Below are 42404 nucleotides of genomic sequence, written 5' to 3' on the forward strand. Positions count from 1 at the left end.
GCGTCACAGGCTTGCCCGTAATTCCTCAAGGGGAGCAGCTGGAGCGGGACCCGCCCGCCGTCACCCGGCCAGTTCACGGTAGTGGCGGCGGTACTTTTCGAGCAGTGGAGCAACGTCGGCGGTAGCGATCTTCTCGAGTTCGTCGAAAACCCGGCGGTAGGCTGTGATGTCGTCATGGCCGCGGCTTATCATCGCAGTGTTGAAAACATCAATCACGATGCACGAGTCGTCAAGCAACTCAAAACCATGAATAAGCGGGAAAGGGATCGGTGCGTCCGACGGGATGATTCTGAGAGTGGCATTTTCCTGGTCCGCCACTTGGCGGAGGCGCTCGACTTGGGCCAGCATGTGGATGGGTTCCGCCACCCGGCTGCTCAAGGCGGACTCCCCGATCATGAAGTAGAAGCGGCGGTCTCGCTCCTCGAGGACCTCTTGGCGGCGCACACGCGCGGAGACCGCCTCCGCCACGCTCGTGACTCGCCCGTCACGTGGCCTGCGGCCATAAATGACATCGATCGAGGACAGGACGGAACGCGCGTATTCACTGGTCTGCGCCAGCCCCACCACGACGTTCGGCTGGAAAATGCGAAATTCGCGGGTCTTCGCTTCGATCCGGGCAACTTCAGACTGAATGCCGCCGACCGCACCGGTCGCCTGCCGCCAGTCGGTCATCCGGTTGTATGCGGTTTCAGCTTGGCTGATCAGCCGATCAGTGACCTCCCGAGAGGCACCGAGCGCGCGGGCAATACGGGCAATATCCTCAGGTGAAGCAGACGCCTGTCCCGTTTCTATTCGGGAAATCTTGGCCTGGCTCATTTTTACCAAGAGGCCGAGCTGCTGTCCGGTGAGGCCAGCAGTACGACGCAGGCGCGCGATCACCGCACCGGGCGATTCGGACGAGCCGCCACCATCATTGGCCGACTCCGTACTCATGTTCGCCTCCTCACTCGGTGCGGCGATCTCACGGTGAGGCTGAAGGTCACCCGGCAGCTAGGTGAGCAGCCGTCAGCAGCTCAGCCGGAATCTCCACCAACAACTCGCCCGGGGCAAGCGTCACCCCGCTCTGTTGCGCATCCACGGCATATCCCTGGATCAGGATGGTTCCGCGGTCAGACCTGAAAACCGTCGGGCACGTTCCACTCGAACAGGTGGTTGCCAGGAGCTCAAGTGCCGGACCCGTGCCATCGTTGGCCTCGTTGCCAATGCTGATCATAGTTGCTCACGCCACCGTTCTCTCTAGGGCCTGCGCTGCGAAAACACCGGCCAGAAATATGTGATCAGACTGAGGGGCACGCCGCTCATGGCTGCGACCCCGGTAACGATCAGTCATGTTTCTACCTGCTACCTAGCCGTTTGTCACCTCTATGTCCGTTATTCGCGTCTGCTGCATATCCGCTTGTGGCGAGTTCAGTCACGCCTCAGCCTGAGCGTAGGCGCTCCATCGGGCGCCGCCCCGGCGAAGTCCAAGATCGATTCGTGGAGCGCGCCAACCAGCCGTCCCGTCTTTCTCGGATGGAGCACAGCCCTAGGAGGTCCACATGTTCGAGCTCGCCGTAGCCACCACCGCTGGCGTATCGCCTCTGTCGGCCGGGCAACTCGCGATCCCGCTCGCGGCGATCTGCCTCGTCGCCGCCCTCTTCAACGTCAAGCAGGCGCTCGCCGCCATCGGTCCTCTCGTACGCGCCCTCGCCGCGGCGACAGCAGCGGCGATCGCCGTCGGTATCGCGCTCATTCTGATCATTGCCGTCATGGCGCAAGGCCACTGACGTGACCGGTACGCGCGTCGCCACAGTCCTCGCCGCCGCCGACAGTTCCCGCCGCCTACGGCTCTGGCGAGCGCTGCGACTTGCCGTCAAGGCTCGGCGCCTGACCCGAGGGAACGCCGGCCCCCTGGATCCATCGCCTTGTTGCTGCGCACCTGCCGGGTATTGACACCCACCCATGGCCATATTTAGCTTTCCGTGCTCGTGTCGTGCGGTCGCAGGCGTCACCGAGGTCCCGCGATTGCGCGTACGCCGCGAAACGGGGGGACACCTATGCGCGCTCTTGTCCGGGCTCGGACGCTTGGAATCCGGGCACTGCCGGCCGTGCTCGCCGTCCTTGTGATGGCCGGCGGTGCCCAGGCCGCGCCCCGCTCGGCCGCAGCCGGGGCGTTCTCCGAGGCAGACGGCCCTCCCGTGGTGCTGCCGAAGATCGACTGCGCGGCCCTCGCCGGGCAGGACCTGTCCGGGATCCCGGACGCTCCGGCGGTCGTCGGGTCCGCGACCGCGGCGACCTCCCCGGACGGCTCGGCAGCCTGCGAGGTCAAGGGAACCGCCGCACCGCAGATCCAGTTCGACGTGTACCTCCCCACCGAGACGTGGCGGCAGCGGTATCTGCAACTCGGGTGCGCGTCGCTCTGCGGGAACATCGACTTCTACGCCGACGCGACCGACGGGTGTGTGCCGCTGACCCGCGGCGACTTCGTCCTGGCCACGACCAACCAGGGCCACGTCGGCGTCGCCGGCTTCGACGCCACCTTCGGCGCCGACCCGCAGCTGCGGGTCGACTTCGGCTACCGGGCCGATCACGTCGTCGCGCTCGTCGCCAAACGGCTCATCACGCTCTACTACGGGCAGGCTCCGCGCTACTCCTACTTCGACGGCTGCTCGCAGGGCGGCCACCAGGGACTGACCGAGGCGCAGCGCTACCCACACGACTTCGACGGCATCGTCGCCGGCGCCCCGGCATCGCTGCTCACCTCGCTCATCGTGTGGTCCACCGGCTGGCACGCCACGGCGAACACCGACGCGCAAGGCCGGCCCATCCTGACCGCCGCCAAGCTTCCCGCACTGCACGCCGCGGTCCTGCGCGAGTGCGACGCCCGCGACGGCCTGGCCGACGGCCAGATCGACGACCCCCGGGCCTGCACGTTCGACCCGCGCAGCCTGCGCTGCCCGACGGGAACCGACGATGCGAGTTGCCTCACCGACGCGCAGATCGACACCGTACGAAAGTTGTATGACGGACCCCGAGACGAGCGGACCCGGCGGATGTACCCGGGCGGTGAGCCCGTCGGCTCGGAAGCGAACTGGGCCCGCTGGGTCACCCCGACCGCAAACGGCACCCCGGCCGTGGCCGGGAACAACGCGACGAACGCCCTGAAGTACCTCGCCTACCCGTCCGCCCGCCCGTCGGCGACACTGCACGACCTGCACTACGACGCGGCGACGTTCCACGAGATCTACCAGCGGGCCGGCATCTACGACGCGACAAACCCCGACCTGACCGCCTTCCGCGCCGCGGGCGGCAAACTCCTGCTCTGGCACGGCTGGGCCGACCCGGCGATCTCCCCCTACGGAACGATCGCCTATTACCACGCCCTGATCGAACGCATGGGCGGGTCGGACGCCACGCAGCGATTCGCCCGCCTGTTCATGCTGCCGGGCGTCGCCCACTGCGGCGGCGGCCAGGGCCCGGACGCGATCGACGCGCTCACCCCCACCCTCAACTGGGTCGAGAACGGCATCGCCCCCGACCAGCTCATCGCCACACAACGCCAGGACGAGACCGTCACACGAACCCGCCCGGTCTACCCCTATCCCACCGTCGCCCGCTACGACGGCACCGGCAGCACCGACGACGCGGCAAACTTCGCCCCGACACCCCCACCCACCCGCTACCAGGACGACATCCCGTGGCTCGGCTCGTTCCGCTCCGGCTACGAGCAGACCTGCACCTGGCACAACGGCCGCTGGACCTGCACCCCGGCGCCCCGGCCGAGCTGACTGGGGCGGCTCGGCGTCCTGCTCCCCGACCGTGGCCAGGGCCTGCTCGATCCCGGGCTTCATCGTGGACCGTCGTGGACGGCGGGCGGCGGGACGCACCTGATCCGCTCTTTCAGATGTGGGGCGAGTTCCGGGCCTCGATGGCCGTGACCGTGTTGCCCAACGCCTTGTCGAGCTGGCCCTTGGCGACCGATCCGAGCAGGAATCCGACGATCTTCCCCTTGAGGTTCTTCCCCTCGCGGATCACCACGGCGTTCAGTTCGGTCAGCCCGTCGGGCCGCCGGGTCAGGGTGTAGGTGTGCCCCGACGCTCCGCCCCACAGGTTGGAGTCGACGGTCGTCATGACGATCCGGTTCGGGTCCGACCAGTCGTACTCCAGTCGCTCCCAGACGCCACCGGAACCTTCCGTGACGTCAGCTCGGGTGGCGCTCCTGGAGTGCACCGTCAGCTGGTCGTCGGCGCTGGCGGTGAAGAGCGTCGAACGGCCTGGGCCGAAATCGGTGATCCCGGCGACCAACTGCTCAGGCGTCGCGGTGCTCGTCTTGGTCATGCGAATGATGGACATCGGTGTGCTCCGGTTCGGTGGTTTCGAGTACCGCACCAGCATCGCGTTCTCCGCGGGCCACCGAGCCGGTGGAAGACCCTGGTCCCGGACCCTGGTGTGCCCGGGACCGCGGGCGATCTGTGGAACGGTCGTCGCCGCACAACCGTGGCGCAGGAACAGCTCCCGGGCGACTGCCGGGATCTCCGCGCGGGTCGCGGCCCGGGGGCCGACCAGTGATCTTCCCTGGCTCGGGCGGGCACCCCCGGCGGTGAGAGTCCTTGGCATGAGACGACGACTACTACTGATCGCCGCCGCGATCGTCCCGCTCTCGGCCGCCGCCCTGGCGCCGATGGCCGCGAACGCCCTCAACCGCGCCGAGAGTGCCTCGACGTCCTGCCGCACCCTGCCGGTCAGCGCGCCGGCGGGTACGCGAGTGGCATCCGTGACGGCGGTCGCCCGTCCCGGGGGAAGCGTCACGATCCCCGATCAGACACCGCTGCCGACCCCGGCCGAACCGATCACCGGCGTGCCGGCCTGGTGCGACGTCACTGTCACCCTGACCCACCCTGGCGCGAACGACCACGTCACGGTCAAGGTCTTACTGCCCACCGACCCGAAGAACTGGACCGGGCGGCTGCAGGCCACCGGCGGCAGCGCCTACCAGGCCGGCAATCTGGACGGCCCGGAGCTGGTCACCGCGGTCAAGAACGGCTATGTCGGCACCGCGACCGACGCCGGGGTCAGCGACAACCCGCTCGACACCAGCTGGGCGCTGAAAGCCGACGGCACGGCGAACACCGCGCTGGTGACCAACTTCGCCTCCCGCTCGCTGCACGACATGACCGTCGTCGCCAAGAGCGTGACCACGTCCTTCTACGGCAAGCCGGCCGATTACTCGTACTGGAACGGTTGCTCCACCGGCGGCCGGCAAGGCTACCTGGAGGCGCAGCGGTACCCGGACGACTACGACGGTGTCCTGGCAAACGCTCCCGCGGTGAACTGGGACCGGTTCGCGATCGCCACGCTGTGGCCGCAGGTCGTCTACAACGAGGAGAAGGTGGCGCTGACCGGCTGCGAGCTGACCGCTTTCAACAATGCCGCGGTTCAGGCCTGTGACACCGACGACGGGGTCAAGGACACCATCATCGGGGACCCGCAGACCTGCCGCTGGGACCCGAGGAGGTTGGTCGGGGCCACTGTCGAATGCGAGGGTCAGACGCTGACCATCACCAAGGCCAAGGCCGACGTCATGCGCAAGATCTGGGCCGGACCGGTCGCCCCGAACGGCAAGAAGCTCTGGTACGGCCCGAACAAGGGCGCCGACCTGTCGTTCTACCTGGCCAAGGCGGGTCAGCCGTTCTTCGTCGCGGACTTCTGGGCGAAGTACTTCGTGACCCGGAACCTGTCGCTGGACACCACCAAGCTGACCTACACGAGTTTCGCGAAGCTGTTCGCTTCCTCCCAGCGGCAGTTCAACCACGTCATCGGCACCGATGACGCGGATCTCCGGGCGTTCCGCAACTCCGGCGGCAAACTGCTGACCTGGCAGGGCCAGTACGACGAACTGGTTCCCACGCAGGGCACCGTCGACTACCGGGAGCGAGTGGAGCGGCTGCTGGGCGGCAAGGCGAAGGTGGACCGGTTCTACCGCCTGTTCCTGCTGCCGGGCGTGGCGCACTGCGGCGGCGGCACGGGGCAGCAGCCCGGTGACGCCCTCGGCGCCCTGGTGAAGTGGGTCGAGATGGGCAAGGCCCCGACCAGCGTGTACTGATGTCGCAGTGGAATGCGAAGCCGGCCCCGGGGAGTTCTCCGGGGCCGGCTTCTGTCACGGCCTCATCCGGGCCAGGCTTGGTCCGGCTTGGTCCGGCGGGACAGGATCTAGCGGCGTGCGGTCGGCGAAGTGGAGGCGGCGGGGAACAACTGCCAGGAGCTGACCGCGAGGCGGCCGGTGCTGCCGAAGTCGAGGGCGGCGTCCGGTTCGATGGTCTGGGCGGGACGGCCGGCGAGGGGCTCGATCCGCAGGTACTTACCGTTGGCCGGCGGTTTCCGCGTGTCGTCGTAGGTGTTGCGCCAGGCCACTGCCGTGCTGGCTCGCTGGCCGGGACGCAGGGTGACCGGCTTCGGCGGGCCGTCCCAGGGCATGCTGCCGAGGATCTCGGTGACACCGTTGAGGACCCGCAGGTCGAGCACGGCCCCGTCGTCGTCGAGTACTTGCACGGCCGGGTAGCCACTCAGGCGGTAGCTCTTCGTACCGCAGTTGACCAGCGTGATGCTGAGCACGCGCAGGCCCGCCGCCGCGTCACCGCCGTCCGGCTGCACCCGGACGCCCTCGGGCGGGCAGGCCGCTGACAACAGCCCCGGAGGCGACGGCGACGGTGTTGCCGAGGGAACGACCGATGGTGTGGGGACCAAGGGTGACACTCCGTCGGCCGTGCCGATGGGACGTGCGCAGCCGGCGAGCAGCACGACCCCGACAAACGGGACGGCACAACGGAAGATCCGAGATCCGATCACCGGGCCATCCTGCCCGGCCGAGGCAAGAACGTCCGCACCGCTGTCAGACAGGGGCCTCGAAATGCTGGTAGTCCTTGAGCGACGTCCAGTCCCCGCCCCAGGTGAAACCGTGCGTGGTGAATGCCCGCCACACCGGGTCACCGTGCTTGATCATGCCCGGCCGGACCTTCTCACGGTTCATGAACGCCTTTCCGGCCGGCGGCTGCACGACCGTACCTTTGACGTAAGGGTTCTCCAGCGTATTGAGGTCAATGGCCTTACCGTACGAATGCACCGAGAAACCGCTCGTCGAACCGGTGATCGGCCGGCAGTTGAACCCCGAGGTGTTGTCGGCGGCCATCGACGCGTTGTCATCGGCACCGAACCGATCCACCGGAAGCATCGTCCTGATCGGAAAACGCATCGAGTACAGCGTGTGGAAAACCTCCACCACGCTGCGCGCCACCGCTTGGTTGACGATCAATTCGCCGCGGTGCCGGACACCGTCGAAGCCCCAGTGCGTCAGCTCCACACGGCGCAGGTCCGAGATCCGCACCGGGCAGCCGCGGCGCCACGAGACTCCGGTCATCGCTTTCGCGGCGGCGACGTCAATGGCCTGGATCGAGGCCCGGTAGCCGTCGTCGGCCGCGGCGGGTGCGGCAACGCCGATCGCGCCGAGAACTGCGCTGGTCACGGCAGACATGATCGAGGCAAGCGAGGAAGGACGCACGCCCCGATACTGTCAGCCCCCACCGCAGTCGGCGTCGTTTATGACCACAGTGGCCTCGTCGTGAAGGGCCGGCGTCACCCAGCCGAGGTAACCATCGTGCGCGGGCGTCGTCGTACAGTGAATGGCCCTGATCGATCGGTCCGAGCGCCCGCAGTTCCGCCCATTACTGCTCACGGTCGCCACCGGGATATCAGTCGAAAACCGACAACGGCAGTCGTACGAGCGGCGGAACCCGCTCGGCGGCTCGGCTCTCGAACCACACCAGGACATCGTCGCCCTCCACCCGAGCGGCGACCTGGGCGTCCGGTGCCGGCCAGCGCTCGTCCACCTCCCGGACAGCCTCATGGATGGCTTCCAGAGCGGCCACGGCCGCACCCCGCACACGTGTCCGGCGTGGCATCGGCACCCAACTGCCGAGCCCCCAGGGCAACCAGACACCTCGCTGCCCGATGCTCAAGATGACGTCGCCGTCCCCGCCGCTGACGTCCCAGAATCCATATTCCTCGCCGGGCGCTGCGGTGCTGGGCACCGCCCAGATCTGCAAACCGCCGCCGGTACCTACTCTCGTGTCAACGCTGCGGACACCGGCGGGTAGGTGCCCCGCCAGCGCCTCGATCAGCCGATCGAGCAGTCGTCGCCCAGCGATTCCCTTCACGGCATGATCCAACCAGCCGGAAACAGCTCGGGCAAACCCTCGATCCGGACAGTCGAACGACCCACACGGCCGACCGGGCACAGCGAACCAGAATCACGCCTATGCGGGATGCCGTTCGTGCATCACGCGTACGACCACCCCGTGAGCCGTCTCGTACCGCTACCCGTTCAGCCTATGGCCTCGGTCGGCCCGGAACACCTGTTGCCGGGACCGAGCGACTGTCGCAAGCCGCAAGGTAAGCCGATAGGCGCCGCCGTTTCGTGCGCGAGCTGGCCGACGTGCTCGGCGGCACCTACCGGGCCGACACCGAGGACGAGGGTATCGTCGCGTCACTCGACGAGCTGGCCGGGCCGCAGTTCGACCCGAGCGACGTTGACCCTCTGGTGCGCGAATTCTATGAACACACCAGCCGCTTCAAGCTCACCATCGTGCCCGAGTGGCGGCTCTGGGTCCGCCCCGGCTACCTGCTCTACCGCAATCTGGTGGCGCGCCCGCTCGGCCAGGCCAACGTACCGATGAACCAGCGCGAAACCATGCGCGGTGTCCGCAGCCGCATCGACACCATCACCCTGAAAGATCAAGAGCAAGTCGGCGTACGCGGGTGGATCCGCTCGTTCGCCGACACCGACGAACCGATCTATGTCGGGCATCTACACCACATACCGGCATGCGGGCCGCGGTTACGTCAGTGTCGGCTTCCCGGTGCCGCACGGCAGTTTCACCGCCACCCTGCTGCCACTGCCCCGCCTCGGTGGAGGGCTCGTGCTCACCAGCCGCAGCGACCTCGCCCATCCAGGCCATTATCTGAGCTCCATCGACCCGCGAACCCGCGATCTGACCACACCATCACTTCTTCACGAACCGAGCCGAATGCGGGCCCCTGACAATCTGCCGTAGGCGACTTCCCTCGAACAGGAATCAGCCGAGCTCCGCGATCAGGCGGCGGAGGCTGTGGAACGCAGGCTTCGGCGAATAGTCGCTGCGCAGTACGCCGAACCGGTGAAAAAGGTCATCCTTCGAACTGTCCGCATCGCGCAGTGTGAACAGTTGCCAGTGCGTCACGTTCAGCTCCGCCCGCAGTCGATACACCGTCCGGATGATGGTTTCCAGCACCACTGCCTGCTGTTCCTCGGGCCGGCCTGGGCCCGTTGGCCAACCGTTCTCACAGATCCGGATCGGCACAGTGGCCGGAATCCCCGCTGTCACCAGGGCTTGCTCACGGAAATCGCGCAACAGCCGCTCCACTGTGCCCGGCAGCGCGTCGAGGCTCACCCGAGGGCCGAACACGTCTGGGTAGACGTCGATCCCTGCATAGTCCAGCGCCGCCGCGAATGATGGACCACCGGACTTGTGCACCCCGGTCCAGAAGTCGCTCACGGCGGGATCGATGTCGGGCACGACCGCGAACCCGATCGCCGCCGAACCGCCGGTCTCACGCTTGGCCGCGGCGCCAGCCAGCACGCCTTCGACCATCGCGTCCAGGGCACCGGGAAACGCGCCGTCGGCTGCAGCGCCGGCCCAGGTCAGATTCGGTTCACCGGTGACCTGCACCGCCGACAGTCGCCTTCCGTGCCGCTGGACGACCTGGGCCACGAACGCAGCCCATGCCGCCACATCGCCGCCAGGATCCCGATAGCAGAGCACCAGGTCCCACGGGATCCCGCCCGCAGTGAGGGTTGCGATCTGCGAGTGCACCGCCGCGGTGGAGTCGGCGCCGGACCAGAGTACGTATATTCGCGGAAGCAAGGCGCGGCCTTCTCCCTGCAACTCGCGGACCATCCGCCCGATTGCCTCAAAGTCATCCGGCGGTCCCACGGCGATTCCGTCCGGTCCACCAGCGATCCCCAGCGGGAAGACTCCGAAAATGAGCGGCGCCGTCATAGCACCGAGCCTAAATCAGAATCACATCCACGACCGGCCGGCCTTCCGCGCCGACCTCGGCCAGCAGTCCGGCCTGCTCAATCCCGGTCGTTGATCGGTCTCCGCGGGTTGTTGAATCGCGAGGCGAACTTCGCGGTGAACAGGTCGGCGCCCTTGCGTTCGTAGACCATCTGCGCCGTGGCCGGGGCGGCGCCGTCCGGGGTGGGGAGCTGGCCGGCTCCCCCGTACGTGCCCAGCGGGAGCAGGATCCTCCGCTCGGCCGTCGGCGACCAGACGGTGCCCGGCTGGTCGCCGGCGAGCTGGGCGGTGATGTTCTGCACCACGACCTCGGCATGGGTCATCGCGTAGGACGCCATTTTGGGATCGGGCAGAGCGGCGATGTCGCCGATCGCGTAGACGTGGTCGTAGCCCTGGACGTTCAGGCGCTCGGTGACCGGAACGGTCGCCTGCTCGGTCAGTGGCGTGAGCGTCCCGTCCGCCAGGTAGTCGGTGGTGGTCCGGACGCCGAAAGCGCGGAACCAGATGTCCGCCACGATCTCGTCGCCGTGGTCGGTGGTGACCGCGACGTGGCCGGCCCGGCCGGCGTCGATCGTCGGTGGTGCGGTCAACCCGGTGCCCAGGTGCAGCTCGACACCGAGCTTGTCCAGCTGGCGGCGCAGGTCGTCCTGCACCTCGGGCAGGAAGCCGGGTAGCAGCTGATCGGTCCGGTCGACGACGACCACCTGCTTGTCCGGCCAGACCTCCTTGATCTCCCCGGCGAGTTCCAGGCCGACCGGGCCGGCGCCGAGGATGAGGACGCGGTGGGTGCCGGCCAGCTCCTGGTGAGTCTCGCGGAGATCGTCCAGCTGCTCGGCGATGCTCGTTGAGCCAGGGTGCGGCTTGGCCGGATAGAGGTGTAGCCGGAACCGGTGGCCAGCACGAGGTAGTCGGCCTCGACCCGCTCACCCGAGGCGAGTGTCACGCCGCGCGGATCCACCGAGACAGCCCGGTCGCGGATCACCCGCCCTCGTTCGAGCAGGGTCGCGAACGAGAAGAAGGCGTTGGGCGCCCAATCCGGCTGGGTCAGCGCCCGCAGCGACGCTGCCGCGTTGACGAATGCCTCCCGGGGGTCGATGAGGGTGACGTCCGCGTCAGCGTCCAGCGCCTTGGCGACCAATGATCCTGCGTAGCCTCCGCCGACGACCACTACCGTGCGATTCATAGCTGCTCCTTGCTGCAGCGCAGTGAAGTTGACGCGACAACTCTAGCTCGCAAAGTTGTCGCGTCAACTCCCCACCGATAAGATTTTCGCCATGACGAAGCCCTTGGAGCCGGCGGAGTGGGAGCTCTGGCACATCTGGATGCAGGCGCAACGCCTGCTGGCCCGCGAGCTGGACCGGCACCTGCAGCAGGACTACGGCATCTCCAAGGCCGAGTTCAGCGTGCTCGTGTCGCTGCACCAGGCGGCCGGCGGCCAGTTACGCGTCGGCGAGCTCGCCGAGTCGCTCGCCTGGGACAAAGGTCGTGTCGCCCACCAGCTCACGCGGATGGAGGGCCGCGCACTCGTGAAGCGGATCGACAACGGGACCACCGGCCGCCGGATCGGGGTCGGACTGACACCCCAGGGCCGCAGCGCCGTGCAGAAAGCCATCCAGGGCCACGAGGGCAACGTCCGCCGATACTTCTTCGACCAGCTCACGCCCGAGCAGGCCGCAGTCATCCAGGTGTGGAGCCGGCAGGTGGTCGACCGGATCGAAGCGTCCGGCGACGAAGCCGCCGCCGAGGATGCCGGCTGACGTCAGCCGGGTCAGCACGACCCGGCCGGTCCGACCGAAGGTGATCACGGATGGCGGCTGAGCCATGCGGCGTGCGCGCGGGCCGACTCCGCCATCTGGCGGCGCCAGTGGAGCCGAGCGGTGATGGCCGCGCTGTCCTGCAGGTCGGCGATCGCGGCGAAGACATCCGGGCGAGCCGTCTCCAGCCAGGCCGTGATCGGCTCGCCGGTGCTCCCCACCGTCGCGTCCTGCCGGGCGCCGGCCGCGATCAGGGCGCGGATCACCGCGAGGTCGCCCATCCCGTACGCCGCGGCGACCAGCGGGGTCACCCCGGCCACGTCGGCGCCGTCGGCGTCGAGGCCCTCGGCGAGCAGCCGGGCCAGCAGGGTGAGGTCACGCAGGTGCGCCATGAAGTGCAGCAGGGTACGGCCCCGATGGTCGCGGGTGTGCGCGGAGACACCGGCGTCGAGCAGCGACACCACGCCCTCGGTGTCGCCGTGCAACGCCAGCCGCATCAGGTCGCGGCGCTGCTCGGTCAGCCGGCGCGGCAGCCGGGCCTGTCGGGCCGGGCGGACGGGCGGGGCCTGGGGGACGGCGGGCGTCACGGATACGGTCGCCGCCCACGGATCCGGGAAGTCGGTGTCGTTGCGCGGGGAACGGGGCAGTCCGGCGGGGCCGTTCTCCATGGCGGTCTTGGCGGCGAAGCAGCCGCTGCGACTGCCGCCGAACGTGACCAGCATGGTTTCGCGCTGTTGCTCCTGTTCACTGTGCGGAATGTGTACGCGCCCGCCCACCCAGCGCACCTCGTGCCAGGCGCCGCCGCAGCGCACCCGCACCGGGTCCGCCGACGGGCGGCCGGGTCGCGGTGGCCCGGCCGGCGACGCGGTGGCGGACGGGAACAGCGCCGCGTGGATCAATGGGTGCAGGTGGTCCGGGTCGATGAGTCCGAGGTGGATCAGCAGGGCGTCGAGCGGCAGGCCGAGGCGTTCCAGCGGGACGTAGGCGTCGCGCGGTGTGTAGGTGTAGAAGTCCATGGCGAGCCGTCCACCCCCGGCCGGGGTGAACGACAGGTAGGACTGGTCGCGCCACCCAGCGACGACCTGGCCCGGGGTGGTGGTGGCGGCGTCGCGGACCGCGCGGACGATCTCCGGCAGCCGATACCAGAAGCCGAGGGCCATGTGCCGGTTGATCTGTACCTGCCGCTGCGGGACGTCGACTCCCAGCTCCGCCCACGCCCGCACGAACCGTTCGGTGTCGTGCAGGTCCCCGACCAGATGGTCGTGCGGACCGGGCCCCAGGCCGTACCAGCTCAGCAGCTCGCCGGCGTGGCGGGCGTCCCACACGTGACGGGGCAGGTCCCGGTCGACGGCCATGTGCCACGTGCAGGGCTCGTGGCCGGAGTCGTCGCGATGGGTCTGCGACGGACGGGAGGTCAGCGGCTCGGCCGCGAGGAACAGGCGCAACTGCTGACGGCCGTAGCCGGTACGAGGGCTGCCGACGACGAGGATCAGGTCGTCACGGTAGCGAGCCAGGACCGACAGGCGACGTGGCGACAGCGCGGTGTGGCCGGTACTCGGTCGCCGGGGCAGGTGCCAGCGCAGCAGATCGGGGGCGAAGTGCTGCAGATCCTGCTCGACGCGGGCGGCTGCTGTCGTACCAAAACGGCTTTTGATTCTGGAAAGGTCCAGATCAACCGCGACGTCGGCGGCGGAGCAGGCACCCCGCCAGTCACCGGCGAGGCGGCGTTCGGTCGCCCGGTGGATCATCGGGGCGGGCACCGCGTAGCGACGGACGGTGCGCCAGCCCCGCGTGTCGGCGTCAGTGAGGATCACCGTGACAAACTAACGCTGCGCAGGACGGGACGACGCCAGTCATCCGCTGGGCATGAGGCGGGCCGGTCGGCGGAGGCCGACGCTGGGCCGCATGACCGGCTACCCGCTCATCGCCGACCACGGCCTCATCGGAGATCTTCAGACGGCGGCGCTGGTCGCCACGGACGGAACCGTCGACTGGTTCTGCGCTCCCCGGTTCGACTCGCCGAGCGTCTTCGGCGCCCTGCTCGATCACGAGCGCGGCGGGCACTGCCGGGTGCGCCCCACCGTGGACGTGTTCACCACGAAACAGCTCTACTTCCCGGACACCGCGATCCTGGTCACCCGCTTCATGACCGAGGCCGGTGTCGGCGAGGTCATCGACTTCATGCCGGCTGCCGGCGGCGAGGTCGCCTCGGACACCCACCGGCTGGTCCGGATCATGCGCTGTGTCCGGGGCCGGATGACGTTCGCGATCGAGATCGCCCCGCGGTTCGACTACGGACGGGAGCCGCACGAGACCCACGTGGCCGACGACGGCGTCGTCTTCCGGGGCAGCCGCACCTCGATGACGGTGAACCTGGTCCGGGAACCCGACGACGACCGCCGGGCCCGCACCCTGCTGGACGCCGACGGCGACCTGCACGCCGAGCTGTCGCTGGAGTCGGGGCAGATGCGCGGCATGGTGCTGGAGACCGGTGTCGCCGGGCCACTGCACCCGGTCCGGGTGGCGGAGGCCCAGCGGCTGTTCGACGACACGGTCGCCTTCTGGCGGGCCTGGCTGCGCAAGTCCACCTACTCCGGGCGCTGGCGCGAGATGGTCAACCGGTCGGCGATCACCCTCAAACTCATGACGTACGCGCCGAGCGGCGCCCTGATCGCGGCACCGACCGCCGGGCTGCCCGAGCAGATCGGCGGCGAACGCAACTGGGACTACCGCTACACCTGGGTGCGCGACGCATCGTTCTCGGTGTATTCGCTGCTCGGCCTGGGGTTCACCGAGGAAGCGGCGGCGCTGGAGCGCTGGCTCGGGGACCGGGTCGACGAGGGCCGGGACGCCAAGAACGGCAGCGGTCCACTCCAGATCATGTACCGCGTCGACGGCTCCGGCGATCTGACCGAGGAGGTGCTCGACCACTGGACGGGCTACCGCGGATCGTCGCCGGTCCGCATCGGCAACGCCGCCTCCGACCAGCTGCAACTCGACATCTACGGTGAGGCGCTGGACAGCGTCTACGCCGCCGACCAGAACGGGGTCGAGGTCGGCCACCAGGGCTGGAAGCGCATCGGTGAACTGCTCGACTGGGTGAGCGAGAACTGGGACCAGCCCGAGGAGGGCATCTGGGAGACCCGCGGCGGACGGCAGAACTTCACCTACGGCCGGCTGATGTGCTGGGTCGCCCTGGACCGCGGCATCCGCCTGGCGACCAGGCACGGGCGCCCGGCCTCGCTGCAACGCTGGCAGCAGGAACGCGACGCGATCTACCAGCAGATCATGGACCGTGGGTGGAGTCCGACCCGGCGGGCGTTCCGGCAGCACTACGACACCGACGTGCTCGACTCGTCGCTGCTGCGGATGTCCACGACCGGTTTCATCACCCCGACCGATCCGATGTGGCTCTCCACGCTGCAGGCGATGGACGCCGAACTGGTCACCGACAGCCTGATGTACCGCTACGACCCGTCGGCGTCACCGGACGGTCTGCGCGGCTGCGAGGGGACGTTCTCGCTGTGCACGTTCGCCTACGTCACCTCGCTGGCCCGGGCCGGCCAGCTCGACAAGGCGCGGGTGACGTTCGAGAAGATGCTGACGTACGCCAACCACGTCGGTCTCTACTCCGAGGAGATCGCGCTGACCGGCGAGCAGATCGGCAACTTCCCGCAGGCGTTCACCCATCTCTCCCTGATCGACGCCGCGATCACCCTCGACCGTCTGCTCGACCGTTCCCCGGCCGCTGATGAGATCGGCTGAGCTGCGCCCACCCTGGCCGTGCTCGGCTCCCGCGATCCGCCGCTGCGGCGGGTGCGGGAGGTGGGCCGGCTCGCGCCGCCGCAGGTGACGATCGCGGCCATCGACGGCGCGGCCCACGCGATGAACTTCAGCCGTCCCGGCGAGCTCGCCCACCTCATCGGCTGCTGGCTCGACGGGCGCGACATCACCGACGACCCGGATCAGCCCGGCCTCACCCAGGTCCTGCGCCTGGACATCGGCGACTGACCCGGCTCGTATCTCACCCCTGGCGGGCGGTGCCCGGACGGCCGCGCCGGTCCAGAGTGGCAGCGAGTACACCTCGATCGCAGGGAGTACCGATGGACAACACCTACCCGTACCAACCGGCCCGCGTCGCTACCGAAGGCAACACCCTGTTCGCCCGCACGATGGGCTACGTCTCGGCCACCACCGGCCTGTTCGCCCTCGGCGCCTACCTCGGTCGCAACCTGCCCGGGGGCGTGGCCTTCCTGGCCTACCTCGCGGCGTTCGCCGCCCTGATCGCCATGCAGTTCACCGTGCGCCGGTCACCGCAGGCCACGGTCGCCCTGCTCGCCGCGTTCGGGCTGCTGATGGGCGTCGCGGTCGCGCCGACGCTGGTCTACTACGCCAGCACCGACCCGCAGGCGCTCTGGCAGGCCGGCGCCGCCACCGCGCTGTTCGTCGCCGGATTCGGCGCGGCCGGATTCGCCACCCGCCGCGACCTGACCGCGCTCGCCCGGATCTGCTTCTGGGCCCTGGTGGCACTGATCGTCTTCGGCATCGTGCTGATCTTCGTGAACATCCCGAACGGCGCTCTGATCTACTCCGTGCTCGGCCTGGTGATCTTCGCGGGTTTCATCATGTTCGACTTCCAGCGACTTCGACGTTCGTCGGACATCGCCTCCGCACCGCTGCTGGCGGCATCGATCTTCCTCGACATCCTCAACGTCTTCCTGTTCTTCCTGCGGATCTTCCGCGGCGGCAACCGCTGACCCCGGCCCGACCGCCGGCGCGCGGCCGGGGCTGCCCTCTGGCGCTGCCGCGCGCGGGTCAGTGGATCGTCCATAGCGGAGGGCCACCGGCTCGGCAATCCGCTGATCGAGCCATCACGGAAGAGTGATGCTTCCGCTACCTTCTGTGCTTTCGGTGGCCGTGGGCGGCCGCTCCCGATGAGACACAGGAGGGTCTCATGCCTATTACCGTGACGCTGAAGCAGCTCGACGCTCTGTCCGCCACGAAACCGGCGAACAACCCCGCGCCGGAAGACGTCTTCGACGACTATGTCGTGCTGCGCGAGGTACTGGCCCGGTACCTGACCGCGCAAGACCTGCGGGATCGCCACGAGTTTCTCATCGACCTGACCGAGCTCGGCACCGATTGGATCAATCGGCATGCGGCCTTCCACGACACATCGGCGGAGGGAAAGGTCTGGTCCGGCCTGGTGAAGCGGCTGGTGGACGAGGCCAACACGGAAACCTCGGCACTCGGCCGGCAGCTCGCCGAAGAGATCTACGAACCGGGCGGCGGTTCGTTGCCGGACACCGCACCCGCCATTGCGAAGTACAAGCTCAGTCAGGCCGAGCACAAGGCGATCAGAACGTACATCGGGTCGGCGTACGTCTACATCAATCCGGCCACCGCCTATGACCGGGCCTGGTTGCGCAGCCAGCACTCGCCCCTGGATTTCCTGCAGAGATCAGAGACCCAGATGCTCGAACTGGGCGGCCTGCACGGCGCACTCGCGATCTCGGGTCTGCGCAAACTGCCCTTGTACGACAAGGACGTCTACCGCGGCATGGCCTTCACTCCCGCCGAGTGGGCGGAGAAGTCGAAAGAGTACGTGGTCGGGCAGCCGTTCACGCTGAAGACGATCACCAGTACCAGCACCGCTCCGGGCGTGGCGGTGGACTTCATCACCAGAATCGCGCCGGGCAAGAACGCCGCCCGCACGGTCGGCGTCCTTCTCAACCTGCACGACGCCGGTGGACACGACACGCTCGCTCTCAACGCGAACGAGATGGAGGTCATGCTGCTGCCCGGCACGCAGCTGTGGACCGAGTCGGTGTCGGCCCCGGCCGCCAACCAGCCGTGGTACGAGATCGTGGCCAGCGGGAACGCTCCGGCCTGAGGACGGGAACCCACGGCCCGGGTCCGGGCCCGAGAAGCACGGCGACACGCCGAGAAAATCTGTGGCCCAAATGCTAGATATTCTGGCGAGTACTGGTTAGTGTTCTTCTTGTCGAACACAGAGATCGCTGAAGACGCAGACGATCGGACTGAGCGTCAAGCAGGGCCCGGCACCACGTCGTGGCTCGCTCGGTCCAGTGATTGAGAACGACGCAAGGCAGGTAAGACCCTGACGTAAGTCCAGGTCAGGGCGGATCTGGTGGGGCCGATGCAGGTTCAGGGCCGCACCGGGAAAGACCGCCTGTCGCACGTGCCCGGGGCCATGAAGTCGCGTGGGGTTCCGGCACCGGCGGGCAGCAGTATCGGAAGAAGAGGAAAGGGAGGGCTGGACACCGTTGGATCGCCCGCTTCCCGAGCGCAGTTCACCTCTGGGGCGGACACCGAAATTCCATCGTACGAAAGGTGGTCTCCGGTCACGCTTACGCGATCCTCGCACCGCACGCTGCTCATGGCGGCCGGTGTGGAAACGACAAGCCGACGACCCCGTCGGTAAATGGTGGTTCGACCTGTAAACCCGGGCCCCGGCGCATCAGCGCCGGGGCCCTCGTCCATGCCCTGCCCGACGACAGATGCGGGCATCACCGCTTCGTGTCGCGCCCCCACTCCAGGGTCACGGTGAAGTTCGCCTCGGCCGCCGACTTGGCCAGCATCACGCCCAGTTCCCCGGAGACCTTCACCTGCATCTGGACGATCACCTTGTCCGGCGCCGTCGGCATGCTGGTCAGCCGGTTGATCGCCATCTCGCCGAAACGCCGGATCTGATCGATCGACTCCTCGACCCGGCCGGCCAACCGGCGGGCGTCGTCGGCGCGCCCGACCGGGCGAGGGTCGGCCGCGAACGGCGAGCCGTTGGTGGGGCCGGGCACGTCCGGCTGGACGGCGAGCAGTTCGCCGTTGCCGTACATCAGGACGCTGACCTGCTCGGGCATGAATTCTCCTACTGATGGTTGGGGTCGGCCGGGATCGGCGGGGTGATGGTCAGCGTGGTGCCGGTCAGGGTGGCGGTGTGCCGGCGCGACGGGGCGCTCGGGCAGCACTGGGCGTCGCTGCCGGCGTACTGCGGCAACTCCAGCCGCACCGATGTGCCGTCCTGGCCGAGGATCTCGTACCGGCCGCCGTGCGTGGTGCCGGCCAGCCGGCCCTCGTCGAAGAAGAAGACCTGCTGGTAGCCGCCGTCAGCGCTGCCCGTGCCGACCGCGAGGAACGCCCGCAGCGGCCCGGGCGGCACGGTCGCGGGCTCGTCCGCGGTGAACCCCTTGCGGCGGATCTCGGCCAGCACGGCCCGGTAGTCGAACGGGGCGCGCGACGCCGGGGCGGCGCTGGTCTGCACGCCCCAGCCCGGAGCCTGCCGTGGCGCCGGTTCGGCCTTCGCCGACGAGCAGCCGGCCAGCGCCAGCGCCACGCTCAGCAGGGATCGACCAGCCAGGGCACCGGGCCGAGACGCTCCCGTGCCCGGTCCTGATGGGACGTGGTCATCGCGCACAGCTGTTGCCTCCATAGGTCGACGTCGGTCGGGTACACCTCGACCGCGCCGTGGCGCACCACGGCGAACCGCTTGCGGTCGTGGGTGAGCAGCACGTGCCGGGCCTCACCGGGCACGCGGGCGGAGCCGTCGGCCGGCCACAGCCGGTCGAGGTCGGGTGACAGCCCCCAGTCGGCGAGCACCCGCGGCCAGCCGGCCACCGAGTCCGCGTCGTCCGAGGACAGCGGGCGCGAGGTGAACTGACCGACCGCGCCGGTCGCCTCGGCCGGTGCGGCCGGCGGGTCCCGGTCGAGCACGTTCCGGCCGAGATCGACCTCGTCGGTGCCGCCCTCGCCGATCACGACCGCACGGTCCGGTGACGGAAAGACCACGTTGCGGGTCTCACCGCCGGACATCGGGCCCCAGGCCGGACCGGTGGTGCCGCGGTCGACGTCGAGCAGCTGGAACCCGGAACCGTCCGGGGCGACCACCGCCACCTGGCTGGATGCCGGCCTGGCCGCCAGCACGGTGGTTCCCGACTCGCTGCGCCCCGCCGCGGACGACAGGGTCAGGTGCCGTGGCGGCGCACTGCCCAGCCTGGCCGGATAGATCAGAAGATCGTCATTCGATCGTACGACGATCCGGCCGTCCCCGAGCACGGTGAGCGCCGAGCGCGGTTCCCCCGGATCCACCTCGGCGGTGACCACGGCTGTCCCGGTGCGCCGCAACCCGGGCAGCTCGTAGCGGCTGACCTCGAAGGTGGCCGCCGTGCCGGGCCGGGCCAGCAGTGCCACGAACGAGCCGTCCGGGGCCATCTCGGCCGTCCCCCGGTCCCCCGGCGTGCCGGTCTGGTCCACCGTCACCGCCGCCCGCGCGGAGCCGTCCGGGTTCAGCAGCTCCAGCACGTTGTCGTCGTGCAGCGCGAGCAGGGTCCCGTCGGGGCGGAACCGGGCGAACGAGATCTCCGCCGTGCTCCCGGGCGGCCGGGCCGGTGGCCGGATCACCCGCACCACCCCGTCGCCGGCCGCCGCGATCAGGTCACCCACCGCGTAGGGGCCGTCGGCGTCCGGGCGCCCCGGCGCCTCGGCGAGCTGCCGCGCCCCGTCGAACAGGAAGATCCGGTGCATCGTCGGGAACCCGGTGCCGACCTGCTCCCCGGTCACGTTGTCGACGCAGAGCACCCGCCGGCCGCTGACCGCCGCGGTCAGACGCCCGCACCGGCCCTGGACCACGGCCGGGTACCGGCGGCGGGTCACCGGGTCGAGCAGCTGCTGGGAGTTGTCCTGGAAGTGGGCCAGCAGGGTCGGTGTCCCGAAGACCACGTGGTCCGGCGACGCGGCGGGGCGCATCGCTCGCACGGTGGTGGTGCCGGGCTTCCACAGCAGCGGTTCGAAGCCGTCCGACAGGCCGTCGCCGTCGGTGAGCCCGGCCACGACCCAGCCGCCGGGGCTGAAGCCGAGGTGCTCGATCGGGAACGGCACCCCACCGCGCAGAGCACGGTTCCAGGTCGTACCGGAGCTCAGGTCGACGACGCGTACGGCGCGGGACCGGTCGGCCACCGCGGCCAGCCGGTGTCGCGGGCCGTCGAAGGCGAGCGCGTGCACCGCGGTGCTCTCGCTGTCGGTGCTGGCCGGCCCGGTCAGGCGCCGCACGACCGCCCAGTCGGCCGCCGCCCGGACGGTGATCTGCCCGGTCCGGTCCCCGGTCGCCACCAGCGTCCCGGCCGCGGCCAGCGCCGTGACCCCGGTCTCGTCGACCACCCGGCGCGGACCGTCCGGGCCGATCCGCCAGCCGGTCAACCGGCCCGCGGTGTCGGCGATCAGCACCAGGTCCCCGGCGACGGCCAGCTGTGCGACCGGGCCGGTGACCGGCAGCAGGGCCGTCGTACCGGCGTTGTCGAGCAGGTCGTCGAGCACCGGCCGGATCGTGTCGGTGCGGCCGCGGGCCCGGGCGGCGGCCAGCTCCAGGATCGTCCGGGTCGCCTCGTCGGTACGGCCGATCTGCGCGGCGGCGCGCTGCAACCCGTCGGCGGTGCGGTCCCGGGCCACCGGGAACAGCACCGTGACCGCGGTGACCAGCAGCAGTACCGCCCCGGCGGCGCCGGTGGCGACCGTGCGCCGGACCCGGCGCTGCCGCTGCTCGTGGGCCAGCGAGGCGCGGATGAACTCCTGCTCCACCGCGGACAGATCGCCAGGGCGCTCGTGCAGCCAGCCGCGCGCCGCCCGCAGCATCACCCCGCTCAGCAGCGCGTCCTTGGCCCGCCCGGCGATCCAGTGGCGCAGCGCCGACTCCAGCTCGGCGTGCCACCGCCGGAACGCCCGGTCCGCGGCGATCCAGTCGCGCAGCCGCTGCCAGTGGATCAGCAGCGCGTCGTGGGCGAGCCGCACGCTGAGCTGGCCGTCACGCTCGCTGACCGTGATCAGGCGTTCGCCGGCCAGGCGCTGGGCGACCGGCCAGTACCCGGGTGGCAGGTCCTCGACCGGCACGGTGGCCCGGGTGTCCTGCAGCGCGTCGTCGCCGACCCGGACGAGCCGGGTGAGCAGCCGCGGCGCGATCCGGCGCAGGTCGGTGCCGAGCCGTCGCAGGGCCTCGTCGCCGATCCGGGTCAGGATCCGGGCGACTCCGCCCAGGCGGAAGTAGTCGTCCGGACCGATCGGCGAGTCGGTGGCCCGCTGCCACAGTTCGCCGGCGGTGAGCTCGATCAGGGGCAGCAACTGCCCGGGTACGCCGTCGGTCGCGGCCGTGGCGTCGGCGACGATCCGGGCGACGGTCTCCGGGGCGAACCGTACGTAGCCGCTGAGCTCGGCCGGGCGCCGGATCGCGGTGGCGAGCTGCTCGGGCCCGAGCGGCGCGAGCACGAACGGCTGCTCGACCAGCGGCGCGGGCAGGTGGGTCGTGGCCATCGGCAGGTAGTCGTGGCGGACACAGGCGAGCACGCGCATCCGGTACCCGCCGCCGGCGGGCCGGTCGGCGGTGTGCGGCAGCAGCAGTGCGAGCAGCTCACGTGCCGTCGCGGGGTCCTGGACCAGCAGCTCCTCCAGCTGGTCGATGATCACCACGAGTGGGGCCGGCAGCGCGCTCAGCACGTGGCCGAGGCCGTCCTCACCCAGCAGCCCGGCCAGGCGGGCCGCCGCTTCGGGGCCGGATCCGCCGGTCAGCGGCAGCAGCGCGTCGGCCAGCCGCGCCGCGCTCGACAGCGCCGGGGCGCCGGCGTCGACGTACGAAACAAGGTGATTTTGATCTTTGAGGGTGGGCACCAGGCCCGCTCTGACCAGCGACGACTTGCCGACACCGGGCCCGGCCAGGACCAGGGTGACCGGATTCGCCCGCACCCGGGCGGTGAGCAGGGCGGTCTCCCGGTCCCGGCCGAAGAACCACTCGCGGTCCGCCTCGTCGAAACAGTGCAGGCCCCGGTACGGCTGCGGGGGCCGGCAGGCCTCGGCCAGCTCCGGCCACATCCGGTGGATCTCGCTGAACGGCAGCGCGTAGGCGGTCTGCCAGCCCAGCCCCTGCTCGCTGCTGAGCACGATCCCGAACGCGGCCCGATGCGCGGGCGCCCACAGCGGGCCGCCGCTGTAGCCGGAGACCACGCCCATGCGCGAGCGCGGGTCGACACCGAGCTGGATCAGCCCGCCCGCGGTCACTCCTTGGCAGGTGGTCTCCAGCCAGAACCCGGCCTCCCGGTTCTCCGGCACGCCGAACAGCCGGAACGTCGTCCCGGCGGGCGGCACCGTGCGCAGCACCGGCGCGGGTCGCACCCCGGCCGGCGGTTCGCTGTCGAGCACCAGACCGGCGAGGTCCCCGGTGAGCTGCGGGCGTTCGGGGGCGAAGAACCTCACCCGGGCGACCCGCTCCTCCCCCGGCGCGACCAGCGGGAAGTCGATACGGACCGGGTCGCCGTCGCGCGGCTCGCGGCCCAGCGCGAAGCTGACGTTGTGCCCGGCCGTGACCACGTGCCGAGCCCCGACCAGCACGGCCGCGCCGACCGGCACGCCGTCGCGTTCCCGCAGCACCCGGACCACGGCCACCTGGCTGGGCTCGCGCAGCAGCCGGGTCACCGGTGGCACTCGGCGGCGGCGCTCATTCTGGACATCGCGTCCCAGGATCGGGCGGGGCCGAGATCCACTCAAGACACCCGGTGCGCTTTACCTCGATCGTGGGGGCGCGGCGCCCGGGGCCGCAGCCCGGGGCCGGGTTCGCCCATCAGGCCGGGACCTGGGCGAACCGGCTCACCGCGGCCGCGCCCACCGTTGTAGCCGCGAGTGCTGACTCACCCGCGCCCCGGCCGGCCGATCACAGGGTGCAGCGATCCTTCAGCGAACGCGGATCGGCCATTCGGGACAGGCCGTGCACACGAAGATGCGCAGACCGTCCTCGTTGCCGGCGGTCACGCCGGTGGGCTTGGTGAGCACCGTCCATGCCGGATCGCCCCACGACTCCGGCACGTGTGCGTCCTCGACCGGAAACCAGGCCGCGCCGCGATGCTCGCTGGAACTGATCGTCAGCAGCAGATCCATCGGTGAGTGGCAGCCGTCGCAGAGCATCGGGATGAGGCCGGTGACTCCCCAGCTCGGGTAGCCGCCGACTTTCCACCCTGGCGCCCGCGACACCGAGGAATACGACTCCTCCCCGTACTGCCGGCTGTCCTCGAAGGCCCGGACACGCTCTCCGAGGTCATCGGGCAGCTCCTCGTCATCGGGGAACTCCACCACCTGCTCGGGGTGCACCACACAACGGCGTGGCAGGTAATGCTCTTCACTCGCCGTGACCGGTGGTGCGGCAGGCAACACGTTGACGACGCTGCGCTCCTGGCGCCATCGCACCTCGATCGCGGGACCCGAGTGCTCGCCGTGCGTGTTGGGACACCACAGCACCTGCAGCATGTCGGTGCCGGGCGGGCACCGCACATCCGGGATGTCACCGGCGCGCAGCTGCGCCACCGGCACCAGTGGCCCCGGCTGCACCTGCACCGTGCTTCCTCGCAGGAAAGAACCCGCGTCCGTCGTCGTGTAGCCCGCGAACCCGGGCACCATCGTCGCCAAGCCCGCCATCAACTCGGGACTCGGCGTCGACAGCGGCGGCACCGGCGGCACCGGCGTCTCGGTCGCCACGACATGCAGTTCTTCACAGGTCGGCCACGGCTCCTCAGCGGGCCAGAGCAAAAGACCGCCGACGTGGCTGTCCGAGCGGTCCGGCTCGCCCCGCCTCGGGTGCAGTCGCGTCGCCGTCTTCGCGAACGCGCTGAGGCCGGGGAACAGCGCCGGGAGATCCAAGGGCGGCACCGGCGAGGTCCGAGTCACAGCAGCGACCGTACTGCGCGGACGAGCACGTCGTGGCGGGATCAGGCGAAAAGCGCCAGCATCGACCGCTGCTCCGGCGTCAAGGGCAGCAGGGCGTTCGGCCCCGGGGTCGGGTAGAGCTGGGCGGCGGTCAGATCCGCTGCCCGCACGCTGGTGGCGACACCGACCTTGACACCCCGAGCCGCGAACCCGGCGAGCAACGCTGGCGCATCGAACAGGTACACCGCCGAGATCCACCAGCGGTGGTGGTGCACAGCGCCGGACGGCTTCGCGGGCCCACTCAGGACGAGGTAGTACTCGCACGGATGTGGACTGATGTCGATCCCGGCGGCGGCACTGCCGTACGCCTTGATGTTGACTGTCCGGTCCTTGAGCGGCCCGGAACGGAACCAGCCGTCATGACCGGCCTGAATCGCAGTCGCCGCGAGCCTGATGTCGAACACGGCGGCGGCGATGAACTCGCCCACGTCACCCTGCCGGGCGGACCGGCGGGTGATCCCGGCGATCCGCTGCTCGATCTCATCGCGCTCACGCAGCAGACCAGCGAGCTCCGCCAACCCCTCATCCATTGACCGACACTACCGCCGGGAATTAGAGAAAGGTCGGGCTGAACACCCTTGGATCGCCCGCCTCAAGGACTCAGTTCGAGCCTGGGGCGGACCGCTGAAGCGCGGGGGAACAGGTGGTGCGGATGCTCTACTGGTCAGGTCTGGGAACTACCCACTGACCACGATTGCATGATCACGATGCCGGGCGAGCTCGCCACCCTGCTGCTCAAACTCGGGTGACGAGGGTCAGCTGACCCGGGGCCGCAGGCCGGATCCGGGTTCTGCCGTCAGGCCGGGGACCTGGGCGAAGCGGCGCACCGCCGCCGCGCCCACCGTGGCGCGGGCCGTGCCGGTCAGCCAGCGATCGGCGGCGCGCTGCAGCTCGGCGATGATCACGTCGCTGCCGAGCGGGTCCGGGTCGGCGCCGGGCGGCAGGTGGCGCAGCAGGAGCCGGCCCCGGGTCTCCGCGGCCTGCGGCATCGTCGTGAGCACCTCGAACCGGCTGCCGGGCGGGAAGATCACCCGGTGGTCGGCGTGGTGCTCGTCGACCGGCTCCAGCGGCTCGGTGGCCGCGGCGCCGGCCGCCCAGATCAGCACGTCGACCGTTCCGGGCAGCACGGCCGGTACGGTCAGCGCCTCGGTGAAACCCCAGTCGGTGAGCACCGGCCGCGTCGTGATCCACTCCAGCTCGGTGGCGTTGAGGTCGGCGCTGAGCATGGCCGGGCCGTGATGCTCGGGCATCTTGGTCAGGCCGCCGGCCACGCAGCGGGCGAACGGCAGGTGCGGGCCGATCGCGCCGCCGTGCAGGGTCTGGCTGACCCCGATGCCGAACCCGGTCAGGTACATCCGCACCGCGGCCAGGTCGGTGATCAGGCCGTCCTCGGCCTGGAACCCGGAGTAGCGGGCGAGCACCTGTTCGACCTCGGTGCGCGCGCTGCGGTACCGCGAGGCGAAGGTCTCGCCCAGCCACACCCGGTCGGCGGCGACCGCCTCGGTGCCGGCCACCGCCCGCGCCGCCGGATCCGGGGTGGCCTGGAAGAAGCCGTTCGGGACCACCGGCGCCGGTGCGGCCGCGGCCACGGCCGGACGCGCGACCGGCGGCAGCACCCGCACCTGCTCGGTGATCTGCTCGATCACCGGGGCCGGCGCCACGATCGGCAGCTGCATGGTCGGCTCGGCCAGCGCGGACACCGGCGCCGCCGGGGCCGGCGCCACAACCGGGGCCGGGGCCGCGACGACCGCCGGGGCCACCACCGCGGGGCGCAGCGGCGCGAGGTCGAAGGCCGGGCTCTCGATCGCGGCGAACGCCACCGGTTCGGCCATCGGCGCGGTGACCGCGGCCACGAACTCGCCGACCGGCGCGCCGCTGGACGCGGTCAGGAACCCGGCGCGCTGCTGGGTCGGCGCGTCCAGCCGCGACACCAGGTCCTCGGCCAGCTGCCGCAGCCGGGCCACCTGGGCCGGGTCGGCGTCGTCGACGAGCACCTCGAACCGGTCCGGATTCAGTGCCCGGGACCGGACCGCGGCCGCGTGCCCGGGCAGGTCGTTGCCACGGATCCACAGCCCGGACTCGACGATCTCGACGACCGCGTCGCCGGCGTACTGGAACTGCAGCGCCCCGAGCGGGTCGCCCAGCTCGGCGGTGGCGCGATGCGCGACGATCTGCGGCGGCGCGCTGGCCTGCGGGGAGAAGCGCACCTCGCGGGCGAACGTCTGCCAGCCGGGTTGCCCGTCGGTCGCGGTGGTGTGCATCAGCGCCTCGTCCGGGCCGCCGGTGGGCACGCCGGTCAGGCACACTACCGGCGCGCCGAGCAGGTCGGCCAGGGCCTGGCCGAAGCTGACCCCCTCGCCCAGGCGCACGTCGCCGTACTGCACGAACCGGGCCCGGCTGCGCGCCTGGTCACCGAGCAGCCGCCAGAACCGGGCCACGTCGTCGAGCGCGAGCGCCGGCGCACCCGGGCTGCCGATCACCACGGTGACCTGGTCGGGATCGCAGGCCATCGACGTGGTGAGCCATGCGGCGTACGCGGCGGCCTCGGCGCCGGTGTGGTGCAGCCACACCCCGCCGGGCAGCGGTTCGGCGACCCCGGCGGCGCTGGTCGGCAGCGACTCCGCGACCTGCGCGTCCCAGGCCGGTGCCGGGTGGCGTTTGCCGGTCCACTCCGGCGGGCGGCCGCGGCGGTAGCGGATCCAGCCGGACCCCTCCCCGCCGTGCGCGAAGAGCATCCCGGACTCGCTGAGGGTGACCGCGCCGTCCGGGGACAGCACGGCGCGGCCGAGCCGGTCGGCGAGGAACTGCCCGGCCAGCAGCGACGTCTCCCGCCCGGCGCCGAGGAAGATCAGGCGCAGGTCGCGGCGGGTGCCGTGCAGGGTCGCGGCGACCGCTTCCCAGAACCCGGCGGGCAGGCCGGTGTGCAGGTCGAACACCACGATGTCGTGCTGCGGGTCGGGACGTACCTCGAGGGCCAACGTCTGCGCCTCGGGGCTGATCTCGTCGCGGGCGTGCAGCACGACAGCGTTGCCGACGACGTTGCGGGTCACCGTCGCGGGATGGAAGGCCGTACGCACTGAGGAGCTCCGCTGGTCGAGAACGAGATGGTCGGGCGACGGTGGACGGTCAGTGCAGGTTGATCTCGACCGGGCCCATCCGCTGCTCGGCCAGGCGCGAGGCGGTGGCCGCGGCGGCCCGGACCGCCTCGGTGATCGCGGTGGCCAGCCGGTCCGGGTCACGGTGGTCGAACACGGCCGGGTCGACCTGCACCGAGGTGAGCTTGCCGAGGCCGCTGGCGAGCACCGCGACCGTGCCGTCGGTGGAGCGACCGGTCACCACGGCCTGCCGCAGCGAGATCTCGGCGTCGCGCATGCGCTGCTCCAACGCCCGCGCGTTGTCGAAGAACTCCTGCATATCGGGGGCCATGACGGTTCCTCTCAGCTGACGGCCGCCAGGCCCTCGGCCTGACGGGTGGCGGCGGCTGTCCCCGCCATCGGGACGTTCAGGTCGGCGACGGCCAGGGTCCGCGAGGCGGCGGTGCGGCTCAGCAGCGAGGAGAACTCGTGCGCGGCGCGGACCGTCGGGCGCGGCAGCCGGCCGGCCAGCCCGGCGATCGCGGCCTGCACGTCCGGGGGCACCTCGTGGCCGCGGCGCACCAGGTGCCGCACGACGATGTCACCGAGCTCGGCCTCGGAGAACGCCGGCATCGACCACTGCCTGCCGAACACCTCGTCGAGCCCGGGGATCCGCTGGCGCAGCGCGGCCAGCGCGGCGATCTCCCCGATCAGCACCACGACCGGGTCACCGGCCGCCGCCCGCAGCTGCTCCACCAGGGCCTCAACGGCCTCGTCGGCACCCTCGCCGGGCGTGTGGTCGATCAGCAGCACCCCGCCGGCGGCGTCCTCGATCGCGGCGCGGACCAGGCTCGGGATCTGGCCCGGCCACTGCGGGGCCAGCGCGCCCGCGGTGGAGACCCGGACCACCTGGCCGACGCGGACCAGGTCGAGTTCGCTGAGCGCGGCCGCGTACAGCCGGGCGACCTCGCTGCGGCCGCTGCCGGGCACGCCGCCGAGGATCACGTTGGCGTTCTTTCCGTACGCGCGGCGGCGGTTGCGCAGGTCACACAGCTGCAGCAGGCCCGAGCCGAGCGCCTCGCGCACCGAGGTCGAACCGACCAGGGCGCAGACGCGTTTCCACGAGCGGGTCGCCTTGATCGCGCCGGCCGGGTCGGTGGCGCTGTCCGGGCTGCTGTTCTGCTCCACCGGCAGGTCGTCGAGCAGCGCGAACTCCGGCGCGACGTCCTCGCCGGTGAGCCGGTTCATCTCGGTGTCCTTGACGACCGGGCTGGTCGCCAGCCGGGAGGCCTGGTTGTTGATCATGGCTTCGAACAGTTTACGGGCGACACGGCCGTTGCCGAAGGTGGCGTTCTTCGGTACCCGCTCGAAGTACGCGGTCAGCCCGTCGACCGCGTCGTCGGTGAGCTCGTAGTAGTGCTTGGCGACCAGGTTCGAGGTGATCGTGACGAGTTCCTCGACCGAGTAGTTCGGGAACTCGATGGTGCGGGTGAACCGGGAGGCCAGACCGGGGTTGGACTCGAGGAACTTCTCCATCAGCTCGGAGTACCCGGCGACGATCACCACAAGCTCGTCGCGGTGGTCCTCCATCATCTTCATCAGCGCGTCGATGGCTTCCTGGCCGAAGTCCGGCCCGGAGCCGCCGGAGCCGGCCGACAACGTGTACGCCTCGTCGATGAACAGCACCCCGCCGAGCGCCTTGGTGACCAGCTCGGTGGTCTTGATCGCAGTCGAGCCGATGTACTGCCCGACCAGGTCGGCGCGGGCCGCCTCGACCATGTGGCCCTTGGACAGGATGCCCAGTTCGGCCAGGACCGAGCCGTAGAGCCGGGCGACCGTGGTCTTACCGGTACCGGGCGGGCCGGCGAAGACCAGGTGCCGGCTCATCGGCGGCATCGGCAGGCCCATCTGCAGCCGCACCTGCGACATCCTGATCAGGTTGATCAGGGCGGTGACCTCTTTCTTCACCCCGCGCAGGCCGATCAGCGCGTTGAGTTCGCGCAGCGGGCCGGCGAGTTCGCCCTCCGGCTCGTCCTTGCCGGCCGGGCCGGACTCGCCGTCGCCGGAGGCCGGGCCCGGCGCGGACCCGGCACGCCCGGCGGCCGGGCCACCGGATCCCTGGGCACGCCGGCCGGTGGTCACCGAGTCCAGGCTCAGCTGCGCGCCGGCGCCCCGGTGGATGTCCTCGCCGGTGCTGTCCTGCACGACGCAGCGGGTCACGGTGACCGGCTCGGTGTTCTCGGCGCTGATCCCGGCCGCGCCGCTGCCGAGGATCTCGCAGTCGACGACCCGGCCCCGGGCGCCGTCGGCCAGGGCGATCCCGTTGCCCTTGGCGTCACGCACCCGGACCTGGGTGGCGGTCACCTGGCCGCCGCCGGTGACCAGCAGACCGTCGCCGGGCGCGCCGGTGATCTCGCTGTCCTTGAGCTGCAGCTGACCGCCGTCGACGCGCACGCCGCAGCCGCGGGCCACCATCGAGCTGAGCGTCAGCGACGAGCCGGTGCCGACGGTGACCGTGGCCGGCGCGCTGCCGTCGAACCGGGCGTCGCGCACGGTGCCGCGGGCCTGGCCGCTGAACTCGAGCGCGACCCCGCCGTCGACGGCCAGATCCGAGCCCTCCAGGACGGTCTCGTCGCGCACCACGACACCGGCGCCGGTCTCCACCTCGGCGCGCAGCCGGTGCAGCGTCACGGTCCCGCCGCCGCCGAACACCGCCACGTTGTCCCGGGTGCCGCGCACGGTCAGACCGCTGAACGTCGGCGAGGCCTTCGCCTCGGTCAGGACCGCTATCGGGGTTCCGGTCACCGTCGTGTCGGTGAATTCCGGCTTCGCCGCACCCGTCAGGTGTACGGCGGTGTGCCCGATCCCGGTGAAGGTACAGCGTACGAAATGGGGTCGGGCATTGTCCGTGATGTGGACCGCCTGCAGTGCCGCACCGCTGAACGTGGAGTCGGTGACCGTCACGTCGATCTCACCGCGCAGGAACACGTCGACGTTCGCGCTGTCGCGCACGGTCAGCCCGGTGATCCGGGCGTGCGCCTTCTGCTCCACCACCAGGGCGGGCTTGCGCGCGCCGACGATCTCGCACTGGTCCATCACCAGACGGCTGTCGCCGTTGGCGCAGATGCTGTTGGCCGGGGTGTCGCGCACGGTGCAGCGGCGCAGGGTGAGCGTGGCGGTCTCACCGACCACGATGCCCGAGGTGGTCACGTCCTTGATCGTGGTGTCCTCGACGGTGCCGGTGCCCGAGGACATCATCACGATCCCGGCGCCGGCGCTGCTGGACACCTCGCAGCGGCGCATCGCGAGCGACCCCTGCAGCCGGGCCAGCACGGTGACCCAGGAACTGCCGGCGATCGTGCAGCCGTCCAGGGCGACCTCGCCGGCGTAGACGTCGACGGCGGCGAGTTTCGGGTCGCCGCTGGACAGGGTGAGCCCGCGCAGCTGGGCGCCCTCGCCGTGCACGACCAGCACACTGCCCTGCTCGACGTGCACCTCGACCGGGCCGCCGTCCTCGGCGCTGATCGTCACCCGGTTGCCGAGCACCAGCTTCTCGGTGTACCGGCCCGGGTGCACGCTGATCGTCGCACCGGCTTCGGCCCGGGCCAGCGCCGCACCGATCGTCGGGTACGCGCCGGGCTGGCGCGAGCCCACCACCAGAACCTGTCGGCTCATCACCGGGTCACCTCCTGCCGTTCCAGGCCCGGGAGCACGTCGAAGCGTGCCCGCGCGGCCGAACCGATCCGTCGCTTGGCCGGTGCGCCGGCCCATCGTTCCAGGCTGCGATGCAACGACGTGACGGCCAGCTCGTCGAGCGAGACCCGGTCCGGGTCGACCCGGCCCTCGTCGTCGATCTCGTTGCTGCCGATCTCGCGCATCAGGATCGAGCCGCGCCCGTCGTCCGACGGCTCGCGCAACTCGAGGACCTTGAAGCTGGTGCCGGGCAGGAACACCACCCGGTCGTCGATCCGTTCGTCGTCCTGCGGCTCGAGCAGCGCGGTGCGCCGCCCGGTCATCGACCAGAGCAGCACGTCGGTGTCGCCGTCCTGCACCTCGTCCGGCTGGGTCATCGCGGTGACGAACCCCCAGTCGGAGAAGAGCCGGCGCTGCCGGTAGAGCTCCCACTCCTCGGCCAGCGGCGACATCCGGAAGATCGTGGTGCCGCGGAACGACGGCAGCCGCGACAACCCGGAGACCGCGCAGCGGGCCAGCGGCACGTGCGGGCCGTTGCGCCCGGCGCGCAGCCCGGCGTCCACACCCGGGCCGCGGGCGGACAGGAACAGCCGGACCGCGACCGAGTCGACGAGCACGTCGTCGGTGCCGTGGCCGGCGCTCTGCAGACCCGGGTGCTCCGACATGATCCGGGCGACCGAGCTGGCCATCGTGTCGAAGTCGCGGCTCAGGGTGCGCCGGACCCAGACGCGCTCCTCGTCGAGGGGGCGGTTGGGCAGCAGGGCGCTGGTGGCCGGGTCGGGCACCGGCTGCTGCCGGACCCGGGGGCCGGCCGGGGCGGCGGGCGCGACCGGAGCGGCGGGTTCGACCGGAGCGGCGACGACGGGCGGGGTCTCGATCTCGACCGGGCCGGGGAGGTCGACCGGGGCCGGGGCTGAGGCGGCGGGCGCGGGCTGGACGGCGGGAACGCCCACCTCGACGACGGCCGAGAGCGGCACCTCGATCGGGGGCGCGACCATGCCCGGGTCGAACGGGGGCGGCGGCTCGACCGCGGGTGGTGGCTCGACCGGTGGGGGCGGTGGCGCGATGTCCACCGTGGTGGGCGCCGCCGGAGCGACCGGGGCGGCGGGGAAGTCGACCGGCGCGGCCGGCAGCTCGACCGGCTCGTCGGGAGCGATCAGTGCGACCGGCGCCAGCGGCTCCTCGACGACGGGCGCCGGTTCAAAGGCGGCCGGTTCCTCGACAACCGGCGCCGGTTCCTCGACAACCGGCGGCTGTTCAAAAGCGGCCGGCTCTTCGACAACCGGCGGCGGCTCATAAGCGACCGGCGGCCGCAACAGAGCGGACGACTGCTCGGCAACAGCCAGCACCGACGGCTCCTCGACCACCGGCAACGGCAGCGGCATGCTGAACGCCTGCGAGTCGTCGAACACCGGCAACGGCCCGCTGAACGCCTGCGACTCGTCGAACACCGGCGACGGCGCCGGCGCCGGCAACGGCACGCTCACACTGAACGCCTGCGACTCGTCGAAGGCCGGCATCGGCGCCCGGTACGACTGCGGCTCCGCCGCCGGAACCGGCAACTCCACCACCGTCGGCACCGTCACGTCCACCGGGGCCCGCGACGTGATCGCGTCCACGTCCGCGGCGGCGGTCGCCCGCCCGCCGCGGGTCATCTCCGGCACCAGCACCGACGCCGGCACCAGCGCCCCAGGTGCGGTCATGTCGTCGAGCCGGGCCGCCAGATCCGCGGCGAGTTCGCGCATCCGGCCGGTCTGCGCCGGCACCGAGTCGTCGAAGATCAGCGTGCTCTGCTGCGGGTCGAGCGCGGTGGCCCGGACCCGTTCGGCGTTGCCCGGCTCCTCCACCCCGCGGATCCACAGCCCGGCCTCGACCACCTCGACGACCGCGTCCGGGGCGTACCAGAACACCCGGGGCGCGATCTCGTCGGTCCAGCGCAGCGGCGCCCGGTGGCTGAGCACGACCGGGCGGCGCGGCCGCGAGTTCTTGTGCACGCGCGGCACGTAGCCGAGTTCGCGGGCGAACGGCGGCCAGCCGAGCGTCCCGTCCGGCAGGACCGTGCGCAGGTCGTACTTGTCCGGGGTGCCGACCGGGACACCGGTGTAGCAGATCACGTTCGCGGCGAGCAGGTCGGCGAGCGCCTGGCCCAGCGCCTCGCCCTCGGGCAGCCGCACGTCGCCGTACTGCACGAAGCGGGTCCGGGCGCGGGCGTCCTCGTCGAGGCCGCGCCAGAACCGCACCACGTCGTCGAGCGACAGCGGCGGGGTGCCGGGGCAGCCGAGCAGCACGGTCATCACATCCGGCTGGCAGGGCACGCCGGTGATCAGGTGCTGGCGGTGGGTGGCCACCGTGGCGGTGTCGCGGGTGTCGTGGATCCAGACGCCGCCGGGCAGCGGTTCGATCTCGCCGATCGCGCTGGACGCGCGGCTGTCGACCGCCGCGAGGTCCCACAACGGCGCCGGGTAGCGCTTGGACTCCCAGGTCGGTGTCTTGCCGGGGCGGAACCGCACCCAGCCGCTGCCCGGCTGGGAGTGCACGAACAGGGTGCCGGCCGAGCCGCGGATCAGTTCACCGTCGGGCGCGATGACCGTCCGGTTCAGTCGCTCCGACAACCACTGCCCGGCCATCGCCGCGGCGGTGGTGGAACGCCCGCAGGCGACCAGCCGGATGCCGCGCCGGCGGCGCGGCAGCACCCGGGCCATCGCCTCCCAGGAGTTGATCGGCATCCCGGCGCCGAGGTCGAGCACAACGATGTCGTTGTCGGCGTCGGCCACCACGGCCATCGCCAGGGTCTGCGCCTCCGCGCTGATCCGGTCGGAGCCGTGCAGCACCGTGGCGTTGCCGACGATGTGCTGCTCGACCCGGCCGGGCTCGTCACCTTTGCCACGAAGCAGGCCACGAATCCCGTTCGCCATGTCGATCAACCTCCTGCGGGGCTGTAGATCGCCCCGCGACTCAGGGCCGGGCCGTGCGGCAGGGCCGCCAGCAGGCTTTGCGGGAACGGCACCGGGGTGCCGTCGAGGCCGAGAGCGCTCTGGCTGTCCGTGTCGGCCACCGGGTAGGCGGTGCCCGACTCGGAGAGGTAGACGACCTGGTCACGCTGGTTCTGTGGGTGCGGCACGGCGACGACGGCCATGCCGGTGCCGGGTGCCGCGAGCACTCCGGCCCGGCCGGTGGCGTCCACCCCGGAGGTGCCGGCGGCGGTGAACACGATCTGGGTCTCGAAGGTGTCCTCGCCGCTGGGCCGCTGCCGCTGGCACAGCGCCGTCGAACCGCGGTCCTGCGGGCGCATCGCGGTCAGGTCGGGCAGCCGGTCCAGCAGGGTGCGGTCGCTCGAGCGGGCCGCGCCGACCACGGCGGCGGCGTCCAGCTCGATCGGCGGGGTGGCCGCGGCGGCCGCGCCGAGCAGGAACTCGGTCGCGCTGATCGGGGCGAGGCCGTCCTTGCGCAGCACGAACAGCTGCTCCTCGCCGCCGGCCGGCCGCTGGCGGAACAGCGTGCCGACCCGGCGGTGCTGGCCGCCGACCTTCGGGCCGAACGTGCCGGCGCCGGGCACCTTCGCCGGGCCGAGCGCCACACCGTCGGGCAGCCAGTCCAGCCAGGTCTGCGGGGCGAGCATCGGCCGCACGTTGCTGGCGCCGAGCGCGACCAGCACCGAGTCGGCCTCGACCCGGAACTTGTGACCACGAATGATCAGGTATTCGACGCCGGTCGGGCTGCGGACCACGCTGAACCGGTCCTGCGGCAGAACCGCGACCGGTGCCTGCGGGTCCAGGTTGACCCCGAGCGCGGCCGGGTCCGGCTTCTCGACCAGCGAACCGGGCAGGCAGACCAGCCACGGCCCGGCCACCCGGGTGCCGCCGGACACCGACTGCGGCCAGCCGGAGTCGCCGAGCTCGGCGCCGCGGGGCACCTCCTTGATCGAGTTACGGGAGATCAGCTTGACCGTCATGGCCTTGCCGAGCAGCAGCGACGCGGTGGTCACGTTCGCCACCGGCCGCAGCGCACCGTCGAGGTAGACGTAGCGGTTGCCGGTCTCCTTCTCCACCACGAGGTTGCCGGGTTTGCTGTACGCGGTGGAGCCGCCGGGCACGATCCAGCCGTAGACGGCGACACCGCCGATGCCGAGCGCCGCCACCAGGATGCCGAACAGCAGCCCGGTCATCGCCCGGTGACCGGGGATCTCGGCGCTGGTCGGGTCGCCCTGCACCAGGGCCGAACCGAGCCGGCCCATCATGAACTGATGGGCGTGCACGTGGTCGCGTTGGGTCTGCACGCCCGCCTACCCGAACAGTCCGCGGGCCCAGGCGTAGAGCCCGAGCGTCTGCGCCAGGATCGGCAGGATCGCGACGCCGGAGGCCACGTCGAAGAAGGTCGCCGAGTACTCCCAGAACGGCAGCATCCGCTGCGGCCACGGTCGCAGGGCGGCGAGCACCAGCGGGATCAGCAGCACGAGCAGCACACCGATCAGCGTGAACCGCCCGCCCGAGGGCATGCTGTCGGCCAGCCGCAGCAGCACCAGGACGTAGCCGGCCACACCCGCGGCGACCAGGGCGAGACGCTGCCAGAGCCCGAAGAACGTCCGTGAACGCAGCAGCACCGCACTCGACACCAGCAGCACCAGCGTCCAGCCGGACCAGCCGGACACCTGGTTGACGAAGTGGAACAGCACCGGCAGCAGCACCGCGGCCACCACGATCGCCACGGTCAGGTACGTCTCGGCGTTGTCGGCGCGCTCCTTGACCAGGCTCGAGTCGTCCGGCTCGATGTCGTAGGCCATGTCCTCGCCGGTCTTGGGCAGCTGCGGGCCGCGCAGGCGCGACAGCTTGACCGCGAACCGGGGCGCCAGCACGATCACCGCGAACAGCACCGCGCTGGCCGCCGCCGACGTGGTCGCCGCGCTCGCGCCGGCCGCGTCGCCGAGCAGGATGGTCAGCACCACGGTCAACGCGGTCAGCCCGACGAACAGCATCGGCGCGAACGGCATGTGCGGGGTGACGGTGCGCTGGAAGACCAGCAGCAGCGCGCTGACCGCGGTGGCGGCCACCGCGCCGGCGAGCACCGCCGGGCCGGTCCAGGCCACCCCGTCGAGCTTGTCGTCGACGGCGCTGGACGCGGCGATCGCGGCGAAGAACACCGCGCCGCAGCCGAACAGCAGCGCGAAGTTGCCGTCGGTCAGCCGGCGCGCGCTGACCAGCGCGGCGGCCAGCAGCGCCAGCGACAGCACCGCGCCGCTGACGATCTGCGGCAGCAGCGGGCCGTGTGCCACCACGGCCCGGGCCACCACCAGCATCACGATCGCGGAGAGCACCAGGAACAACGGCCGGCGGTGTTCGGCCTGCCACCGGTCGGTGCGCCGGTTGACCATCGTGGCGACACCCTCGGCGAGGTCGTCGAAGTCCAGTTCGGGCAGCGGGTCCTCGGCGCGGCGCAGGTACAGCTGCTCGCCCTCGATCCAGTCGAGGCTCTCCGGGGTGCCGGACAGCTCGAACGGCACCGCCCCGAGCCGCTGCAGCACCCAGGGGCCCTCCGGCAGGTCACGTTCGAAGCCGGGCCCGCTGCTGGTCAGCTGCAACAGCTGCGGCAGCAGGTCGGCGACCGGGATGCCGACCGGGACCGCCAGGTCCACCTGGCGGTCGGGTCCGGTCACGGTGATCCGGCAGATCTCGCCGCTCATCGCCGCGGTCATCGGGGTACCTCTTTCATCGGCGCGGAGCGCCACGGAGCGGATCTCATCGGTGTGTGCCGGTGCTGACGTGACCGGTCTGCATCAGGCGCACACCACGGCGGGTGACGAGCTGGGCGCGTCCGGGCGGGAGCCGCCGCGGCGCGGCCTCGCCCAGGAACTTGCCCTCCTCCTTGGGGTAGGAGAACAGCGTGGCCGGGGTGCCCAGCTCCCACATCCGGCGCACGACCGGGTCCATCATGGCCCGCATCGCGCCGGACGTGCTGCGCGCCAGGATCACGTGCAGCCCGACCGACGAGCCCTGCGCCAGCAGCGGGAGCAGCGGTTCCAGGGTCGAGCCGACACCGACACCCTTGGTCATCAGGTCGTAGTCGTCGACCACGACGAACAGTTCCGGGCCTTCCCACCAGTCGCGGCGGCGCATCCGTTCCGAGGAGATGTCCGCGCCGGGCAGCCGCCGGGTCATCGAGACCGAGGTCTGCCCGGCCAGCTCGTAGAGCCGGTCGCCGGTGAACGCCGCACCGACCTGGTAGGCCGCGTCGATCGCGGTGTCCAGGTCGCGCCGCGAGTCACCGAGCACCACCTTGGCCTGCTCGGGGGTGTAACGGCGCTGGATGGCGGCGAGCACCAGCCGCAGCATGTTCGTCTTGCCGGTCTCGTTGTCGCCGAAGACCAGCAGGTGCGGGGTGGCCAGGAAGTCGTGCCAGACCGGGGCGATGCGCTGCTCGTCCTGGCCCAGGCAGACCCGGAACTCCGGCTCCGGGTCGGGCAGGCTCGCGGCCGGCAGGCTCGGCGGCAGCATCCGCACCTGCGGGGCCAGCGGGCCGGGCCAGAACGTGCCGATCTCCTCGACCACCGCCTTGGTCGCCTCGGCCAGGTCACCGACCGCGGACAGCCCGTCCATCCGCGGCAGGCCACCGAGGAAGTGCAGGCCGGTCGAGGTCAGGCCGCGACCGGACTGGTTGGGCACGGTGGCCGCCTTGCGGGCGCCGACGTCGGATTCCATCGAGTCGGCCAGCCGCAGTTCGAGCCGGGTGCCCATCAGGTCACGCAGCCAGGTGCGCATCTCCGACCAGCGGGTCGCGGTGACCATCACGTGCACGCCGAACGACAGGCCCCGCGAGACGATCTCCTGGAACTTGCTGTCGAGCTCCTGGAAGTCCTGCTTCATCGTGTACCAGCCGTCGATCACCAGGAACACGTGACCGAACCGGTCGTTGATCTCACCGCGCGCACAGGCGGCCAGGTAGGAGGCCATCGAGTCGAGCCCGCGCTGGGCGAATTCCGCTTCGCGGCGCTCCATGATTTGCAAGATCTCTTCGATGGTACGAACGACCCGGTCCCGTTCGAGTCGCGTCGCGATCGAGCCGACGTGCGGCAGCCCGGCGATCGAGGCGAGCCCGCCGCCGCCGAAGTCGAGCCCGTAGAACTGCACCTCGCGCGGGGTGTTGGTCAGCGCGAGCGCGAGCATCAGGCTGCGCAGCAGGGTCGACTTGCCGCTCTGTGCGGCGCCGGCGATCCCGACGTGCCCGTCGGCGCCACCGAGGTCGGCGGTCAGCAGCTCGCGGATCTGCTCGGCGGGCCGGTCCACGATCCCGATCGGCACCCGCAGCTTGCCCTGCATCGCCGGGTCGTCGACGGTCATCCCGCGTCGCGGGTCCGGCACCACGCTGGGCAGCAGCGAGTCCATGCTGGGCGCGGCGGACAGCGGCGGCAGCCACACCTGCCGGGCCGGTGGGCCGGACCCGGCCAGCCGGTCCAGCAGCACCTCGACCATGCTCGGCCCGGTCGGGGTGGCGAAGTCCTCGGCGAGCACCGGGCCGGCCTCGGCCAGCTCGCGCGCCGGGTCGTAGCCGCCGGCGATGCGCCGGGTGGTGAACTCGACGACCTCCCGGGACCCGGCCGGCCCGCCGGCCACCGCGACCCGCCCACCGGCGCCGGTGTACGGGCCGGAGACGTACGCGGACTTGAACCGCACCAGGTTCGTCGTGTCGATCTTCAGGTAGCCGTTGCCGGGCTCGGACGGCAGCTCGTAGGCCGCGCCGACGCCGATCACCGCGCGCGACTCCATCGAGGAGAACGTGCGCAACGCCACCCGGTACGACAGGTGGCCCTCGACCCGGCTGATCCGGCCCTCGTCGAGGCGCTGCGAGGCGAGCAGCAGGTGCACCCCGAGGCTGCGGCCCAGCCGGCCGATCGACACGAACAGGTCCATGAACTCGGCCTTGCTCGACAGCAGCTCACTGAACTCGTCCACGATGATCAGCAGCACCGGGAACGGCACCAGCTGGGCGCCGGCCGAGCGGGCCTTCTCGTAGTCGAACAGCGAGGCGTACCCGCTGGCGCGCAGCAGCTCCTGGCGCCGGGTCATCTCACCGTTGAGGGCGTCCTGCATCCGGTCGACCAGCGGCAGCTCGTCGGCGAGGTTGGTGATCACCGCCGAGGTGTGCGGCAGCCGCTCCATGCCCATGAAGGTCGCGCCGCCCTTGAAGTCGACCAGGACCAGGTTGAGGATCTCCGAGGAGTGGGTGGCGGCGAGCGAGCAGACCAGCGTGCGCAGCAGTTCGCTCTTGCCGGAGCCGGTGGCGCCGATCAGCAGGCCGTGCGGTCCCATGCCGCCCTGCGCGGACTCCTTGAGGTCCAGCTCGATGACCTCGCCGTCCTCGGTGACCCCGATCGGCACCTGCAGGCGGTTACGTTGCGGATTGCGGGTGCGGAACAGCGCTTGTACGTCGTACGCGTTGAGGTCGCGGATGCCCAGCAGCGAGGTCAGCTCGAAGTCGTTGGTCAGCGGCTCGTCGACCACGTCGAGGGTGCCGCTGGTGCGTTTGGGCGCCATGCTGCGCGCCAGCGCCAGCGCCTGGGTGCCGTCGAGCACGTCGCGCACCGCGGAACCGACCGCGTCGCCGGCCGGGAACGTCACCTTGTCGTCCTGCACGCTCAGCCGCAGCACCTTCGGCCCGCCGGGCATGGTGCCGGTCAGGTCGATCAGCACGACGTTGCGGATGCCGGTGCCCAGCAGCCGGGAGCTGTCCGGAATGTCGGCCAGGTGCGCCAGCACCACCACGAACGGTTCGGCGGTCGACGGGCGGGCGGTCCGGTCGTGGTCGCCGCGGTCACCGACCTCCGCGCCGAGCAGGTCCATCAGGTCGTCGTGGCTGCTCGCGAACAACCGGACCGGGCCGGCCGCGTCCACCGCGCTGGGGTGCGCGTTGTGCGGCAGCCACTTGATGAACTCCCACGGCTGGCGGTGCACCTCGGTGGCCAGCACCGCGATGCGCACCTCGTCCGGGGCGTGGAACGTGGCCAGTTGCGCCAGCATCGCCCGGACCAGGTCGATCGCCGGTTCGGCCTCGCCCTCCAGCTCGATGCTGGTGAAGCTGCGCAGCCCCACCGAGACCGGGATGCCGCCGACCGTGCGGTACGCCTCGGAGAAGCGGCGCAGCGAGATCGACGAGAGTGGTTCGAGGTCCTCGATCGGCTTGGTGGTCGGCGGGATGAACTTCAGCAGCGCGTTCTGCCGGCCCAGTCCGATCCGGACCCGGCCGAAGTCGTCGTGGCTGGCCCGCCGTTCCCACAGCCGGCTGCTCATCGCGATCGACCACAGCCAGCTCGGCTGCGGGTTGTTCCACAGGACGAACTCGCGCTGCTGCGCGGCCGCGGTGCGGGCCTGTTTGCGCAGCTGGGCGATGTAGCGCAGGAAGTCCCGGCGTTCGCCGCGCATCTTGCGTTTGCGTTCGGAGGCCGACTTGCCGATCTGCATGACGCCCATCAGCAGCATGCCGCCGGCCATCGCGCCGCCCATCACGTACATGATCGGCGCTTTGCTGTAGAGGCCGAACATGGCCATCATGCCGCCCATGCCCAGGCCCATCGGCACGATCATCGCGAACGACCGGAAGTCGAGCGGGGCCTCCTCCGCCATCAGCGGCGGCTCCTGCAGGTCGATCTCGCCCTCGGGGCCGTCCGGGCCGGTCGCGCGCGGCGGCCGTTTGACGGTGACCGTGCTCATCCGAGCACCCCGGTGTCGCCGGCGCCGCCGCCCCAGACGTCGTCGCTCTGCTGCAGCAGCTTGACGGCGTACCGGTCGTTGCGGAAGCGCTCGACCACGCGGGCCTCGTCCTCCTCGTCGCCGCGGGCCCGGCTCTCCTTCTCCTTGGCCTTCTCCTCGGCCTCGGCCTGCTCGCGTTCCTTGGCCTCGTCCATCTCCTGGGCCAGGGCGTTCATCATTTCCCAGCGTTCGTCCACGCTGAGGATCGGTCCTTCGCCACCACACCCGACGGTCGGGATCAGGTCCTGGTCCGCGGCCGGCTTGGTGGGCCGCCAGACCGGACGCGGCGCGGCGAGCCCGTCCTCGTTCCGATCAGGCATCGGCTGGTTTCTCCTCGTGCGTACGGTTCGGCTCGTCCTGCAACCACCACGAGTCGCCGGCGTCGTCCCAGCCCGCGGTGTCCCCGCCGGACTCGTCCGGCCGGACCACCGGTACGTGGTCCTCGGCGGCCGGGAGCATATCCGCCTCGATCTCGGCCTCGGCCTGCGGCGTCCACCGCTCGGGTGCCTCGGTCAGCAGCTGGGCGGCGTCCGGGGCCTCGGGCTCGGTACGCTCGTCGATCTCCTCGGTGACGGCGGCCAGCGGCGGCAGCAAACCGAGGTTCTCGGCCGTGGCCGGCTCCGGCTCCTCCGCGATCGGCGTCTCGCCGGGGGTCTTCTCCTGCGGCTCCTCGTCGGACGAACCGCGGACCGGCAGGAACGGCAGGATCAGCAGGTCGTCGTCGCGCTTGTCCTTGCCCGGGGCCTCGACCGCCGGGACCGGGGAGCGCATCACGTCGACGGCCTGCATCGGCATCGGAACCTCGACCGGCGCGGGGGCCTCGGGCAGCGCGGTCACCGGGGCGGACGGATCCGTCTCGCTGCCCGGCTCGCCCTGCCACGCGGCGTCGTCGCGTTCGACGCGCTGCGCCGCCTCGGGCCGTTCGATCGGCGCCACCGGCACCAGGTGCGGCGCGGCCGTGAGCGGGTTGCCACCCGGCGGCAGCGTCGTGCCCAGGCCCGCACCGCCGGCGTCGGCGCCGCCGGGCGCGTCCGGCCCGTCGACCCCGCCGAGCTTGACGCCCGACCAGTCGGTGTCGTCGCCGGTCAGCAGCCCACCCGCGTCCGGGGCATCCGGCAGGCTCACGCCACCGGCACCACCGCCGGGCGCACCACCACCGGGCATCTGACCGCCGGGCATCTGGCCGCCCAGTCCACTGCCACCGGGGTTCGCGCCACCGGGCGCGTCCGGCACGTCCACCGACCCCAGCGTCGGCGCCTGCCAATCCGCCTCGTCACCGGTCAGCAGGCCACCCGCGTCCGGAGC

General features: G+C 71.1%; 30 protein-coding genes and 2 pseudogenes. 9 read left to right on the forward strand and 23 right to left on the reverse strand.

Annotated features, from left to right (window positions below; all coding sequences use genetic code 11):
• Positions 1-60: 60 nt before the first annotated feature.
• Positions 61-933, reverse strand: a complete 873-nt coding sequence (locus Apa02nite_RS28310; protein ID WP_203827711.1) for a helix-turn-helix domain-containing protein — start codon at positions 931-933, stop codon at positions 61-63.
• Between the two features lie 605 nt (positions 934-1538).
• On the opposite strand from Apa02nite_RS28310, the gene Apa02nite_RS28315 reads away from it, so the two are divergent.
• Both Apa02nite_RS28315 and Apa02nite_RS28320 read left to right on the forward strand, forming a co-directional pair.
• The gene (locus tag Apa02nite_RS28315) at positions 1539-1766 is read left to right on the forward strand and encodes a hypothetical protein (RefSeq protein WP_203827712.1); all 228 of its coding nucleotides are present in this window, start codon (positions 1539-1541) and stop codon (positions 1764-1766) included.
• 321 nt (positions 1767-2087) lie between these two features.
• Complete coding sequence (locus Apa02nite_RS28320) at positions 2088-3767, forward strand: tannase/feruloyl esterase family alpha/beta hydrolase (protein WP_203827713.1); 1680 nt, start codon at positions 2088-2090, stop codon at positions 3765-3767.
• 112 nt (positions 3768-3879) lie between these two features.
• Here Apa02nite_RS28320 and Apa02nite_RS28325 read toward each other — a convergent pair whose 3' ends face one another.
• Positions 3880-4332 (reverse strand): hypothetical protein, encoded by a 453-nt coding sequence (locus tag Apa02nite_RS28325; protein ID WP_203827714.1) that lies wholly within the window; start codon positions 4330-4332, stop codon positions 3880-3882.
• Positions 4333-4594: 262 nt separating this feature from the next.
• Between Apa02nite_RS28325 and Apa02nite_RS28330 the strand changes: the two genes are divergently transcribed.
• A complete protein-coding gene (locus tag Apa02nite_RS28330; RefSeq protein ID WP_203827715.1) occupies positions 4595-6082 on the forward strand; it encodes a tannase/feruloyl esterase family alpha/beta hydrolase in 1488 nt (495 codons plus the stop codon).
• 107 nt (positions 6083-6189) lie between these two features.
• Here the strand turns inward: Apa02nite_RS28330 and Apa02nite_RS28335 are convergent, their stop codons facing one another.
• From Apa02nite_RS28335 to Apa02nite_RS28345, 3 genes are all read right to left on the reverse strand, one after another.
• On the reverse strand, positions 6190-6966 hold the full coding sequence (locus Apa02nite_RS28335) for a DUF4232 domain-containing protein (protein ID WP_307871987.1): 777 nt from the start codon (positions 6964-6966) through the stop codon (positions 6190-6192).
• Entirely contained in the window at positions 6869-7498 is a 630-nt protein-coding gene (locus tag Apa02nite_RS28340; RefSeq protein WP_203827717.1) for a M15 family metallopeptidase, read from the reverse strand. The genes Apa02nite_RS28335 and Apa02nite_RS28340 overlap by 98 nt, the downstream gene beginning before the upstream one ends.
• 226 nt (positions 7499-7724) lie before the next feature.
• Positions 7725-8189, reverse strand: a complete 465-nt coding sequence (locus Apa02nite_RS28345; RefSeq protein ID WP_203827718.1) for a hypothetical protein — start codon at positions 8187-8189, stop codon at positions 7725-7727.
• A gap of 260 nt (positions 8190-8449) precedes the next feature.
• Here Apa02nite_RS28345 and Apa02nite_RS28350 point away from each other — a divergent pair, with 260 nt between their 5' ends.
• Positions 8450-9073, forward strand: a complete 624-nt coding sequence (locus Apa02nite_RS28350) for a hypothetical protein (RefSeq protein ID WP_239164632.1) — start codon at positions 8450-8452, stop codon at positions 9071-9073.
• Positions 9074-9107: 34 nt separating this feature from the next.
• On the opposite strand, the gene Apa02nite_RS28355 is transcribed toward Apa02nite_RS28350, so the two are convergent.
• From Apa02nite_RS28355 to Apa02nite_RS51990, 3 genes and pseudogenes are all read right to left on the reverse strand, one after another.
• Complete coding sequence (locus Apa02nite_RS28355; protein WP_203827719.1) at positions 9108-10070, reverse strand: hypothetical protein; 963 nt, start codon at positions 10068-10070, stop codon at positions 9108-9110.
• A gap of 77 nt (positions 10071-10147) precedes the next feature.
• Positions 10148-10927, reverse strand: a complete 780-nt coding sequence (locus Apa02nite_RS51985) for an FAD-dependent oxidoreductase (protein ID WP_307871988.1) — start codon at positions 10925-10927, stop codon at positions 10148-10150.
• Positions 10928-11028: 101 nt separating this feature from the next.
• Positions 11029-11271, reverse strand: a pseudogene (locus tag Apa02nite_RS51990) (NAD(P)-dependent oxidoreductase); the annotation flags it as partial.
• Between the two features lie 91 nt (positions 11272-11362).
• On the opposite strand from Apa02nite_RS51990, the gene Apa02nite_RS28365 reads away from it, so the two are divergent.
• Positions 11363-11845, forward strand: a complete 483-nt coding sequence (locus tag Apa02nite_RS28365; RefSeq protein ID WP_203827720.1) for a MarR family winged helix-turn-helix transcriptional regulator — start codon at positions 11363-11365, stop codon at positions 11843-11845.
• 44 nt (positions 11846-11889) lie between these two features.
• Here Apa02nite_RS28365 and Apa02nite_RS28370 read toward each other — a convergent pair whose 3' ends face one another.
• Entirely contained in the window at positions 11890-13656 is a 1767-nt protein-coding gene (locus tag Apa02nite_RS28370; RefSeq protein WP_203827721.1) for an ankyrin repeat domain-containing protein, read from the reverse strand.
• Positions 13657-13747: 91 nt separating this feature from the next.
• Here Apa02nite_RS28370 and Apa02nite_RS28375 point away from each other — a divergent pair, with 91 nt between their 5' ends.
• The 4 genes from Apa02nite_RS28375 (at position 13748) to Apa02nite_RS28390 (ending at position 17735) form a co-directional block, all read left to right on the forward strand.
• Positions 13748-15607: a glycoside hydrolase family 15 protein gene (locus tag Apa02nite_RS28375; RefSeq protein WP_203827722.1), complete on the forward strand. Its 1860-nt coding sequence runs from the start codon at positions 13748-13750 to the stop codon at positions 15605-15607.
• Between the two features lie 18 nt (positions 15608-15625).
• Positions 15626-15853, forward strand: a complete 228-nt coding sequence (locus Apa02nite_RS28380; protein WP_203827723.1) for a hypothetical protein — start codon at positions 15626-15628, stop codon at positions 15851-15853.
• A 92-nt stretch (positions 15854-15945) separates the two neighbouring features.
• Positions 15946-16599 (forward strand): Bax inhibitor-1/YccA family protein, encoded by a 654-nt coding sequence (locus tag Apa02nite_RS28385; RefSeq protein WP_203827724.1) that lies wholly within the window; start codon positions 15946-15948, stop codon positions 16597-16599.
• A gap of 209 nt (positions 16600-16808) precedes the next feature.
• Complete coding sequence (locus Apa02nite_RS28390; protein WP_203827725.1) at positions 16809-17735, forward strand: hypothetical protein; 927 nt, start codon at positions 16809-16811, stop codon at positions 17733-17735.
• A gap of 637 nt (positions 17736-18372) precedes the next feature.
• Here Apa02nite_RS28390 and Apa02nite_RS28395 read toward each other — a convergent pair.
• From Apa02nite_RS28395 to Apa02nite_RS28460, 14 genes and pseudogenes are all read right to left on the reverse strand, one after another.
• A complete protein-coding gene (locus tag Apa02nite_RS28395; RefSeq protein ID WP_203827726.1) occupies positions 18373-18723 on the reverse strand; it encodes a CU044_2847 family protein in 351 nt (116 codons plus the stop codon).
• An 8-nt stretch (positions 18724-18731) separates the two neighbouring features.
• Positions 18732-19196 (reverse strand): LppP/LprE family lipoprotein, encoded by a 465-nt coding sequence (locus tag Apa02nite_RS28400; RefSeq protein ID WP_203827727.1) that lies wholly within the window; start codon positions 19194-19196, stop codon positions 18732-18734.
• Between the two features lie 2 nt (positions 19197-19198).
• Positions 19199-23314 (reverse strand): ATP-binding protein, encoded by a 4116-nt coding sequence (locus Apa02nite_RS28405; protein ID WP_203827728.1) that lies wholly within the window; start codon positions 23312-23314, stop codon positions 19199-19201.
• Between the two features lie 255 nt (positions 23315-23569).
• Positions 23570-24529, reverse strand: coding sequence for a DUF1963 domain-containing protein (locus Apa02nite_RS28410; RefSeq protein ID WP_203827729.1), 960 nt, complete (start codon positions 24527-24529; stop codon positions 23570-23572).
• Between the two features lie 68 nt (positions 24530-24597).
• Positions 24598-25125, reverse strand: a complete 528-nt coding sequence (locus Apa02nite_RS28415) for a hypothetical protein (RefSeq protein WP_203827730.1) — start codon at positions 25123-25125, stop codon at positions 24598-24600.
• A 225-nt stretch (positions 25126-25350) separates the two neighbouring features.
• Positions 25351-27672, reverse strand: a complete 2322-nt coding sequence (locus Apa02nite_RS28420; RefSeq protein ID WP_203827731.1) for a hypothetical protein — start codon at positions 27670-27672, stop codon at positions 25351-25353.
• Positions 27673-27721: 49 nt separating this feature from the next.
• Positions 27722-28021, reverse strand: a complete 300-nt coding sequence (locus Apa02nite_RS28425; protein ID WP_067707134.1) for a YbaB/EbfC family nucleoid-associated protein — start codon at positions 28019-28021, stop codon at positions 27722-27724.
• An 11-nt stretch (positions 28022-28032) separates the two neighbouring features.
• Positions 28033-31344 carry a right-handed parallel beta-helix repeat-containing protein gene (locus tag Apa02nite_RS28430; RefSeq protein WP_203827732.1) on the reverse strand — a complete coding sequence of 1104 codons (3312 nt, stop codon included), beginning with the start codon at positions 31342-31344 and terminating at the stop codon, positions 28033-28035.
• On the reverse strand, positions 31344-34277 hold the full coding sequence (locus Apa02nite_RS28435; RefSeq protein ID WP_203827733.1) for a hypothetical protein: 2934 nt from the start codon (positions 34275-34277) through the stop codon (positions 31344-31346). Before Apa02nite_RS28435 ends, Apa02nite_RS28430 begins: the two co-directional genes overlap by 1 nt.
• A gap of 5 nt (positions 34278-34282) precedes the next feature.
• On the reverse strand, positions 34283-35638 hold the full coding sequence (gene eccB, locus Apa02nite_RS28440; protein ID WP_203827734.1) for a type VII secretion protein EccB: 1356 nt from the start codon (positions 35636-35638) through the stop codon (positions 34283-34285).
• Between the two features lie 6 nt (positions 35639-35644).
• On the reverse strand, positions 35645-37051 hold the full coding sequence (gene eccD / locus Apa02nite_RS28445) for a type VII secretion integral membrane protein EccD (RefSeq protein WP_203827735.1): 1407 nt from the start codon (positions 37049-37051) through the stop codon (positions 35645-35647).
• 43 nt (positions 37052-37094) lie between these two features.
• Positions 37095-41060, reverse strand: coding sequence for a type VII secretion protein EccCa (gene eccCa / locus Apa02nite_RS28450; RefSeq protein WP_203827736.1), 3966 nt, complete (start codon positions 41058-41060; stop codon positions 37095-37097).
• Complete coding sequence (locus Apa02nite_RS28455) at positions 41057-41419, reverse strand: hypothetical protein (protein ID WP_203827737.1); 363 nt, start codon at positions 41417-41419, stop codon at positions 41057-41059. The genes eccCa and Apa02nite_RS28455 overlap by 4 nt, the downstream gene beginning before the upstream one ends.
• Positions 41412-42404, reverse strand: a pseudogene (locus Apa02nite_RS28460) (hypothetical protein); the annotation flags it as partial. The gene Apa02nite_RS28455 and the pseudogene Apa02nite_RS28460, both read right to left, overlap by 8 nt.

It is taken from the genome of Actinoplanes palleronii, assembly GCF_016862315.1.
Taxonomy (GTDB): domain Bacteria; phylum Actinomycetota; class Actinomycetes; order Mycobacteriales; family Micromonosporaceae; genus Actinoplanes; species Actinoplanes palleronii.

What these genes read in the sequence shown, in the direction of transcription:
- Apa02nite_RS28430 (WP_203827732.1), bottom strand. Translation starts at nt 31,344, where the DNA reads ATGAGCCGACAGGTTCTGGTGGTGGGCTCGCGCCAGCCCGGCGCGTAC.
- Apa02nite_RS28375 (WP_203827722.1), top strand. Translation starts at nt 13,748, where the DNA reads ATGACCGGCTACCCGCTCATCGCCGACCACGGCCTCATCGGAGATCTT.
- Apa02nite_RS28425 (WP_067707134.1), bottom strand. Translation starts at nt 28,021, where the DNA reads ATGGCCCCCGATATGCAGGAGTTCTTCGACAACGCGCGGGCGTTGGAG.
- Apa02nite_RS28310 (WP_203827711.1), bottom strand. Translation starts at nt 933, where the DNA reads ATGAGTACGGAGTCGGCCAATGATGGTGGCGGCTCGTCCGAATCGCCC.
- Apa02nite_RS28355 (WP_203827719.1), bottom strand. Translation starts at nt 10,070, where the DNA reads ATGACGGCGCCGCTCATTTTCGGAGTCTTCCCGCTGGGGATCGCTGGT.
- eccCa (WP_203827736.1), bottom strand. Translation starts at nt 41,060, where the DNA reads ATGAGCACGGTCACCGTCAAACGGCCGCCGCGCGCGACCGGCCCGGAC.
- Apa02nite_RS28385 (WP_203827724.1), top strand. Translation starts at nt 15,946, where the DNA reads ATGGACAACACCTACCCGTACCAACCGGCCCGCGTCGCTACCGAAGGC.
- Apa02nite_RS28455 (WP_203827737.1), bottom strand. Translation starts at nt 41,419, where the DNA reads ATGCCTGATCGGAACGAGGACGGGCTCGCCGCGCCGCGTCCGGTCTGG.
- Apa02nite_RS28395 (WP_203827726.1), bottom strand. Translation starts at nt 18,723, where the DNA reads ATGCCCGAGCAGGTCAGCGTCCTGATGTACGGCAACGGCGAACTGCTC.
- Apa02nite_RS28330 (WP_203827715.1), top strand. Translation starts at nt 4,595, where the DNA reads ATGAGACGACGACTACTACTGATCGCCGCCGCGATCGTCCCGCTCTCG.
- Apa02nite_RS28315 (WP_203827712.1), top strand. Translation starts at nt 1,539, where the DNA reads ATGTTCGAGCTCGCCGTAGCCACCACCGCTGGCGTATCGCCTCTGTCG.
- eccD (WP_203827735.1), bottom strand. Translation starts at nt 37,051, where the DNA reads ATGACCGCGGCGATGAGCGGCGAGATCTGCCGGATCACCGTGACCGGA.
- Apa02nite_RS28435 (WP_203827733.1), bottom strand. Translation starts at nt 34,277, where the DNA reads ATGGCGAACGGGATTCGTGGCCTGCTTCGTGGCAAAGGTGACGAGCCC.
- Apa02nite_RS28415 (WP_203827730.1), bottom strand. Translation starts at nt 25,125, where the DNA reads ATGGATGAGGGGTTGGCGGAGCTCGCTGGTCTGCTGCGTGAGCGCGAT.
- Apa02nite_RS28365 (WP_203827720.1), top strand. Translation starts at nt 11,363, where the DNA reads ATGACGAAGCCCTTGGAGCCGGCGGAGTGGGAGCTCTGGCACATCTGG.
- Apa02nite_RS28325 (WP_203827714.1), bottom strand. Translation starts at nt 4,332, where the DNA reads ATGTCCATCATTCGCATGACCAAGACGAGCACCGCGACGCCTGAGCAG.